General features: G+C 55.5%; 40 protein-coding genes and 1 riboswitch (1 of these 41 running past the window's edge). Of the genes, 17 read left to right on the top strand and 23 right to left on the bottom strand.

The features are described 5' to 3' along the window. Positions 1 to 1,034: the 5' portion of an ABC transporter substrate-binding protein gene (locus TU84_RS18895; RefSeq protein ID WP_048371712.1), read on the bottom strand. It extends 277 nt beyond the left edge of the window; 1,034 of the gene's 1,311 nt are visible here — the first part of the coding sequence; the start codon lies at positions 1,032 to 1,034; its stop codon lies beyond the left edge, outside the window. Positions 1,035 to 1,175: 141 nt separating this feature from the next. Further along, positions 1,176 to 2,111: an AraC family transcriptional regulator gene (locus TU84_RS18890; RefSeq protein ID WP_048371710.1), complete on the bottom strand. Its 936-nt coding sequence runs from the start codon at positions 2,109 to 2,111 to the stop codon at positions 1,176 to 1,178. Positions 2,112 to 2,232: 121 nt separating this feature from the next. On the opposite strand from TU84_RS18890, the gene cobF reads away from it, so the two are divergent. Continuing rightward, positions 2,233 to 2,994 (top strand): precorrin-6A synthase (deacetylating), encoded by a 762-nt coding sequence (cobF, locus tag TU84_RS18885; protein ID WP_048371709.1) that lies wholly within the window; start codon positions 2,233 to 2,235, stop codon positions 2,992 to 2,994. On the opposite strand, the gene TU84_RS18880 is transcribed toward cobF, so the two are convergent. Further along, positions 2,989 to 4,293: a glycosyltransferase gene (locus TU84_RS18880; protein ID WP_048371708.1), complete on the bottom strand. Its 1,305-nt coding sequence runs from the start codon at positions 4,291 to 4,293 to the stop codon at positions 2,989 to 2,991. The genes cobF and TU84_RS18880 overlap by 6 nt on opposite strands. Positions 4,294 to 4,418: 125 nt before the next feature. After that, a riboswitch (cobalamin riboswitch) is annotated at positions 4,419 to 4,617 on the top strand. A 94-nt stretch (positions 4,618 to 4,711) separates the two neighbouring features. Between TU84_RS18880 and cobW the strand changes: the two genes are divergently transcribed. From cobW to TU84_RS18860, 4 genes are all read left to right on the top strand, one after another. Next, the gene (gene cobW, locus TU84_RS18875) at positions 4,712 to 5,782 is read left to right on the top strand and encodes a cobalamin biosynthesis protein CobW (protein ID WP_048371707.1); all 1,071 of its coding nucleotides are present in this window, start codon (positions 4,712 to 4,714) and stop codon (positions 5,780 to 5,782) included. A gap of 3 nt (positions 5,783 to 5,785) precedes the next feature. Next, positions 5,786 to 9,556, top strand: a complete 3,771-nt coding sequence (gene cobN / locus TU84_RS18870; protein ID WP_048371705.1) for a cobaltochelatase subunit CobN — start codon at positions 5,786 to 5,788, stop codon at positions 9,554 to 9,556. Positions 9,557 to 9,576: 20 nt separating this feature from the next. Continuing rightward, a complete protein-coding gene (locus TU84_RS18865; RefSeq protein WP_048371703.1) occupies positions 9,577 to 10,584 on the top strand; it encodes an ATP-binding protein in 1,008 nt (335 codons plus the stop codon). A 110-nt stretch (positions 10,585 to 10,694) separates the two neighbouring features. After that, complete coding sequence (locus tag TU84_RS18860) at positions 10,695 to 11,240, top strand: vWA domain-containing protein (protein WP_048371919.1); 546 nt, start codon at positions 10,695 to 10,697, stop codon at positions 11,238 to 11,240. 74 nt (positions 11,241 to 11,314) lie between these two features. Here the strand turns inward: TU84_RS18860 and TU84_RS18855 are convergent, their stop codons facing one another. Then, positions 11,315 to 11,581: a hypothetical protein gene (locus TU84_RS18855; protein ID WP_048371701.1), complete on the bottom strand. Its 267-nt coding sequence runs from the start codon at positions 11,579 to 11,581 to the stop codon at positions 11,315 to 11,317. Positions 11,582 to 11,933: 352 nt separating this feature from the next. On the opposite strand from TU84_RS18855, the gene TU84_RS18850 reads away from it, so the two are divergent. Further along, complete coding sequence (locus tag TU84_RS18850) at positions 11,934 to 13,259, top strand: sigma-54 dependent transcriptional regulator (RefSeq protein WP_048371698.1); 1,326 nt, start codon at positions 11,934 to 11,936, stop codon at positions 13,257 to 13,259. Between the two features lie 370 nt (positions 13,260 to 13,629). Here the strand turns inward: TU84_RS18850 and TU84_RS18845 are convergent, their stop codons facing one another. Then, positions 13,630 to 14,151 (bottom strand): AAA family ATPase, encoded by a 522-nt coding sequence (locus TU84_RS18845; protein WP_048371696.1) that lies wholly within the window; start codon positions 14,149 to 14,151, stop codon positions 13,630 to 13,632. A 267-nt stretch (positions 14,152 to 14,418) separates the two neighbouring features. Here TU84_RS18845 and TU84_RS18840 point away from each other — a divergent pair, with 267 nt between their 5' ends. Then, the gene (locus tag TU84_RS18840; protein ID WP_048371694.1) at positions 14,419 to 17,352 is read left to right on the top strand and encodes an RHS repeat-associated core domain-containing protein; all 2,934 of its coding nucleotides are present in this window, start codon (positions 14,419 to 14,421) and stop codon (positions 17,350 to 17,352) included. A 76-nt stretch (positions 17,353 to 17,428) separates the two neighbouring features. Here TU84_RS18840 and TU84_RS18835 read toward each other — a convergent pair whose 3' ends face one another. From TU84_RS18835 to TU84_RS18820, 4 genes are all read right to left on the bottom strand, one after another. Continuing rightward, positions 17,429 to 18,196 (bottom strand): SDR family oxidoreductase, encoded by a 768-nt coding sequence (locus tag TU84_RS18835; protein WP_048371691.1) that lies wholly within the window; start codon positions 18,194 to 18,196, stop codon positions 17,429 to 17,431. A gap of 24 nt (positions 18,197 to 18,220) precedes the next feature. Further along, positions 18,221 to 19,288 (bottom strand): phosphotransferase family protein, encoded by a 1,068-nt coding sequence (locus TU84_RS18830; protein WP_048371690.1) that lies wholly within the window; start codon positions 19,286 to 19,288, stop codon positions 18,221 to 18,223. A gap of 186 nt (positions 19,289 to 19,474) precedes the next feature. Next, a complete protein-coding gene (locus tag TU84_RS18825; RefSeq protein ID WP_048371688.1) occupies positions 19,475 to 19,789 on the bottom strand; it encodes an SCP2 sterol-binding domain-containing protein in 315 nt (104 codons plus the stop codon). Between the two features lie 55 nt (positions 19,790 to 19,844). Beyond that, on the bottom strand, positions 19,845 to 20,555 hold the full coding sequence (locus TU84_RS18820; protein WP_048371686.1) for a histidine phosphatase family protein: 711 nt from the start codon (positions 20,553 to 20,555) through the stop codon (positions 19,845 to 19,847). Between the two features lie 204 nt (positions 20,556 to 20,759). On the opposite strand from TU84_RS18820, the gene sohB reads away from it, so the two are divergent. Next, positions 20,760 to 21,779: a protease SohB gene (gene sohB, locus TU84_RS18815; RefSeq protein ID WP_048371684.1), complete on the top strand. Its 1,020-nt coding sequence runs from the start codon at positions 20,760 to 20,762 to the stop codon at positions 21,777 to 21,779. A 180-nt stretch (positions 21,780 to 21,959) separates the two neighbouring features. Continuing rightward, positions 21,960 to 27,077 carry an NEL-type E3 ubiquitin ligase domain-containing protein gene (locus TU84_RS18810; RefSeq protein ID WP_048371682.1) on the top strand — a complete coding sequence of 1,706 codons (5,118 nt, stop codon included), beginning with the start codon at positions 21,960 to 21,962 and terminating at the stop codon, positions 27,075 to 27,077. Between the two features lie 48 nt (positions 27,078 to 27,125). Here TU84_RS18810 and TU84_RS18805 read toward each other — a convergent pair whose 3' ends face one another. Both TU84_RS18805 and TU84_RS18800 read right to left on the bottom strand, forming a co-directional pair. Then, positions 27,126 to 27,620, bottom strand: coding sequence for a DUF934 domain-containing protein (locus TU84_RS18805; protein WP_048371680.1), 495 nt, complete (start codon positions 27,618 to 27,620; stop codon positions 27,126 to 27,128). Beyond that, positions 27,604 to 29,262: a nitrite/sulfite reductase gene (locus tag TU84_RS18800; protein ID WP_048371678.1), complete on the bottom strand. Its 1,659-nt coding sequence runs from the start codon at positions 29,260 to 29,262 to the stop codon at positions 27,604 to 27,606. Before TU84_RS18800 ends, TU84_RS18805 begins: the two co-directional genes overlap by 17 nt. Before the next feature lie 606 nt (positions 29,263 to 29,868). On the opposite strand from TU84_RS18800, the gene TU84_RS18795 reads away from it, so the two are divergent. After that, positions 29,869 to 30,117 carry a DUF465 domain-containing protein gene (locus tag TU84_RS18795; RefSeq protein WP_048371676.1) on the top strand — a complete coding sequence of 83 codons (249 nt, stop codon included), beginning with the start codon at positions 29,869 to 29,871 and terminating at the stop codon, positions 30,115 to 30,117. Between the two features lie 109 nt (positions 30,118 to 30,226). Next, positions 30,227 to 30,523, top strand: a complete 297-nt coding sequence (locus TU84_RS18790) for a putative quinol monooxygenase (protein ID WP_048371674.1) — start codon at positions 30,227 to 30,229, stop codon at positions 30,521 to 30,523. 46 nt (positions 30,524 to 30,569) lie between these two features. On the opposite strand, the gene TU84_RS18785 is transcribed toward TU84_RS18790, so the two are convergent. After that, complete coding sequence (locus TU84_RS18785; RefSeq protein ID WP_048371673.1) at positions 30,570 to 32,342, bottom strand: acyl-CoA dehydrogenase C-terminal domain-containing protein; 1,773 nt, start codon at positions 32,340 to 32,342, stop codon at positions 30,570 to 30,572. Positions 32,343 to 32,378: 36 nt separating this feature from the next. After that, positions 32,379 to 34,001 carry an acyl-CoA synthetase gene (locus TU84_RS18780; protein WP_048371917.1) on the bottom strand — a complete coding sequence of 541 codons (1,623 nt, stop codon included), beginning with the start codon at positions 33,999 to 34,001 and terminating at the stop codon, positions 32,379 to 32,381. Between the two features lie 178 nt (positions 34,002 to 34,179). Between TU84_RS18780 and TU84_RS18775 the strand changes: the two genes are divergently transcribed. Beyond that, positions 34,180 to 35,991 carry a PAS domain-containing sensor histidine kinase gene (locus tag TU84_RS18775; protein ID WP_048371671.1) on the top strand — a complete coding sequence of 604 codons (1,812 nt, stop codon included), beginning with the start codon at positions 34,180 to 34,182 and terminating at the stop codon, positions 35,989 to 35,991. 3 nt (positions 35,992 to 35,994) lie between these two features. Further along, positions 35,995 to 36,639 carry a response regulator transcription factor gene (locus tag TU84_RS18770; RefSeq protein ID WP_048371669.1) on the top strand — a complete coding sequence of 215 codons (645 nt, stop codon included), beginning with the start codon at positions 35,995 to 35,997 and terminating at the stop codon, positions 36,637 to 36,639. 253 nt (positions 36,640 to 36,892) lie between these two features. Here the strand turns inward: TU84_RS18770 and TU84_RS18765 are convergent, their stop codons facing one another. From TU84_RS18765 to TU84_RS25695, 3 genes are all read right to left on the bottom strand, one after another. Next, positions 36,893 to 38,524: a Na/Pi cotransporter family protein gene (locus TU84_RS18765; protein WP_048371667.1), complete on the bottom strand. Its 1,632-nt coding sequence runs from the start codon at positions 38,522 to 38,524 to the stop codon at positions 36,893 to 36,895. A 90-nt stretch (positions 38,525 to 38,614) separates the two neighbouring features. Next, positions 38,615 to 41,329 carry a magnesium-translocating P-type ATPase gene (gene mgtA, locus TU84_RS18760; protein WP_048371665.1) on the bottom strand — a complete coding sequence of 905 codons (2,715 nt, stop codon included), beginning with the start codon at positions 41,327 to 41,329 and terminating at the stop codon, positions 38,615 to 38,617. A 234-nt stretch (positions 41,330 to 41,563) separates the two neighbouring features. After that, positions 41,564 to 41,797, bottom strand: a complete 234-nt coding sequence (locus TU84_RS25695; protein ID WP_082148762.1) for a hypothetical protein — start codon at positions 41,795 to 41,797, stop codon at positions 41,564 to 41,566. A gap of 610 nt (positions 41,798 to 42,407) precedes the next feature. On the opposite strand from TU84_RS25695, the gene TU84_RS18755 reads away from it, so the two are divergent. The 3 genes from TU84_RS18755 (at position 42,408) to TU84_RS18745 (ending at position 45,476) form a co-directional block, all read left to right on the top strand. Further along, positions 42,408 to 43,253, top strand: a complete 846-nt coding sequence (locus tag TU84_RS18755; protein WP_048371915.1) for a site-specific integrase — start codon at positions 42,408 to 42,410, stop codon at positions 43,251 to 43,253. Between the two features lie 88 nt (positions 43,254 to 43,341). Next, complete coding sequence (locus TU84_RS18750; RefSeq protein WP_048371663.1) at positions 43,342 to 43,548, top strand: PLD nuclease N-terminal domain-containing protein; 207 nt, start codon at positions 43,342 to 43,344, stop codon at positions 43,546 to 43,548. 374 nt (positions 43,549 to 43,922) lie between these two features. Then, positions 43,923 to 45,476, top strand: coding sequence for a TerC family protein (locus TU84_RS18745; protein ID WP_048371661.1), 1,554 nt, complete (start codon positions 43,923 to 43,925; stop codon positions 45,474 to 45,476). A gap of 196 nt (positions 45,477 to 45,672) precedes the next feature. Here the strand turns inward: TU84_RS18745 and TU84_RS18740 are convergent, their stop codons facing one another. The 3 genes from TU84_RS18740 to TU84_RS18730 all read right to left on the bottom strand — a co-directional run bounded on the left by TU84_RS18740 (position 45,673) and on the right by TU84_RS18730 (position 50,665). Continuing rightward, the gene (locus tag TU84_RS18740) at positions 45,673 to 48,093 is read right to left on the bottom strand and encodes a glucose/quinate/shikimate family membrane-bound PQQ-dependent dehydrogenase (protein ID WP_048371659.1); all 2,421 of its coding nucleotides are present in this window, start codon (positions 48,091 to 48,093) and stop codon (positions 45,673 to 45,675) included. Between the two features lie 341 nt (positions 48,094 to 48,434). Beyond that, positions 48,435 to 50,012, bottom strand: a complete 1,578-nt coding sequence (locus tag TU84_RS18735) for an aldehyde dehydrogenase (NADP(+)) (protein ID WP_048371658.1) — start codon at positions 50,010 to 50,012, stop codon at positions 48,435 to 48,437. 17 nt (positions 50,013 to 50,029) lie between these two features. After that, positions 50,030 to 50,665 carry a cysteine hydrolase family protein gene (locus TU84_RS18730; protein WP_048371656.1) on the bottom strand — a complete coding sequence of 212 codons (636 nt, stop codon included), beginning with the start codon at positions 50,663 to 50,665 and terminating at the stop codon, positions 50,030 to 50,032. A 271-nt stretch (positions 50,666 to 50,936) separates the two neighbouring features. Between TU84_RS18730 and TU84_RS18725 the strand changes: the two genes are divergently transcribed. Next, positions 50,937 to 51,434 carry a winged helix-turn-helix transcriptional regulator gene (locus TU84_RS18725; protein WP_048371654.1) on the top strand — a complete coding sequence of 166 codons (498 nt, stop codon included), beginning with the start codon at positions 50,937 to 50,939 and terminating at the stop codon, positions 51,432 to 51,434. Positions 51,435 to 51,730: 296 nt separating this feature from the next. Here TU84_RS18725 and TU84_RS18720 read toward each other — a convergent pair whose 3' ends face one another. From TU84_RS18720 to TU84_RS26115, 4 genes are all read right to left on the bottom strand, one after another. Continuing rightward, on the bottom strand, positions 51,731 to 52,156 hold the full coding sequence (locus TU84_RS18720) for an N-acetyltransferase (protein ID WP_048371652.1): 426 nt from the start codon (positions 52,154 to 52,156) through the stop codon (positions 51,731 to 51,733). 294 nt (positions 52,157 to 52,450) lie between these two features. Next, entirely contained in the window at positions 52,451 to 53,434 is a 984-nt protein-coding gene (locus tag TU84_RS18715; RefSeq protein ID WP_048371650.1) for a 5'-nucleotidase, read from the bottom strand. A 643-nt stretch (positions 53,435 to 54,077) separates the two neighbouring features. Beyond that, a complete protein-coding gene (locus tag TU84_RS18710; RefSeq protein WP_048371648.1) occupies positions 54,078 to 56,918 on the bottom strand; it encodes an AAA family ATPase in 2,841 nt (946 codons plus the stop codon). After that, complete coding sequence (locus tag TU84_RS26115) at positions 56,908 to 57,462, bottom strand: hypothetical protein (protein WP_157403811.1); 555 nt, start codon at positions 57,460 to 57,462, stop codon at positions 56,908 to 56,910. Before TU84_RS26115 ends, TU84_RS18710 begins: the two co-directional genes overlap by 11 nt. Between the last annotated feature and the right edge of the window lie 209 nt (positions 57,463 to 57,671).

Raw genomic sequence — 57,671 nt, 5'->3', positions numbered from 1 at the left:
CGCGTGCCCGGCGGCACATTGGCGATGCCGTCTTTTTCAGCCACTAAAGCGCCGTACTCCTTGGAAGTTGCCCAGGTGCTGAAGGTTTTTGCGGCGTCTTTGGCTTTGGAGCTGGTGGGAATGGCCAGTGCCCAGGAGTAAAGCCAGGCGCTGCCTTTGTCGGTGACTTGATGCGGGGCAAAGGTGAAGCCGACATGGTCAGCAACTTTGCTCTGGGTTTTGTCAGTGACAAATGACCCGGCGACGCTGGCGTCAACCCAGATCGCGCATTTACCGCTGTTGAACAGTGCCAGGTTTTCGTTAAAACCATTACTGGTCGCACCCGGAGGGCCGGACTCCTTCATGGTGTTGACGTAGAAGTTCAGGGCGTTCTTCCATTCAGGGCCGGTAAATTCTGGCTGCCACTTCTCATCGAACCAGCGCGCGCCATAGGCGTTGGCCACGGTGCCGATCAGGGCCATGTTCTCGCCCCAGCCAGCTTTGCCGCGCAGACAAATGCCGTATTGCTCCTTATCGGGTTTGTTCAGTTGTTTGGCAAAGCCTGCGATCTGCTCCCAAGTCGGGTGCTCAGGCATGGTCAGCCCTGCCTCTTTGAACAGGTCGGTGCGGTAATAGGTCATGGAGCTTTCGGCGTAAAACGGCAGGGCGTAGAGCGTGCCGTTGACTGACAAACCATCACGTACTGACGGGAACACATCTTCAATGGCGTACGTGGCGGGCAAGTCGGTCATGGGTTCGAGCCAGCCTTTGGCACCCCACAGTGCGGCTTCGTACATGCCAATGGTCAGTACGTCGAACTGGCCGCCCTGGGTCGCAATATCGGTGGTCAGGCGCTGACGCAGGACGTTCTCTTCGAGGACGACCCAGTTGAGCTTGATATCGGGGTGTTCGCTCTCGAAGGTTTTCGCGAGCTTTTGCATACGGATCATGTCACTGTTGTTGACCGTGGCGATGGTCAGGGTTTGCGCGCCCAAGGCGATGCCGCTGAGGGTCATGCAAGTCGCCACACATAACGCTTTGACAGGAATATTCATTGAGCACTCCTCTTCATCGGCCAGGCGGCTTTTGAAGGACGGTTATTGTTTTTATAGCTGCCGGCCCAGAGACCTGCACGTGGGCTGATTACAGCCCTCAATCACCGTCGTGACAAAGCTTTGGAAACACTTGAACCGATACTATTTTGCACTGCGCTGGCGTTCACCCGGCAGCGGCTGGTTTTGCTCGGTTAAACGCTGGACCGCAAGGCGCCGATAGTGTGATGGAGTCATGCCTTTAAGCTGCTGAAAACGCCGATTGAAGTTGGAAATATTGTTGAATCCCGACTCAAAACAGACGTCGGTGACGGCTTTTTCGCCATCGGCCAGCAGCTCGCAGGATTTACTGATGCGCAAACGGTTCACAAATTCGATAAAACAACGCCCGGTGGCCTGTTTGAACACCCGCGAGAAATAGGTCGGTTTCATGCCCATGTACGCGGCCACTTCTTCCAGGGTCAGCTCGCGGGCGTAGTGAGTAAAAATATAATCCACGGCGCGGTTGGTACGGTCGATGGTCTGCTCGTCAGCCAAGTGCCCGGCCGTCACGCCAGACAACAGCTGATAATCGTCGCAGTCGGCCAGCAACTGCAGCAGGATCAAAAAATGCCCCAGGCGGGTGGTGCCGGTGGCGTCAGCAATGGCCTGCATCAGGTCGACCGCCCGGCGAATGGTTTTTGCGCAACGAAACTCGATGCCGTACTGCGCCCGTTCAAGCATTGGCGTCAGGGCTTTCAGCTCGGTGAACACGGTGCTCGCGTTTTCGAGCATTTCATCGGTGAAGTTGACCAGCATGTCGCGCAGGGGCACCACTTCATCCTCGCTCACCTGGCTGATCCAGTTGTGAGGCAGGTTGGGCCCGGTCAGAAACAGTGTTTCAGGGTAAAAATTGCCGATATAGTCGCCGACAAACACTTTGCCGCTGCTGGCCATAATCAGGTGCAGCTCGTATTCCTTGTGGAAGTGCCAGCGGACCAAGGGACAGGGGAAGCCATGCTGGCGATAAATGATCGACAAGCCGTTATGGTCGTCCATCAGTTCGTAGGAAGGGTCGGTAGCTCTGGCGAGTCGCGTCATGATTTCGCGCTTATTCGGATTGTTATGGGGCGATCATGCCGCCTTATCTAAATTCCTACCAGCTACGGTTATTACTCCGTCGCAATTGAGGCGACGATCTGTACGCAAAGGGCCTGGTTCAATGAAAACACTGTTACTGATCGGCATCGGCGCGGGTGACCCGGAGCACATCACCGTTCAGGCGATTAACGCCCTCAACCGCGCATCGGTTTTTTTTGTGCTGGACAAGGGCCAGACCACTGAAGATCTGGTGCGCCTGCGCCTGGAAATCTGCGAGCGTTATATCCGCGAACCCGCGTACCGGGTGGTACAGGTCAGTGATCCGCAGCGTGATAGCTCGACGCCTTCCTACACCCAGGGCGTGGAAGACTGGCATGAGCAGCGCGCCGAAGTGTTCCAGCGCCTGATTGAAGATGAACTGGCCGAGGGCGAGTCGGGGGCGTTTCTGTTATGGGGCGAGCCGGGGTTGTATGACAGTACGTTGCGTATTCTTGAGCGGGTGCGGGCGAATGGCTGCACCGGCTTCGATTACGAAGTGATCCCCGGCATCAGCAGTGTGCAGGCATTGGCGGCGCGCCATCGCGTGCCTTTGAACGGTATTGGCCAGCCGATTCGTATCACCACCGGGCGACGACTGACCGCCGCAGACCTGGACAACGTGGTGGTGATGCTCGATGCCCACTGCGCGTTTCAAAGGTTTACCCAGGAAAACCTCGACATCTATTGGGGCGCTTACCTGGGCACCGCCGATGAAATCCTGATTGCCGGCAAGCTTGCTGACGTTTGCGAGCTGATCAAACACATCCGTGAAGACGCGAGGCAGCGCAAAGGCTGGATCATGGACACTTACTTGCTGCGCCGGCGCCTTGCACCCGACTTATGAGGTGAGTGGCCTGGCGCTGTTTTTCGCCTCGATCCACTGCGACATGTATTGCGTACTTTTATGCTGGTGATGACGCAGCATGGCGCCGGTGAAGTTGTTGCGCCGATGCTGCTCAAGCCCGGCGCGGCACGCGTTGATCCGTTGCACCAGCGCCGGGCCATGGTCGCTTTGCAGATAGCGCGCCTGGAGCAATGCCTGGCCGTTTTGCTGGGCGTTTTGCCAGGCCTGCGGGTTTTGATACAGCTCAACCGCGGCGGCAGCAATGGCACTGGCGCTCTGTTCAATGGCCCCGGCCCACGGCATGTCACCGTGCATGCCTTCGGCGCCGATCGGGGTCGTCACGTTGGGCGTACCGCATAGCATGGCGTCGGCAATTTTGCCTTTGATCCCGGCGCCAAAGCGCAGCGGTGCGAGGCAGATGCGGGCGCTGCTCATGACGGCCAGCGCGTCTTCGGCCCAGTTCAACACGTGGAAACCTTGCTTGGGGTTATGCAAGGCCGTGGCTTTGGGCGGCGTGTAAGCACCGTAGATATGCAACTGGGCATCTGGCAACTGTTGGCGAATCAGCGGCCAGACCTGAGTTTTCATCCATAGCACTGCGTCCCAGTTGGGCGCATGGCGAAAGTTGCCAATGCTCAAGAAGTGCTGGCGCTGCTCAAACGGCACGAACTCGGTCGGCACCTTGTCGACCATCAGCGGGCACCAGTGCAACAAGGCGGCGGGCACGTGGAATTGCTCGACCAGCAGATCAATCTCGTATTCAGAAATCATCAGGTTCAGGTCGCTGCGATAGATGGCGGCAATTTCTCGCTGCGCCAGATCGGCATCTGCCATGTGTTCAAAGGTCTGCACGGGCGAGGGCGCAAAAAGGCGGCTGAAGTCATCCTGCTCGGGATGATCCTTTAAGTGAGCCTTGAGTTGCAGATGGCGAGCATCACGCAGGCTTTGCAGGTCTGAGGTTTCAAGCACCCGCAGAGCATTCGGACAGTGTTTTTCGACACGCCAGCCGAACTGTTCCTCCATCATGAAGCGGTCAAACAGCACGATATCTGGCGCCAGTTCACTGATAAAGGCATCAAAGCTGCTGTTATTCAGCTCTATGTTGACCTCAGCAATGCCCAGTGCCGCCAGATCAGCCTTGTGTTCGCCAATCCCGGCGGGACTGCTGAAGGTGATGTGCCAGCCTTCCTGCAAGAAGCTCTCGATGATTTGCATCATATGCCCGCCCGCCGCCGAAGACCGTGGTTCGGGCCACACGTAGCCAATGATCAGAACGTGGGTAGGGCGGGGCAACGACATGAGCAGATCCTTGGAACCGGAGGCGGCTGAAAAAGGCGGCAATTGTCGCGCAGTCAGGTGTTTGTAGCCAACTCGATTGTGGGAGCGGATAAGTACCTCAACATTGACCTGTTACAAAGCACTGCGTAGCCTTGCACCTTCGAGGTTCTTCGCCACGCGAAGCTAAGACGGGAACGCGGTATGCCGCGGCTGCCCCCGCAACTGTAAACGGTCAATAACCCTGCCAGGCCACTGCTGATTCAGCGGGAAGGCGCAGGGCAGAGGTCAGCCGCTGGCGGACTTCCAGCCGTAAGCCAGGAGACCTGCCTCGTACCAGATTCTTACTTCAACCGGGCGGGGTGATCCGGTGGCGAAGAGTAACCGCACACACCGGGCGGTTCTCGTCCCGTATGCCCGCCGCTTTGCCAAAGGGCATCCGATGAAAACACTGGCCAAAACCCCCGTCACTATCGTTACCGGCTTTCTCGGCTCGGGCAAAACCACCTTGCTGCGCCATATGCTGGACAACGCTCAAGGTCGTCGCATTGCCGTGATCGTCAACGAATTCGGCGAGTTGGGCATCGACGGTGAAATCCTCAAGCAATGCTCCATCGGTTGCACCGAAGAAGAAGCCAACGGCCGCGTGTACGAGCTGGCCAACGGCTGCCTGTGCTGCACCGTGCAGGAAGAGTTCTTCCCGGTCATGCGCGAACTGGTTGCCCGTCGCGGCGACATCGACCACATCCTCATCGAAACTTCGGGCCTGGCCTTGCCAAAACCGTTGGTTCAAGCCTTCCAGTGGCCAGAAATCCGCAGCGCCTGCACCGTTGACGCGGTCATCACCGTGGTTGACAGCCCGGCCGTTGCCCGTGGCACCTTCGCCGCCTTCCCGGACCAGGTCGACGCACAGCGCAAACTCGACCCCAACCTGGACCACGAATCGCCATTGCACGAACTGTTTGCTGACCAACTGGCCAGCGCAGACCTGGTGATCCTCAACAAAACCGACTTGATCAAGCCCGAAGACCTGGCCAAAGTTCGTGCCGAAGTCGCTGAAGAACTGCCACCGGCGGTAAAAATCATCGAAGCCAGTAGCGGTCGCCTGCCGCTGGACGTGCTTCTGGGCCTGGGCGCCGGTTCTGAAGACCATATCGACAGCCGCCACAGCCATCACGACCATCACCACGATGGCGATGATGACCACGACGATCACGACCACGACGCCTTTGACTCGATCTCCATCGAGCTGCCACAAGCAGAAGAGCGCCTGCTGCTGGATGCGCTCACCGATCTGGTCGTCAAGCACGACATTCTGCGGGTTAAGGGCTTTGCAGCCATTCCTGGCAAACCGATGCGTTTGCTGATCCAGGGCGTGGGCACGCGTTTTGACAAGCACTTCGACCGCGCCTGGGGCAGCGACGAAGCACGTACCACCAAACTGGTGTTGATCGGTCAGGACCTGGACGCAGCCTTGCTTGAGTCCACACTGCGTACAGCGTTGGGCGCTTAAACCATGCATTTGCTCAGGACCCAGCCCGGTGGCTTTGTATCGGACGACAACATTGCCGACCTAGGCCAGACACCTGCCGAGCTGGTGATCCTGTGCAGCGGTGATTCAAGCCTGGCACTGCTCGCGGACGCCGCGCAGCAGTTGCCGGAAGATTATCCAAGCCTGCGTCTGGCCAACCCGATGCAGGTGCAAAACCACGGCTCGGTCGATTTGTATTTCGATCAGGTGCTGCAACACGCCAAAGTGATTCTGCTGTCATTGCACGGCGGTATTGGTTATTGGCGCTATGGCATCGAGCGGCTAATGCAGTTGGCCGAGCGCGGCGTGACGTTGATTCTGGTGCCGGGCGATGACCGTCCCGACCCGGAGCTCAGCGCGTTGAGCACCGTACCCGCCGAACACGCCGAACGCCTGTGGCACTTTTTACGCCAGGGCGGGCGGGCAAACGCGCTGCAACTCTATCGTTGCCTGGCCAGCCTCTGGCTGGGGCGCGATTATCCATGGGGCGAGCCACAGACCTTGCCGCGCACGGCCATCTACCACCCGCAGCACGGCAGCGCCGAACTTGCCCACTGGCAAACGGATTGGCAGGCCGGGCAGCCGGTAGCGGCATTGCTGTTCTATCGCTCGCACTTGCAGGCGGCCAATACCGCATTTGTCGATGTGTTTTGCCAGCGCTTACAGGCGGCCGGGCTTAACCCTTTGCCAATGGCGGTGGCCAGCCTTAAAGAGCCGGGCTGTCTGGCGGTGGTACAAGATCTGCTTGATGAGGTCGACGCCGGGGTCATTTTGAATACCACCGGTTTTGCCCAATCCAGCCCGGAAGCGCCGCATCTGCGCCCGTTCCGGCGCAATATCCCGGTGATTCAGGCGATTTGCGCTCAAGACAATGAACCCGGCTGGCGCGACAGCGAACAAGGCCTGGGCCCGCGGGATTTGGCGATGCACATTGCCTTGCCCGAGCTGGATGGCCGAATCATCAGCCGCCCCATCAGCTTCAAAGACCTGGCCTGGCGCAGTGAGCGCAGCCAGTCAGACGTGGTGTGCTACCGCGCACAGCCCGAGCGTATGGACTTTGTTGCCGAGCTGGCACGGCGCTGGGTTGAACTGGCCCGTGTTCCCAACGCGCAAAAACGCATTGCCCTGATTCTCGCCAACTACCCGACCCGTGATGGTCGGATCGGTAATGGCGTGGGGCTTGATACCCCGGCGGCGGCGCTGAATATATTGCGCGCGTTACAGGCTCAGGGTTATCCGCTGCAAGACGACTTGCCAGCGTCGGGCACAGCGTTGATTCAAGAACTGTTGGGCGGGGTCAGCAACGACCTGGACAGCCTGGACCTGCGGCCCTGCCATCAGAGTCTGGGCCTGGATGAATACTGGGCAATGTTCAATCAGTTGCCCGAAGCCAATCGCCTGGCCGTGAACGAGCGCTGGGGCACACCGCACAACGATCCGATGTTTCGCAGTGGCCGCATGATGATTGCCGGGCTGCGTTTTGGTTTGACCTTTGTCGGCATTCAGCCTGCCCGGGGTTATCAAGTGGACGCCAGCGCGGTGTATCACGACCCGGATCTGGTGCCGCCGCACGGGTATCTGGCCTTTTACTTCTGGTTGCGCCACACCTATGGCGCCCATGCCGTGGTGCACGTGGGCAAACACGGCAACCTGGAATGGTTGCCGGGCAAAGGCGTCGGCCTGTCTGAACACTGCTGGCCGGATGCGATACTCGGCCCGCTGCCCAATGTTTACCCGTTTATTGTCAACGACCCGGGCGAGGGCGCACAGGCCAAGCGGCGCACCCAGGCGGTGATCATCGACCACCTGATGCCGCCGCTGACCCGCGCCGAAACCTACGGCCCGCTACGTGATCTGGAACTGCTGGCCGATGAGTATTACGAGGCACAGTTGCTCGACCCGCGCCGCGCCCGTGAATTGCAGGGCGATATTCTCAAGCTGGTGCGCGACACCCACATTGATCGCGAGCTGCAACTGGACGACAACCTCGACAGCGACGCCGATGCGGCTATTTGGTTGCCGCGTCTGGACACCTATTTGTGCGACCTCAAAGAGTCGCAAATCCGCGACGGGCTGCATATTTTCGGCGAATCCCCGGCCGGGCGACTGCGTATCGACACCTTGCTGGCGTTGCTGCGCATCCCCCGTGGCGATGGCCGTGGCGCCCAATCAAGCCTGTTGCGGGCATTGGCCAAAGCCTTTGAACTGGGTTTCGACCCGCTGGACTGTGCGCTGGCCGAACCCTGGACCCAGCGTCAGCCGCCTGAGCTGCAAGCCGTCAGCGAGGCGCTGTGGCGCACCGCAGGCGACACCCGTGAGCGTCTTGAGTTGTACGCTGCACAGTTAATCGAGCAAGCGCTGGACGGTGGTTTGCAGCTGCCGGGCAGTGAGCAATGGGCTGAAGTGCGCTCGATTTTTGATGCTTTGCTGGACGTTGTCGCGCCGCGCCTGGACGCGTGTGGCCCGGCGGAGATGCAAGGTTTGCTGGATGCCCTGAACGGGCGCTTTGTGCCTGCCGGGCCCAGTGGTGCGCCTAGCCGCGGGCGTCTAGATGTACTGCCCACCGGGCGTAACTTCTTTTCAGTCGATGTGCGCAACCTGCCCACCACCACCGCGTGGCGGATTGGCTTTCAGTCCGCCAACCTGATTCTTGAACGCCACCTGCAAGACCATGGCGATCACTTGCGCCAACTGGGGTTGTCGGTGTGGGGCACGGCTACCATGCGTACAGGCGGCGATGACATCGCCCAGGCCATGGCGCTGATGGGCGTGCGTCCGGTCTGGGCCACGGGCAGCCAGCGCGTTGATGACTTCGAGATTTTGCCGGTCAGCTTGCTCGACCGGCCTCGGGTAGACGTGACCCTGCGGGTCTCGGGGTTCTTCAGGGACGCCTTTGCCAACCTGATCCGCCTGTTTGACGCGGCGGTGCAGGCGGTGGCTGCGCTGGATGAACCGGATGACCTTAACCCGCTGGCCGCCAAAGTGCGCAGCGAACGCGAACAGCTTGAGCGGGACGGCCTGGCCCCGGAACTTGCTGCGCGGCAGGCGGGCTGGCGTATTTTCGGCGCCAAACCGGGTGCCTATGGCGCTGGTGTGCAAAACGCGATTGACGGGCGCCTGTGGCAAAGCCGCGAAGACCTGGCCGAGGTTTACCTCAATTGGGGCGGCTACGCCTACGGTGGCGCCGATGAAGGCACGGCCGCCCGCGGGCAGTTCGCCCAGCGCTTGAGCCAGGTGCAGGCGGTGGTGCAGAACCAGGACAACCGTGAGCATGACTTGCTCGACTCCAACGACTATTACCAGTTCCAGGGCGGTATGCTGGCGGCCGTCGAGAGCCTGAGCGGTACGACTGCGGCCAGTTACCATGGCGATCACAGCCAGCCGGACTTGCCGAAAGTACGCACCCTCAAAGAAGAGTTGAATCGGGTGATCCGTTCCCGTGCCGCCAATCCAAAGTGGATCGAAGGGGTAAAGCGTCACGGCTACAAAGGTGCGTTTGAGATGGCAGCGACGCTTGACAACCTGTTTGCGTTTGACGCGACCACCCAATTGATCGACGACCACCAATACGCATTGCTCGCCGATGCCTATTTGCTCGACCCGAACACCCGTGATTTCGTCCAGCAACACAACCCGCACGCCTTGCGCGACATGACCGAGCGCCTGCTGGAAGCCCAGCAGCGCGGGCTCTGGAGCGAACCGGGCGACTACCGCGAGGCGCTGGAAAACCTGTTGCTGGACATTGAAGAAGACTGACTTTTGAAAGGGCTCAACCCATGACGGACACCCCGCATTTCCCGCTGTCGGCGGTGGTTGGCGCGGATTCATTGAAACTGGCGCTGTGCCTGACGGCGATTGACCCCAAAATCGGCGGTGTGTTGATCGAAGGCCCGCGTGGCATGGCCAAATCGACTTTAGCCCGTGGCCTGGCGGATGTGCTGGCCAGCGGGCCATTTGTCACCTTGCCGCTGGGCGCCACAGAAGAGCGGCTGGTGGGCACCCTTGATCTGGACGCTGCGCTGGGCCAGGGCAAGGCGCAGTTTTCACCCGGCGTGTTGGCCAAGGCTGATGGCGGCGTGCTGTATGTCGATGAAGTCAACCTGCTGGCCGATCACTTAGTAGACGTGCTGCTGGACGTCGCGGCCAGCGGCATCAATGTGGTGGAGCGTGATGGCATTTCCCATCGTCACCCGGCGCGCTTTGTGCTGATCGGCACCATGAACCCCGAAGAAGGTGAACTACGCCCGCAATTGCTCGACCGTTTTGGCCTGAACGTGGCCATGAACGGCCAGCCGCAGCCGGCTGAACGCAGTGAAATCATCCGTCGCCGGCTGGCCTTTGACAGCGACCCGCAGGGTTTTTGCGCGCACTGGGAACAGGCACAAGACACGTTGCGCCAGCGCTGCCAGCAGGCCCGCAACAGTTTGCAGGGCATTGCGCTGGACGATGACTCGCTGGCCATCATTACTGAACGTTGTTTCGCTGCCGGCGTGGATGGCATGCGCGCTGACCTGGTCTGGCTGCGTGCCGCGAGGGCTCATGCCGCATGGCGGGGGGCGAATGTAATCAGCCTCGAAGACATTGATGCCGTGGCCGAGTTCGCCTTGCGTCACCGTCGCCGCGAACAGATGCCGCAAGCGCCAACCCCCGAGCAGCCTCAACCCCAGGATCAGTCGGCGGGAAGCTCCAGCCGTTCAGGCCAGGGCCAATGGGGTGAGTTGCCTGCGCAGCCGCAAGCCATGGGCGTTCGACGTGAAGTGCCGAGCTGGCCAAAAAAGCCTTAGGCATTCGCCCTCGTATAACGGCGGGGGTGGATGCCAAACCTCAGTCGGGCACCCTTGAGCAGGGGCGCCAGGGCGCCAGTCGCCGTGCTGACAGCGGCGCTATTGATTGGCTGCAAACACTGCTTCGAGGTCGTCCGCAGAGTCGCGACGACCTGGCTTTTAAAAACCGTCAAAGTGCTGCCCAGCAACTGTGGCTGGTGGTGATTGATGCATCGGCCTCAACCCGTCGGCATCAGGCACTTAGCGATGCCAAAGGTTTGTTGGCGCAACTGTTTGAAGACGCCTACCGCCAACGTGCCCGAGTTGCCGTGATGACGGCCAGTGGTAATGCTGCGCACTGGCACGTCAGCGGCGCCAAGGCATCAAAAGCGCTGGATAACTGGTTGCAGAGTCTGGGTGCGGGTGGCGGCACGCCGTTGCGGGAAGCGTTGCAGGAGGTTTCGCGCTGGTTAGGCGTGCGTCGCAAGCAGTTGCCCCAAGAGCAGCAGCGTTTTTTGTTGGTCACCGACGGGCGTTTAAAAGAAGGGCAGGCGTTACCGAAACTGGATTGTCCGGGCCTGTTGATTGATATCGAGCGAGGTCCGATTCGTCTGGGGCGGGCTGAGCAAATGGCCGCGGATTTACAGATCGACTACTGCCATATCGACACCGAATAACGGTAACTGCCTCGCGATCTTTTAAAAGATCAAAAGATCGCGAGGCAAGCTCGCTCCTACAGGTAGGGCGGCTGTTAAGCCGGCATTACCCAAGGTTGTAGCGCGTAGCCTTCATCGCTCAGTTCGTTACGGGCCTGGGCCAGCAGGTTTTTCAACTGGGTGGCGTCAGACAACGCGCTCAACGAGATTTGTTTGCGCCCGATACGGGTGTTGGTGCGGTCAATCACTGTGAGGCTCAATTCGCCTTGGCCATCGGGCGCTGCCCAGGCAACGCACTGGAAAGGTTCAAAGGCGTGGCCGGCAATCAAAAGTGCTTCGTTGAAACGGAGCGGGGCGTTCATAGGGTCTTCTCTCATGTGTGCCCATCAAATGATTAACCGTCGGCTGGGCGTACCGTTCGGTTGGTTACTTGTACTGATGTCCTGAGACCTGCTTCGGGTCACACACGCGTGTCACTTTTTTTAATTTTTTTTTACCTCATTGATTTAGATCAACTCTGAAAGGCTGTCTGCATCCGCTTAAAGGGTTGTTGCAATGGCGTGATGTCACCTTGGATTGGCAAAGTTTAATTGGCTATTACCGTTATAAAGAAACGGTACAAGTCACCGCCAATCCAGTTGCTAACGTTACGCTCACCCATATCAACACTTTGTTTCTACAACTCTTTTTACCCAATGGCGCGAGGGATTAGCCATGCTTGAAATGTCATCACCTCGGCGTCTGTTAGTAGTAGACCCTTTCGAAGATTGTCACCAGTTATTACCTGGGCTTCAAAGTATCGGCTGGTCGGTAGACAGTTGCAGCCTGGAGTCCGTGATCGACCGACCGTGTGACGTAGGCTTGTTTCGTTTGCTGCCTGAGCACCTGGAGCGGCCCGACCCACTGAAAAAAATGATCAACCGCAGTGGCACTCAATGGATCGCTGTCGTCAGCCCCGAGGTGTTGAAACTCAAAAATGTCGGGGACTTTGTCTGCGAGTGGTTCTTTGATTTCCATACCTTGCCTTTTGATGTGCCACGGGTTGAGGTGACGCTCGGTCGTGCTTTCGGCATGGCTCGGTTGCGTGATCATGTGGTCAACCTTGTCGAGACCGAGGGGCATGAACTGCTGGGTGATAGCCGCAGCTTGCGTGAATTGCGCAAACTGCTCTGCAAATTCGCCCCCACCGAATCGCCGATCTTGATCCGGGGTGAAAGCGGTACTGGCAAAGAGCTGGTTGCGCGAACGTTGCATCATCAGTCCCTGCGTCACGACAAGCCGTTTGTGGCGATCAATTGCGGGTCAATTCCCGAGAATCTGATTCAATCCGAGCTGTTTGGTCACGAAAAGGGCGCATTTACCGGCGCTCACCAACGCAAGATCGGGCGTATCGAGGCGGCCAACGGTGGCACGCTGTTCCTCGATGAAATCGGCGACCTGCCGCTGGAGTTGCAAGCCAGCCTCTTGCGGTTTCTGCAGGAAAAACACATTGAACGGGTCGGTGGCGGTGAACCGATCGCCGTGAATGTGCGGGTTTTGGCGGCCACCCATATCGATCTTGAAGCCGCGATTCAATCAGGCCGTTTTCGCGAAGACCTGTACTACCGCCTCAACGTGTTACAGGTATCAACCATCCCGTTGCGTGAATTGCATGGCGACCTGAGCCTGCTGGCCAATCACTTTGCGCGCTTTTACAGCCAGGAAACTGGCCGCCGCCCACGCTCGTTCAGTGAGGGCGCCCTGATCGCGATGGGCAATCATGCCTGGCCGGGCAATGTTCGCGAACTGGCCAACCGGGTTCGTCGTGGCCTGGTACTGGCTGAAGGCCGACAAATCGAAGCGGCTGACCTGGGCCTGGAGTCTCACACTACGACTCAGCAAGCCATGGAGACCCTTGAAGACTACAAACACCGCGCTGAACGGCAGGCATTGTGCGATGTGTTGCATCGTCACTCTAATAACCTGAGCGTTGCGGCCAAAGTGCTCGGTGTGTCCCGGCCTACTTTTTATCGGTTGTTGCGCAAGCATCACATTCGGTAGGGCGCGGCGGTTGTGCGGCGGCGGCCATCAATGCGGCGAGGGCATAAACCAAAGGCTTGAGAGCATCGGCGGATTTCATTGCAGACTCCGAACTTTATTCAACAGATCAACGTGTTGTGTGTTTTTGTTGATTTAAACGTTAAGCAGTACGGAGCAATACTTGTGCCGTTAGTCAGCAATGCTTTTAAAACAGCAAGTTACAAAACCCCTTTCAGAGGCAACGTAGCGCAGTGTTTCAGATATGAGTCGGATTAAGGATTAACGCCCGGGTTCGCAGGGCGTTGATGTATCAGTCTCGTTACAGTTTTGTTTAAAAGCTTTAAACCCAAGTTTTATAAGGCGTTTAGGGCCGGCGAGTGTTTCAGCGGGTTTACGCAAGTAAACGCTGGACGGCAGCGAAGGCCTGTTGCTGCCGAGTTTTCCAATCACCGGTCAGAATTTGTAGTGGTTGTTGGTGCTGCTCGAGCCATTGCCGGCTGGCGTTGAAAAAAACTTGGCGTTCAGCCAGTAGTGGTTGGCAGCGTTGACCGTCTTGGGTCCATTCGACGTCGTCGGGAGACAGCAGCAAATGCAGGTCGTAGTGACGGCTGAGCAACTGCGGCTCCAGCCAGTCCGGGCAGTCGCCAAACAACGTCTGACTCCAGAGTATGTTGCTCAACAAGTGAGTATCCAGAATCAACAATTCAGGCTGCCTGGCACGGGCCTGATCCTCCCAGTCGAGTTGCCCGCGGGCGATGGTCGGAATGTCGGCCAGGCAGGTTTCACGCGGGTTTTGCTCAATGAAGTAGCGCACATATTCGCCCACCAACACGCCACCAAAATGAGCCTGCAACTGCGCTGCGAGCCAGCTTTTGCCGCTGGATTCCGGGCCTGCCAAAACCACGACCTTCATGTGCGCAGCACCATCACCAGCCCTGACATTGACAACCCTTGGTTCAGAGATAAAGCCGGGGATTGTACCCGCAGTCATTGCATCTTTGGGAATCCCTGCACATCACAGTTCTGCGCACAGTCAGACACAGCCAGCAGTGAAGCACTGAAGGCGCTTTAAAGGGTGTAAGCGTTCTTATATGGATACAAAACGCACCCAGTTTAGTCAGGAGGCACGGAACCTGATCTCTACACTTTTTAATTATTGTGCCGTTCAGGACCACACCTTATGCCTGCGTCTTTACATCAACACACCCCATCGCTGATAGCGCTCGACCCACGCGGGTTGAGTATTCGCCAAGTGGCTTATTACCGTCAAAACGCTCATGACGCCGTGCAGGCGCGCATCAACCGAAACGTGTTCAACCCTCTCGGGGTGCTCAAGGAACAATGGGACCCGCGCTTATCAGCCCTGCATGAAAACGACACGAGTGTCAGGCCCAACCAACGCATGAGCTACTCACTGTCGGGCCACCTGCTGTTGAGTGACAGCGTCGACCAAGGGCAGGGGATCAGTTGGCTGGGCAGTTCTCGCCAGGTCATCCGGCGCTGGGACTCACGCGGTGCTTGTCAAACGTTCGAGTACGATCATTTGTTACGCCTGACCGGGGTAGCTGAGCAAGCCAGTGACGAAAGCGCCCCCGTGGTGGTCGAGCAGTTGATCTATGGGTCGTCAACTCGCGGCGAGGCCATACGCAACCGTTGTGGCCGACTGATCACCCATGTCGACCCGGCAGGTGATGTGCGCTTTGGGTCTTACGATGTACTTGGCCAACTGTCGAAGCAAATACGCCGCTTCAGTGACGAGCAGCAAGACAGTGCAGGGTATGCCAGTACCTGGCGTTATCAGGCCTCAGGTGAACTTGCCGAGCAGATTGATGCCAAGGGCAATCTTCAGCGTATGGGCTATGCAGTGGATGGCTTGTTGGCCAACGTGAGCGTTACGCTTGCCCGCGGCAGCGCCCAAACCCTGGTTGAGCAGAGGGTATACAGCGCATCCGGGCAAGTGCTGAGTGAGCGCGCGGGTAATGGCGTCGTCAGCAAGCTTGACTACAACCCACTTGATCAGTGCCTGCAGCGCTTGCGCAGCTATCGGTCCGGCAAGGCCGATGAGCCGTTGCAAGACCTGACCTACACCTACGACCGTGTTGGCAATGTGTTGAGCGTGAGTGACGCGGCGCAACCGGTGCAGTGGTTTGACAACACACGGACCGAGGCGCAGAACACCTACCGCTATGACAGCCTCTACCGATTGATTGAGGCCACGGGCCGTGAGAGTACCCGCGCTGCCAGCGGGTCGGGCCTGTTGGAGGCGGTGCCTTTTGGCTCGACCCAGGCAAATCTGAGCCGTCACTACCGGCAAAACTATCGCTACGATGCCAGCGGCAATCTGAGCGCCCTGCGACACCTGCCTGCCCAGGCCACGGGTTATACCCGCCAGATGAACATCGCGACTCACAGCAACCACGGCGTGGAACAAGGTCCGGCCGGTTTGGCACCGGGGTTGGGCAGCGGGTTTGATAAAAATGGTAACCAGTTGGCACTGCGGCCAGGGCAGACGCTCAGCTGGAATGTACGCAATCAGTTACAGCGTGTTATCCAGGTCGTGCGCCCTGATGGTGAGGACGATGACGAAACCTATCGCTATGACAGCAGCGGACAGCGGGTGTTGAAAATCCGCCGTAGCGTGGCCAAAAATCAGAGCCACCGCAGCGAAGTACGCTACCTGCCCGGTCTTGAAATCCATCACAACAGCGCTACCGGCGAGTGGTTGAATACCGTGATCGTCTCAGGCGCACTGCACAGCATCCGGATCTTGCAGTGGGAACAAGGCCGCCCTGAGGGCATTGAAAATCAACAAATACGCTTTGCTCTTTCGGACAACCTTGGCAGCAGCACGCTGGAGCTGGATGGCAGTGCGCGAGTACTGAGCCAAGAGACCTATTATCCCTATGGCGGTACCGCCTGGTGGGCGGCAAAAAGCGCCGTTGACGCGTCGTATAAAACCATTCGTTACTCAGGCAAAGAGCGCGATGCCAGCGGGCTGTATTACTACGGGTATCGCTACTATGCACCGTGGCTGGGGCGCTGGATCAACGCCGACCCAGGCGGGGATATTGATGGTTTAAACCTGTACGCAATGGCACGCGGCAACCCCGTCAGTTATGTCGACAGTCAAGGGACGGCGTCGAAGAAAGCGGCCTTAGGGGCCCCTGCCAGTCGCTTCTCGCGGCTTCGCGGTGCAGTCGCACGCTTCTCCGAGCGCATTCGCCCGGCTTTGCAGGCGGCAAGTTCGGCTGCCATTCGTGACTCATTGGCGACCTACGCAAGCAACGCGCTTGGGGTGGGGGTCGACCTGCTGTTGTTTGCAGGCCGGCAACCGACGCGCTTCTGGAACATCGTACTGAGGCAAGTCGTGGCGGTACTGGATGGGCTGGCTATAGGGCACATGGTTACGGGGTTATTAGGCAATTGGACGCGCTTTAGCCCGATAGCAGGTGTCGCAGAATTCATTGCTACTAACAGAGGGTTTGCCAGCATGAACGATGGCGGCGCCGTGGACCTTGATCAGGAGTGGGATCCCGTGGCCCGGGAACGTTTTATTGGGCACGTACGGGCGTTTTCCAGGGAGGTGGGGCAGCAAATTGTACGGGGGCTGGGTACGACTGTGTCATGGGGGCAAACGCCGCTGGCTGCACGGGCCCCCAGAACACTGCTGGCTGCTGCGGCTTATGGATTGGCCACCATACCCAACGCGATTTATAACAGTTCAATTCCTGGGGCTTTAATGCCCAATGTCGGGCCGCTTATGGAGGGTTACGATGCCGGCGCCGCCAGCTTAATTCGGGCTGGTCACGCAACCGCCGTTTACGATGCCCATGTAGACGCTCTTCAATTTCCTGATCTTGAAGCCACAGTCCACGGCGGGTTAAGTCGAATGTTCAATCAAGTGTGGGGGTATTGGTCGGGGGTCGGGGTTGAATCCATCGCCGCTCTTGTCACTGGTCAGCCCGCTTCTCGGCAAAGCTCGCGAACCCGATTCTGGGTCGGTGCGGCACGCGGAGTGGCGACGGCGCTCACAGAGTTCAGAGGGCTTTTGGTGCTAGCCGCAAGACAAGGTTACACCCGCATATTAAGCGTGTTGCGCACGACACTACGCTGAATCACGCTCATTCGACTATCGAAGGTCACACAAAGGTCGATCGCCATCCTGCCGATCGACCTCTGGGCAAGCGTGATCAGGACAAGAACCCGCCATCTACATTCAACGACACACCCGTGGTGTAGCTGGACGCATCGCTGGCCAAATACAGCACTGCACCGGCCATTTCGCTCGGGTTGGCCACGCGCTTGAGCGGGATTTGTTGCAAGGCGCCTTTTAGAATGGCGTCGTTCTTGACCAGCGCTGAAGCGAACTTGGTGTCGGTCAGGCCCGGCAGCAGCGCATTGCAGCGGATGCCGAAACCCGCACACTCCTTGGCAAACACCTTGGTCATGTTGATGACCGCAGCTTTTGTCATTGAGTAAATGCCCTGAAATGGCCCCGGCGAGACACCGTTGATCGAGGCCACGTTGATGATGCTGCCGCCGCCGTGTTCGCGCATCAGCTTGCCTGCTTCAACCGACATAAAGAAGTAGCCACGAATATTCACGTCGACTGTTTTCTGGAACGCGCCCAGGTCTGTATCCAGGACGTTGCCAAACTGCGGGTTGGTCGCCGCGTTGTTGACCAGAATATCGAGGCGACCAAACTCTTCGCGAATACGCGCAAAGGTCAGGGTGATTTGCTCCATTTCACCAATGTGGCAGGCCATGGCTGTCGCGGTGCCGCCATTGGCAATGATCGCCTCAGCCACCGGCTGGCAACCTTCGAGCTTGCGGCTCGAGACAATCACATGGGCGCCTTGCTGGGCCAGAAGCTTGGCGATGGCCTCACCAATGCCGCGACTGGCGCCGGAAACAAAGGCGATTTTGCCGTCAAGGTCGAACAATTGAGTCTTGGACATGCTGATTCCCTGTTTATCGCGGGCTTAAAGGCTGGACTGGCGGATGACCTTGAGGCTCATCTGCTCAAGCAGTGCGTTCATATGTACGAACGGTGCAAAGCGTTTGTCCCGGGTCTGGCCGTGGTAGTAGCGGTAGTAAATTTGCTGAACGATACCGGCCAGACGAAACAGCCCGTAGGTGTAGTAAAAGTCGTAATTATCGACCTGAATCCCTGACCGTTCGGCGTAGTAGTCGACGAACTCGCGGCGGGTCAACATACCGGGGGCATTGCTGGGCTGGCGGCGCATCAGTTGGACCGGTGCCGGGTCGTCAGCTTCGATCCAGTAGGCGAGGGTATTGCCCAAATCCATCAGCGGGTCACCAATGGTCGTCAGTTCCCAGTCCAGCACGCCGATGATCTGCATCGGGTTGTTTGGATCAAGGATCACGTTGTCGAAGCGATAGTCATTATGAACAATCGCAGGGGTTGAATGGTCGGCGGGCATCTTGGCGTTAAGCCACGTCTTGACCTCTTTCCAGAGCGGAGCATCGGGGGTCAGGGCTTTTTCATAGCGATCACTCCAGCCCGAGATCTGGCGCTGTACATACCCTTCTGGCTTACCCAGTTCGCCCAGACCGCAGGCGGCGTAATCAACCCGATGCAACTCCACCAGTTTGTCGATAAAGCTCTTGCACAGGGTCCGGGTATCGTCGGCGCTTAACGCCAGTTCGCGCGGCAGGTCTGAGCGCAAAATGATGCCCTTGACCCGTTCCATCACATAGAACTCGGAACCGATCAGGCTGGTATCGGTGCAATGGGCATAGGCTTTGGGGCAGTACGGGAACGCGTCCTTGAGTTGGTTGAGAATGCGGAATTCTCGGCCCATATCGTGAGCCGACTTGGCTTTATGGCCGAACGGCGGGCGGCGAAGGACCAACTCGACGCCCGGGTACTCAATCAAGTAGGTCAGGTTTGAGGCCCCACCCGGGAACTGGCTAATTGCCGGTTGCCCCGAAAGCCCCTGAATATGAGCTTTAAGGTAAGGATCAATCTGGCTGGCGTCGAGCTCTTCGCCAGAACGGATACGGGTAGATGAGTCGGTAAGCGTCATGTTTATCTCTTCTGCTTATTTTTGTGACCTGACAACATTCGTTAATCTAATGTGCCGCAACGCCAAGCACAGCCTTAATAGGTACGCGTGTTAGTGAATAATCAGTGCCCTTGATTGGCATTGAGTGAAGCACAGCTAAAAAAAAACCGAAGCACGGGGCTTCGGTTTCAGGATGTTGCGTGTGGCTTACGACGGGAACAGTTCGCTCAGCTTCATGGCCAGCATCATGTCGCCTTCAGCGCGCAGCTTGCCGCCCATGAATGCTTGCATGCCGTCGGTTTCGCCGCTGACGATGCCTTCCAGAGTTTCGCCGTCCATCACCAGAGTCACTTGTGCGTCCGGGTTTTCGCCTTCCAGCAATTCGCACGTGCTGTCTTTGACAACCAGCGAGAAGTTCTTGGTTTCATCAATGCGAAAACCGAATACCAGGTCCAGGCCGGCAGCAGCGGCTGGGTTGAATTTGGCTTTCATTGCTTGAACGGCATCAGCTACAGAAGTCATGGTTCGATCCTTTCAGGGTGGGTTACGGCGACCCGCAGGTCGCGGTTGCCAACGCTCATCGGTAGGTGATCAGCGATGGCGTCTTCAACAACTGCAAATGTACATGGTTGTTGAAGGAAGCCAGGGTTACCTCACGGCCACGGTACTTGAGTTGGCTGAGCGAGGTATTGACGATTTGCCAGGTCAGCTTGAAGGCTTCGCTGGCAGGAATTTGGGTCAACAGGTGGAGCAGGGCAGTGATGCTGCCGCCGGAAGTGAACACGGCAATGTTTTGTTTATGGCCGGCGTGGTCAAGCACGCGATTGAGGCCACCTTGTACGCGCTCGACAAAGGCCAGCCAGCTTTCGATCTGCGGGGTGTCATAGGTGCCGCTGAGCCAGCGCGCAATAATCAGATCAAAGATGCGCTGGAACTCTTCGGGCTGTTCAGCCGCATTTTTCAGCGTGTGCAGGGCGTTCGGCTCTTGCGGCAGAATGCCTGGCAATAGCGCATCGAGAATCCCGAAAGCATCAAACTCATTAAACGCCGGGTCTATTTCCAGTGCGGGCGTGGTTAACCCGGCAGCAGTGAACTGGGCGAGGGCATGTTCGGCGGTGTGTTGCTGGCGTAGTAAATCACCCGACAGGCAGCGATCAAAGCGTATCCCCAAGTCAACCAGATGCTGACCTGTGATTTGCGCCTGACGTACACCCAGAGGCGACAGCACGTCGTAGTCGTCTGCACCGAATGAGGCCTGCCCATGTCGAATCAAATAGATGATGCCCACGTCCGCTTCCCGGCACGTTGAAAGTCTGGCGAGGTTAGGAGGATGCCGGGAGCCTGTCAATAAAAAAACATACGCTTGTTTGAATTGTCTGCAAGCACCGTCGACAAGGTGTTTCACGGCTGGCAGGCCCGGTATCACGTCGGTATGCTGGGCAGCATTACGTGGCCCTGTCCCGAGGGCTGCAAGCGTTTGTAAGGAGAGGCTGTGGAATTTCTTGCCGAATACGCCAGTTTTTTGGCTAAAACCGTCACCCTGGTGGTTGCCATTCTGGTAGTCCTGGTGACCCTGGCAGCATTGCGTGGCAGAGGTCGCAAGACTGCCGGGCAATTGCAAGTCAGCAAGATGAACGAGTTCTATAAAGGCCTGCGCGACAAGCTTGAGCAATCATTGTTGTCCAAGGATCAACTCAATTCGTTGCGCAAGCAGCAGGCCAAAGTCGATAAAAAGCAGAAGAAACAACCGGAAGAAAAGCCACGGGTCTTCGTACTGGACTTTGAAGGCGATATCAAAGCCTCGGCAACCGAGAGCCTGCGTCATGAAATTACGGCATTGCTGACGCTGGCCACACCGGCTGACGAAGTGGTTTTGCGCCTGGAAAGCGGCGGTGGCATGGTCCATAGCTACGGTTTGGCCTCATCGCAGCTGGCTCGTATTCGTCAGGCCGGCATCCCGCTGACGATCTGCATCGACAAAGTGGCCGCCAGCGGCGGTTACATGATGGCGTGTATTGGACAGAAGATTATTAGCTCGCCGTTCGCGATTTTAGGTTCTATCGGAGTGGTGGCACAGTTGCCAAACGTTAACCGCCTGCTTAAAAAGCACGACATTGATTACGAAGTACTCACCGCTGGGGAGTACAAGCGCACGTTAACGGTATTCGGTGAGAACACCGAAAAAGGCCGTGAAAAGTTCCAGCAGGACCTGGATATCACTCATCAATTGTTCAAGAGCTTCGTGGCCCAGTACCGCCCGCAGTTGGAGATTGATCAGATTGCCACCGGGGAAGTCTGGCTGGGTGTGGCCGCGGTGGACAAGTTGCTGGTTGATGAGTTGAAAACCAGCGATGAATACTTGTCTGAGCGTGCCAAACAAGCGCAGCTGTTTCACTTGCATTATGTTCAGCGCAAAAGCTTGCAAGAGCGAGTAGGGCTCGCTGCCAGCCACTCAGCTGAGCGCGTCGCTGATTCGTTGTGGAGCCGTTTGACCCAACAGCGTTTCTGGTAACTAGCGTCCCGGTTGCGGTTTTATTACCGCAATCGGGGGTTTGTTAAATGTGCGTTATTTATGTAGTGGTTTCCCTCGAATTGCAGTTGCATTTAAGTAGTTAGTCATCAGTTATTCCATTAAATTTATACGTGCGCTGTCTATAAGCTGAAGTCCCTACTTCTGATGAAGGCTAATGCCATGACAGATGCACGTGACTTGCCCGAAACGTCTACCGCTCAAGAGAAACCGCTGACAGCCAGCCAATGGGGCAACCTCGAAGTACAGCACCTCCATGAGGATTTAATCGCGAAACAAATACCTGCGTGGTTTAAAGACACGTCGGTGTTGATGCGTGACACGTTACGCAAGACCATGCTGGAATGGCATACGACCCAAGCCGAGATTGCCAAAGTATTTGCTGACATCAAGCCGATAGAGCAGTTTGCTGAGCCTTTGTTAAAGGCCGCCCTGGTTGCCAATGGCTGGACAACGGTCAACCCCAAAACCCATGGCTTTAAACAGGTTCGGTTGTTAAGCAATGCGGTATTGTTTATTTCGAATCAGCAAACCAAGCTGGTTGATAGTTTGGCCAAGTTCTTGCTGCCGGAGTCATTGATACCCAGTTCGCTGGAGGTCAATCTGGTATCCAGTACCAGCCATCATGATTTGCTACAGGCTGCTTTGCAGAATTTTGAGGCGGCTGAAACAGTCAAAGGCGGATTTGACCCGGGCACTGCTATTTATGGGGTACAAAAAAATGTGTTGATTGATCTGCCTAAATACGAGCCTGAAAAATTTGCACGTATTTGCCGTGATCTCAATTTGGGCGAAAAGTATCAGGACCATTTGGGCAGTGTGTTCACGCCCGTTGATAACGAGTTTGAAATAACGGATCAACGCTCTAAAGGGTTTAAGCTAAAGTCAACGTTTGTTTTAAATAAGCGACTTGAGTTTTTGGCGGCATTGCAAGTGGCTTATATGAAAAACCATGTGACGGTCGAGCACTATGATTTCATACAGGCGACACTGCTGAACCACAATGTCGCTGCGCAAACCATCCCCAACCTTCACAGCACATTAAAGCTCATGGGGTTTGAAGTTGCCGGCGTGATTATCTTATGGCCAGATAAACGTCCTGCGGGTCAAAGGCAACGCTGTATCGTGTACATGCCACAAGCGCCGCAACGGGCCTTTTATGCGTTTGATGACATCGATAAATTCAAGGTTGAACTGCGCGAATGGCTCACCCAACGTGAGTTTGCCGACTACTTTATGAAGTTGGTGCCTTTGCGCTATCGCGCCGAATTCATCAGGAGAACAGATCTTAAAAAGGTTGCCTGGGACTCTCTGTTATTACTCCGTCCCCCTATTATTTACGAGCCTGCAATCTTCAATGAATGTGAGGTGATTGCGCAGTTGAGCAACCCCTTTGAAAAGTCCTGGGAGTTACAACTGGCGCAGATTAAAGATGACGCTCGCCTTTTAGTCATACCCACTGAAGATGAAGACAGCAAGTCACGTCTTGAACGGCAGGCAGCCTTGTGGAACGCAGGGTTAAGCGCCCTGACGCTGGCATTGGGGTTTGTGCCTGTGGTAGGCGAATTCATGTTGCTGTTTGGTGTCGTTCAGTTAGGCGCCGATATCTTCGAAGGCATTGAGGCCTGGGAGCGTAACGACAAAGTGGCTGCGCTTAAGCACCTGTTTGATGTTGCGCAGAACCTTTCAATGGTCGCCGTACCAGGTGTTGCCAAGTCGTTAAGTTCATCAACTATGGTCAACCGTCTGACGCAAATTACCCGCAGTAATGGTCAAAAACGTTTGTGGAAAGCGGACCTGAAGCCCTATGAGCGTCGGCCAGAAATCTTGACCGGGCTCAAGCCTGATGCTCAAGGGCTCTACCATTTAGAGGGCGTGAAGTACCTCCAACTTGAGCAAAAGGTCTATCAAGTTCAAGGGGACGTCAGTAGGGGGTATATGTCGATTGATCCGGTACGAAACCCGGATGGCTATAGCCCCCTGCTGAGACATAACGGTAGCGGGGCCTGGACTCATGAGTTTGATGCGCCGATGCAATGGTCGCGCTTGAAGCTATTCAAGCGTCTGGGCCCTGATACAGAGCTATTTTCCGATGCGACCGCCGAGTTGATCCTGTTACTGACCGGCACAACTGAGGGGGAGTTGCGCGCGGTGTACATCGACACGCTGCCAAGTCCGCCTTTGTTGGCAGATTGCATCAAACGTATGCGATTGAGTCAGCAAATTGAGTATTTTTCGTCGCAGATGCTTAAAGGTGTGTATGCCACTTCAGATTTCGCGCCGATGCAACTTGAGCTGTTGCCACAGTTGTCCGGCTGGCCAATAGGCCAGGGGCTGAGGGTGGTTGACTTACCGCGAGGAACCTTCAAGGACTTCGGTGTGAGCTCTGAAAGAGCCTATTCAAGGACGGAAATCAGTCAGGCGCGCATTAATAAGGGCGAGTTGCTTGACGCAACGCTTGAGGCGCTCTCTGAGACGCAGATCGAAACATTACTGGGGGAGTCCGTAACAGGGACGCAGGCTCAAGCGTTGGTGCTGGCGCGTAAGTTAGGCAGCTTGGCGCACGCAAGCCAACGCACTCTGGTATCAAGCCTTTATACGGTGGAAAAAACTCTTGAGCCCGCGCTTAAAAATATCAGCAAGCAATTTCCAGGCTTGCCGCTAAATGTGCTTGAAGAGCTGGTCAGTCATCTGACGCAGGATGAGTTAACCGCGCTCACCTATCGTGCTCACATGCCCCTGCGTGCTGCCGAAGAGGCGCGCATCTATGCACAAAGGCTGCGTTTAAATAGAGCTATTGAGGGGATTGCTTGCGAAGCCTTGAGCAGCGCTGACAGCCAAACGTTGGCCTGGAAAACCATCGCGCAACTGCCTGGCTGGCCAAAGAAAGTGACTATTTCAGTGCGCAGCAGCCTGAACAATGAGCAAATAAGTGCCATTGAAGGCGAGACCGGTTCGTCAAGGCGAGAGATTTTTAAAAAAGGCGAACTTTATGAGTTTTCCGGGACAAGCGCGGGGCAACCGTTTACCAGCCCGGATTTGACGGCGTGCGTGTTTAAATCGCTGACTGACAACGAACGTAATGGGCTTAACTCAGGCACAACACTGTCTTATTCAGACTTCATGTCACGCGTTGCCATTCTGGCAGCCAAGCAACGTGATAGCTCAGCAAGCGCATTGGGCATGCAACCTATAAAACCCTGGTTTAAATCCCCCATGCGCCTGGCCGATGGGCGAGTGGGTTACACGTTAGGCGGCCGGTCCGGACATCAGCTCGACGCTAGCAAACCGTTGGCATTAAAAGAATTGGTTCTAGATCTGTACCCAAACATGTCGGAAACCCAGATAGGACATTATTTATACCGCTTGCAGCAAACGCCGATTCAGGCTGCCAGTGAATTGGTGAGACTTAAAGCCGAGCTGGATCTGCTGCGCAAGACGTTACAGGACTGGGAAGAGGTCAATGCCTGGAGCTATCCGTCCAGAGGGCAGCGCACGTTGGTGCCTGTTCAAACTAAACGAGCCATGAGCCGGGCGCTGATTCGGGCCTGGCGCAGATTGAGCACGCCGGTCAGCCTGGAAGGGGCCACAGGCTACGAACTGGATCTCAACGGTTGGCCGGTGGATGCCTTGCCGCCTCTTCAGGCGGATTTTCGGCATATACTTTCGTTGCATCTGTCCAACACTACGAGCACCGTACCCGCGAGTTTTTTAGAAAAATTTACTGAACTGCGCCATCTTTCCCTCAACACCACACAGTTGACTGAGCTTCCGGCCTCTATAGCTACCATGCCAGAGTTGACACATTTGAATCTGCGCAACAATCAAATTGTATTGACCCCTGAAAGTGCCAACATCCTGTCGGCGAAAACAAAACTAAAAACACTGGTGCTGACCGGTAATCCATTGGGTCGCAATTTTTCAGTGCAGCATATGCCACAACTGCAGCATTTGATGCTGCGTTACACCGGGTTGAGTGAATGGCCAACAGGCATAGGCATACTGAATGACCTGCAGACGCTGGACCTGCGTAATAACTCGATCAGTTTTATTCCGAGTGCCATTTTGACCGAGTCAATGGCCTCGATTAATCGCGTGACGTCTTTGCATGACAACCCATTGACCCCTGACTCAACCAGACGTTTAGGTCTTTACCGCGACAGCCAGCAAATTACGCTGGGCATGGTGGATGTACGTCAACATGTGTCTCGAATACAAGGGATCAAGCATTGGGTTGTTGAGCCCACTGCTGAGCAAAGCCGTGTATGGAACGCTTTGCTGCGTGAGCCTGGCGCCGGTGATTTTTTCGCGGTCATTGAAGATCTGAGTACGTCATCGCAATTTGCCAACGCACGGGTGGATTTGACTCTGCGTGTCTGGACGCTGTTAAAAGCCGCCAACGACAGCACCCAATTGCGCAGTCGTCTATATTCTCTTGCCGGGCACTTAAGTACCTGTGGTGACGGCATTGCAATGGTATTTGCAGAGCTGGAGCTGGAACATCTGGTTTTTCTGGCGGAGCACTCGGAGCAAGGTGAGAGCGCAATGCTCAAGCTGGCGCGCGGGTTATTCCGTATCGAAATGCTCAACAAGCATGTGTTAAGCATTATTAAAGCGCGGATCGATGCCATCCATGCCACGCAGAGCGAGTACGTGCAGCAACTGCAAGAGTTGGTTGATGCGATAAATCCGGATCTGGCTTCCGTGCCATTGGCCGACATGTCGGCGATAGAGCAGCAGGGGGTTGCTTATCGTCTGGAGAGTGCGGAAGGCATGAGGTTGGCAGAGCTACTTAGCCCGGGCAGTGTAGAGCAGCAGATACGACGTCTTGACCCGTTGGAGATCCAGATGTTTTATCACGTCAATCTGGCCAGCCCGCTGGAGTTGCCCGCACGCCCAACCAGCATGCGCTTTGGCAATATTGCCAACGTATCGGCAACTGATCTCGACACCGCAAAGCGTTATGTACTTGATCAAGAGCAAGTACCGGCGCTGGTGCATTCAATTTCCGGGCAAGAATTCTGGAGCGATTACTTGCAGAAAAAAAAGCCAGAGTCGTTCACAGCCGTAATGAGCAAGTATCAAGAGATGCTGGATGAGGTGTACTCAAAGAGAGCAACGCTCAGCAGTGATGAATACCGTCAAGAGGCTGAAAGGGTGGGCAAAGAGCGCAAACAGGCCATTGCGGACGTTATAGAGCAACTGACCCAAATGGAATTGAAAACTAACGTTGTGCAAGCGCCGGTTGTTCCGGGCGAAACACAATCACCAGACATTTAAGCGCTACGTAAACAGCCCTGAGGTTCGCTCAGGGCTGTCACGCTGTGCTTAACGACGACGGAACAGAGGCATCGGCTCGTCGGATGAAGACTGGTAGGTCACCGAAAAATCTTTCAGGCCTTCCAGTGCTTCATACGGGTCTTTGTCTGCGCGAATGGCAAACGCGTCAAAGCCGCAACGGTGCAGATAGAACAACTGGTCACGCAGTACATCGCCAATGGCGCGCAATTCACCTTTGAAACCATAGCGGTCGCGCAGCAGACGGGCGTTGGAGTAGCTGCGGCCATCGGTGAACGCCGGGAAATTCAGGGCAATTACCTGGAAGTGCTCAACGTCCTGGCCAATCTCTTCGGCTTCTTCATCGCTGTCCAGCCACACACCCAGACCGCCGTCACGGGCTTTTAGGGCGTGAGCATGTTCGCGCCACAATGCCAGCGGCACGATCAGGTCGTCACAGTTGGAAATACCGTCGAAGGTTGCGTCCTTTGGCAGCAAGTGCCAGGTTTCGTCGATAACCTCGTTGTTCTTAATTATTCGCTGCATAGACGCGCTCCTTGAAAGGGTCGATGCCGATACGTTGGTAAGTGTCGATAAAACGCTCATCTTCATTGCGTTTTTCAACATAGACGTCGATCAGCTTTTCAATCACATCCGGCATGTCATCTTGCGCGAACGATGGGCCAAGGATCTTGCCCAGGCTGGCATCACGGCTGGCGTTGCCACCCAGTGACACCTGGTAGAACTCAGCGCCTTTCTTGTCCACGCCCAAAATACCGATATGACCGACGTGGTGGTGACCACAGGCGTTCATGCAACCGGAAATATTGAGGTCCAGCTCACCGATGTCGAACAGGTAGTCCAGGTCTTCAAAACGGCGCTGGATCGATTCGGCAATCGGGATCGACTTGGCGTTGGCCAGCGAGCAGAAGTCACCGCCCGGGCAGCAGATCATGTCGGTCAGCAAACCAATGTTCGGCGTGGCGAAACCTTGTTCGCGCAATTCGCCCCACATGGTGAACAACTGGCCTTCTTCAACATCGGCCAGGATGATGTTCTGCTCGTGGGAGGTGCGCAACTGGCCGAAGCTGTAGCGGTCGGCCATATCGGCAATCGCGTCCCACTGCTTGTCGGTCACGTCACCCGGCGCAACACCGGTGGGTTTCAACGACAGGGTAACGGCAACATAACCCGGCTTTTTGTGGGCCAGGGTGTTGCGGCTGCGCCAGCGGGCAAAGCCTGGATGCTGCTTGTCCAGCTCGGCCAGTTCAGCACCGAAGTCAGGCAGGGCTTTGTAAGCCGGGTCAACGAAGTGCTTGGCGATCCGTTGAACTTCCGCTTCGGTCAGCGTGGTCGAGCCGCCACGCAGGTGAACCATCTCGGCCTCAACGCGTTCAGCGAAGACTTCAGGGGTCAGGGCTTTTACCAGGATCTTGATCCGGGCCTTGTACTTGTTGTCACGACGGCCATAGCGGTTGTAAACACGCAGGATGGCTTCGAGGTAGCTCAGCAAGTCTTGCCACGGCAGGAATTCATTAATGAATGCGCCGACCACCGGCGTACGGCCCAGGCCGCCACCCACGAGTACACGGAAGCCCAGATCGCCAGCTTCGTTGAACACAGGCTCCAGGCCGATGTCGTGAACTTCGATGGCGGCACGGTCAGACGCCGAGCCATTGATCGCAATTTTGAACTTGCGTGGCAGGTAGGCGAATTCCGGGTGGAAGGTGGTCCACTGACGAACGATTTCGCACCATGGGCGCGAGTCAATCAGCTCATCTGCCGCCACACCGGCGAACTGGTCGGTGGTGACGTTACGCAGGCAGTTACCGCTGGTCTGAATGGCATGCATTTGCACGGTCGCCAGTTCTTCCAGAATATCGGGCACGTCTTCGAGAGCCGGCCAGTTGAACTGTACGTTCTGGCGGGTACTGATGTGGGCGTAGCCTTTGTCGTAGTCGCGGGCAATCTTTGCCATCATTCGCGCTTGACGCGAAGTCAACTGGCCATACGGCACGGCAACCCGCAGCATTGGGGCAAAACGCTGGACATAAAGGCCATTTTGCAGGCGCAGAGGGCGGAACTCTTCTTCGCTCAGCTCCCCTGCCAGGTAGCGTCGGGTTTGATCTCGGAACTGCTTTACGCGGTCCTCGATGATCCGCTGATCGTACTCGTCATATACGTACATATAGGTCCTGTTCTCAGGCTGCTTACAGCTTATCTGCGCGCACGGCCGCGCACTCCCCACGGAGCGGTCGCAAGATACCAGTTTGTAGTTATGCGCAAAAGTGATGTTTAAGCATATGCAAAGAACCAAAGCGACTATAAGAGGCTGATTCTCAATCACTTACTTGTACAAAGGGTATTACGGGTCTTTACTTAGAGACATTCTTCTAAGCATTCACCCATAAAACCGAAAAAAGGCGATGCGATGAGAACTCAAATGAAAGTGCGTAAAACCAGCAGCAAGGTCGATGCGTGGGCCATTCTTTTCCTGGTCATTCTGGTAGCGGCCGCCGCGCTGTTCTGGAGCAGCCATTCATAAACGGTGCCTCCTGGGCCATCAAGGATCTTCAGTATCCCCCAATCGGTTTCCTCTCCTTCGGGAGAGGACAGTGTGGGGGCTATTGCTTTATGTACACATTCATTGCTCGCTGACAGAAAGACAAGCGCGGCTTTCTCACTGCCCGGATGCGTGGTATTGCTGTAGTGGGTTCATCACGGATGGAACCTTTTGCGCAGGCTCATCCTCAGAGTCTGAAACCGTCACCGAAACGTTCAATGAGGTGCATCTATGCCAGTCAAACATGATTTGCCATTGGATTTGGGCTTCTCCAAAGAGGCTCTCGACACGCTTAAAGGTCAAGACCCGCACTTGGCTGCGTTAATTGAGAAGTACACAGTGGCTGACAAGCAGGTGGTAGAGGCCGAAGCGCCCAGTGCGCTGGGTGTGACTGATGAAGTGTTACTGGCGCTCAAGGAGAAGCGGCTTAAAATCAAGGATGACATCGTAAGCCGTCTGGCCAGCCAGGCGGCCCGCTAATCCTTTGAAGGTGTTCTTGGCAGCCAATTTTTTGCACGCTGCAGATGTTTCTGTCTCTGTGCCGTAGTAGGGTTGGCGTGTTCAAGAACACCACTCCCAGGAAGCCGAAATGTCCAACATCATCAAAATCGTTGCTGTATTACGCGCCAAGGCCGGTCAAGAAGAGACCGTCAAACAAGCGCTGCTGGCGTGTGTGGAAGGCTCACGCAAAGAAGAAGGCTGCACGTTCTACGATCTGCATATTGACCGTACCGATCCGCAGCGCTTTGTGTTTATCGAAGGCTGGAAAGATCTGGCGGCCATCGAGCACCACAAAACAACGCCACACTATTTAGCGATGGCCAAGGCCGTTGCGGACTTGCTGGAGCACCGTGAGGTGCTGGTGCTGGATGAATTGAGTCTTTAAACCGTAAACGGCGGCCTCGAAAGGGCCGCCGTTTTCAGTGGGCCTCTTAAAAGCTCGCAGCGTCCAGTTCAAACAATGATTCGCTGCCCGCGCGTATCGACTGTTCCAGACTGTCGATGCGTGGCAAAAGCCGCTTGAAATAGAACCTCGCCGTGGCCAGTTTCGCCGTATAGAACGCCGGATCCGCCTCAAGGGAACCCTGGGCAACATCTGCCATGCGCGCCCACAACCAGGCGTATGCCACATAGCCAAAGACCTGCAGGTACTCCACCGAAGCTGCGCCGATTTCATTGGGGTTGAGCTTGGCCTGCGCTTGCAGCCAGTCGCTTAAATCTTCAAGCCGTTGCACCGCTTGTAAGAGTTCGTGCTGGTAAGGCTTGCCCGGTTGAGCGGCAAACTCGCGGATCTGCGCGGTAAACAAACGCAGCGCTACGCCGCCATTGGCAATGACCTTGCGGCCCAGCAAGTCCAGCGCCTGAATACCATTAGTGCCTTCGTAAATTTGCGCGATGCGAACATCGCGCACCAATTGCTCTTGCCCCCATTCACGAATGTAACCGTGGCCCCCGAACACTTGCTGGCCCAGCACGCAGCTGTCGAGCCCGGTGTCAGTGAAAAAGGCCTTGGCCACCGGCGTCAGTAAAGCCACCAGCGCTGCGGCGTCCTGCTGCTCTTGTGCATCGGTTGAGTACTTGCTCAGGTCCAGTTGCTGGCCGACATAGCTGGCAAACGCGCGACCGCCTTCGGTCATGGCCTTCATGCTCAGCAGCATGCGCCGCACATCAGGGTGAACGATGATCGGGTCGGCCATTTTCTCGGGCGCTACTGCACCGGTCGGCGCCCGGCTTTGCAGGCGTTCGCGGGCGTAGGTACGGGCGTTTTGGTATGAGGTCTCGGCACAGCCGATGCCCTGAATCCCGATGGACAGGCGCTCGTAGTTCATCATCGTGAACATGGCCGCCAGGCCCTTGTTGGCTTCGCCGATCAACCAGCCTTGGGCGCCGTCAAAGTTGATCACGCAGGTCGCAGACGCCTTGATGCCCATTTTGTGTTCGATAGAACCGCAGCTCACGGCATTGGCGTGAGCCAGCGTGCCGTCGGCATTGACCAGCACCTTGGGCACCAGGAACAGCGAAATGCCGCGCGGCCCGGCCGGTGCGTCCGGCAGTTTGGCGAGGACCAGATGGACAATGTTCTCGGTCAGGTCCTGATCGCCACCGGTGATGAAAATTTTGCTGCCACTGAGGCTGAAACTGCCGTCTGCTCGCGGTTCAGCACGGGTGCGGATAAGCCCCAGATCGGTGCCGGAATGGGCTTCGGTGAGGCACATCGAGCCTGCCCAGCGACCTTCATACATCGGTGGCAGATAGGTTTCTTTAAGCGTCGTGCTGGCGTGAGCGTCAATGGCCAGGCAGGCGCCGGATGTCAGCGCCGAATACAGGGCAAAACTGGAGTTGGCGGCGTAGAGCATTTCTTCAAATTGCACGGCGAGCATCTTGGGCATGCCCAGCCCGCCAAAGTCCGGGTTGCCTGACAGGCCGACCCAGCCACCTTCAATATAGGTGTCATAGGCCGCCTTGAACCCTTGCGGCGTGCTGATCTTGCCCGCGTGCCATTGGGCGCCTTCTTCGTCGCCACTGCGGTTAAGAGGGGCGATCAATTGGCTGGTGACTTTGGCTGCTTCTTGCAAGATCGCATCAGCAGTGTCGGCATCAACGTGCTCGGCCAGAGCGGGCAGGCGCGCCCAAAGTGCTGGCGCTTGAAATACTTCGTGCAGCACAAAGCGCATGTCACGCAGCGGGGCATTGAATTCAGGCATCACAAAACCTCGTCAAACATTTACACAAATGGAGGGTTACAAGGCTTTGGCCATGTCACGCAGTACGTATTTCTGGACTTTGCCGGTGGAGGTCTTGGGCAGAAGGGTGAAGACCACGGTACGCGGGACTTTGAACCCGGCCAGATGCTCGCGGCAAAAGGTGATGATGTCGGCTTCACGTACTTGCTGGTGGTCGGCCTTCAGAGTGATGAACGCGCAAGGGGTTTCGCCCCATTTTTCATCGGGGCGCGCCACCACGGCCGCTTCCATGACGCCTGGATGGCGATACAAAACCCCTTCAACTTCAATGGTGGAGATGTTCTCGCCACCGGAGATGATGATGTCTTTAAGGCGGTCGCGGATTTCCACATAACCGTCCGGGTGGCACACGGCCAGGTCGCCGGTGTGGAACCAGCCACCTTCGAAGGCTTCTGCGCTGGCGCTGGGGTTTTTCAGGTAACCCTTCATCACCGTGTTGCCGCGCATGAATATCTCGCCCATGGTTTCGCCGTCACGCGGGGTCGGCTTCAGGGTTTTCGGGTCGGCCACCATCACGCCTTCCAGCGTGGGGTAGCGCACGCCCTGGCGAGATTTGATCTGGGCGCGCTCGGCCAGGGTGTGTTCGTCCCATTTGTCATGCCAGGCACAGATGGTCACCGGGCCATAGACCTCGGTCAGGCCATACACGTGGGTGACTTTGATGCCCATTTCTTCCACGGCCCCAATCACTTTGGCCGGGGGCGCCGCGCCTGCGACCATGGCGTTCACCGGGTGATCAATAGCTGCCTTGGCTGAATCCGGCATGTTCACCAGTGCATTGAGCACAATCGGTGCGCCGCACAGGTGAGTGACCTGGTGTTCACGAATCAAGGTAAGGATTTTTTGCGGGTCGACCCGGCGCAAGAACACATGCACCCCGGCCAGCGCGGTGATGATCCAGGGGTAGCACCAGCCGTTGCAGTGGAACATCGGCAGGGTCCACAGGTACACCGGGTGATTGCCGATGGCCCAGACCATCTGGTTGCCCAGAGAGTTGAGGTAAGCGCCCCGATGGTGATAGACCACACCTTTGGGGTTGCCGGTGGTGCCTGAGGTGTAGTTGAGCGCAATGGCTTGCCATTCATCTGCGGGCCATTGCCAGTCGTAGTCCGGGTCGCCTTCGGCAAGTACCGCTTCGTAATCCAGCGCGCTGACCGGCTGGCCTTCACCGTACTCGGGGTCATCCACGTCGATGATCAATGGTGGATGATCAAGCATGGCCACTGCTGCGTGGATCACTTCATGGAATTCGCGGTCGGCAATCAGTACCTTGGCCTCGCCATGAGCCAGCATGAAGGCGATGGCTTCGGCGTCAAGGCGCACATTCAGGGCATTGAGCACGGCGCCGACCATGGGCACGGCAAAATGCACTTCGAGCATGGCCGGGATATTGGGCAACATCACGGCGACGGTATCGTTCTTGCCAATCCCGCGCCCGGCCAGCGCGCAGGCCAAACGACGGCAACGGCTGTAGGTTTGCGCCCAGGTGCGGCGAATGGAACCGTGGATAACGGCGGGGTAGTCGGGGTAGACGCTGGCGGTGCGTTCGATAAAACTCAGAGGCGACAGGGCAATGTGGTTGACGGCAGTAGGCTCAAGGCCCTGCTCAAAAATCGACATGATGGTCATTCCGGTGGCTGATTGTTAGCTCTAATGGCTGCCCGCTCTTATGCTGTCGAGGGGGTCAGTTTTATGTCCGGTCTGAGTTATAGCTCAGTTTGTGTTTGATATGGAAGTAATACCTAAGCAATATAGTATTTGTTCTATATTGAAGCGTGACTTAACCCACGGATGCCCCATGCCTGTTTCGCTGCTCACCTATGACCCGCAACCTTCAGTAGTCCTTGACGCCGCTGGCGCGCCGCTGACGGTCAACCAGGCACTGTCACGGCTGCTGGCTGGCACACCACTGGCCGAGGTGCGCAAGTGGCTACCGGGCAATATCGATGAGCTGGTACGCGCCTGCCTGCAACAAGGGCGGGCGATTGAGCAGGTCCAGGCGCAGTCTGCGCAACACCTGTGGCTGTGGACGCTGATACCGATACCTGAACGCCAGTGTGTCGTGGCCCGTGGCCGGGAGGCGAGTGATGAACTGCTGGCCGGGCGTGAAGCGGCCAAGGCCCGGCGCCTTTACCGGCTGATTACCGAGAACACCACCGACCTTATCTCACGGCATACCCCGGACGGGCGTTTTCTCGATGCCTCGCCAGCCTCCTGGACGTTGCTCGGCTACTGGCCCGAGCAACTGCGCGGCAGCCGCGCACAGCGTTTGTTTCACCCGCATGACCTGGCCCAGGTGTTGCGCCAGGCCCGTGATGCACTTGAGCTCGATGGTTACCACACCATGACCTACCGGATTCGCCATCAAGCCGGGCATTACCTGTGGTTTGAAACCGCCAGCCGGGCAATTCGCGAAACCTATACCGGCGCGGTGGTTGAGGTGGTCAGTGTGTCGCGAGACATCACCGCGCGCATTCAGGCGGAAGAAAACAAGCGGCGCTTGGCTGAAGTGGTCGAGGTCAATCCTGACCCGGTGCTGTTTATTGATCCGGCGGGCGGGGTGTCTTATCTCAACCCGGCGGCAAAGCGAATTCTCGGCTTTTCATGTGGGAAAAGCGTGATTTCGCTGGCGGATTTTTTAAGTGCTGGCGATTTGGCGCAACTGCAGTCTGTGGGATGGCGCAGTGCTGAAGAACACGGCTTGTGGAGCAGTGAAGCGCGTCTGCAGCCGTTGAATGGCGAACCCTCAGTGCCGGTGTCTTTATTGCTGCTGGCCCATCGCGCCACCTCGGGTGAACGGTTTTTCTCACTGGTGGCCCGTGACATGCGCGAGCGCGAACTGCGTGAAGCCCAGCAGCGTCATCATCAGGATGAGCTGGCCCATACCGCCCGGCTGGTAACCCTAGGGGAGCTGGCGTCCGGCATCGCCCACGAAATCAACCAGCCGCTGGCCGCGGTGATGAATTATGCGAATGCCAGCCAGCGTTATCTGCAAAACCTGGCCACCACCCCCGACGCTGCAACCCGTGTCGCTCAAGGGTTGGAACGAATTACCCTGCATGCCGGCCATGCCTCGCAAGTGATCAAGCGTTTGCGCGGTTTTTTACGCAAGGGGCGGCGCACATTGCAAGCGCTGGACGTCAGTGAAGTGGTGCGCCAAGCGGTGAACCTGTGCGCGTGGGAAGCCCGTGAGCGACAGGTGACGATTGAGCAGGCGTTGCCGGCCATTCTGCCGCTTGTGTATGCCGACCGGGTGTTGCTGGAGCAGGTGTTGCTCAACCTGTTGCGCAATGCCATTGACGCCAATTGCGAGCAGCAGCCGGGGCAGCCTTCGCGCATCCGTATAAGCGTGCAGACCGAGCGTGCTGGCGAGTTAAGCATCAGCGTCGAGGATCAGGGCCCCGGCGTCACGGCCGAACAATTTGAGCAACTGTTCACCCCGTTTTACACCAGCAAGGCCGAAGGGCTTGGGCTGGGTTTGTCGATGAGCCGCAGTATCATTGAGGGCTTGGGCGGCGAGCTTGACGCCGAGCCGCAACCCCACGGGCTGCGCATGTGCTGCCGCCTGCCACTGATGGCCATCACCCCACAACAAGAAGAGAGCAATTAAGCCATGACAACCCCGCAGCACCACGTGGTCTACGTCGTCGATGACGATCAGGGCATGCTCGATTCAACCGTCTGGTTATTGGAGTCGGTCGGCCTGAATGCAGTGCCCTTCACCAGTGGTCAGGCTTTTTTGCACGCCGTGGATCCGGCCCTTAACGCCTGTGTAGTACTGGATATCCGCATGCCCGCCATGGGCGGCCTGAATGTGCAGCAAGCGTTACAGGAACGCGGGTTAACCCTGCCGGTGATTTTTGTCAGTGGCCACGCCGATGTACCCATTGTGGTTCGTGCGTTCAAGGCGGGCGCCCATGATTTTATCGAGAAACCCTACAACCAGCAGTTGCTGCTCGACAGTGTGCAGCAGGCCTTGAGCGGCGGTAATGCGCGGCAAAGCGCCAGTCAGGAGTTAACGGAGCTAGAGGCCCGCTTGCTCAGCCTGACACCCCGTGAGCGCGATGTGTTGCTACCGCTGGTCAAGGGCTACACCACCCGTGAAATTGCTGAGCAATTGGCGGTGAGTGTAAAAACCATCGACCTGTATCGCGCCCGCGTGATGAAGCGCATGCAGGCCGAGCACTTGCCGGACCTGGTGGGCATGGCGATAGCAGCGGGGCTGGTGGATCCGCTTAAGTTGCGGGCAACGCTGTAAAGCTTGCCTTGCGATCTTTTCAGAAGATTAAAAGATCGCGAGGCGAGCTTGTTCTGATCAAACATAAAATAAGTGATTGATTCCTAAGGCCCTGTAGGAGCGAGCTTGCCTCGCGATCTTTTGATCTTGATCTAAGAGCATCCCTCACCCTAGCCCTCTCCCGAAGGAGAGGGAACCAATTGGGGGATGCTGACGATATTCGCTGTCTTGTTTGATGCGCGAAAGCGCGGCGTCGAAGACGGGGCGGCCACTCCTACAGGTTAAGGGTGTCCGGGGTGTTGCGCTCGAGCACTGGATAGCCCAGCGCAGCGATGTGGTGGTGCACGCGGCGGTAGTCGCGCAGTACGCGCTGGAAGATATCGCCTGACTCGGCCCAGGCGGTTTTGTCGTTTTGCAGTTTGCGAAAGTGCTCGCGGCTGGCGCGGGCTTCGAGCTGGCGGACAATTTCTTTGTGGCTCACCAGCCTGTTTGCAGCGGCGATGTCTTCGCGCAAGAAAGCCGTGATCGCCAGGTTCAGGCTGTCCAGCAAGGCCAGGTGCAGGCCCTGGATATGCTGCATCTCAAAGGTCGAGAAATGTTCGCCACGGCGGGCCCGGCGAATCGCCAGTTGCGCCAGATTGCTGAGGATGTCGCCTGCATGCTCCAGGTTGATCACGAACATGAGGATTTCCTGGGCGCGATCAGCGTCATCGTCGCTCAAGCCTTCCTGGCCTATGTCTGCCAGATAGGCGCGAATCGCCGCGCTTAACATATCCACGGAATGGTCCAGCTGGCGCACCTTGTCGAAAGCCGCTTGATCGGGCTTTTCGAACAGTTGCAGCACCTGATTGAGCATCAGCGACGCCATGTCCGCCAGCCGTAACGCTTCACGCACGGCATTGGAAAGGCCTATGTTGGCCACTTCTAGCCCGGCTTCGTCCAGGTATTGCGGCATACCCGGGTCTGCTGGCCGCTCTTGTTGCGGGAACAGGCGGCTCAGGCCGTTGGCCATTGGCTCGATCAGACCAATACACAGCACCGCCAACGCCAGGTTGAACGCCGTATGCAAGTACACCACCAGGTGCGCAGGGCCGAGGTTGGTCTGGGCCAGTTGGTCGGCCAACAATGGCAGCCACGGCAACAACAACAACACGGTCCCCAGCAGACGAATCAGCAAGTTCCCCACGGGCAGACGACGCGCCACGGTTGAGCCGGCACTGAGTACCGAGGGCAACGCGCCGCCGACGTTGGCACCCAGTACCAAGGCCATGGCGGTGACCGGGGCCATCATTCCGGCACCGGCCAGGGAAGCAATCAACAGCACCACGGCCACGCTTGAATGGCACAGCCAGGTCAGCAACACCGCGGCCACGACGGCAATGATCAAGTCGCCATCCAGGCTTTGCATGACCGCACGAAACACCGAGGTGGCCTCCATGTGGCTCAGCGTTGCACTGAGCAGCCCCAAGGCCAGTAGCATCAGCCCCAACCCGATCAGCGCGCAGCCGATGCTTTCGTAGCGTGAGTCGTCGCGCAGGCGATACACGATAAAACCGGCCAGCAGCATGATCGGTGTGGCCAGCGACGTGTCGAAGCTCAGCAGTTGCACCACCAGGGTTGAGCCAATGTTGGCGCCCAGCATTACGGCCAACGCTGGCGCCAGGCTCAAGGTGCCGGCGGCGGTAAAAGAGGTGGCCATCATGCTCACGGCGGTGCTGCTTTGCAGCACGCCGGTGATGCCAATGCCGGACAGCAGTGCCATCCAGCGGTTATTCAGATTGCGCCCCATCCAGTTGCGCAGTTGGGTGCCGAAACCGCGCAGCAGCGCGGTAGAAATCATATGAGTGCCCCACAGCAGCAGTGCAATCGCACCGGCCAGGTTGAGCAAGAGAGTGGTTCCTGACATGAGGAATCTCCACAAAACAAACATTCATGTTTACGCCATCTACACACACGGCCGGGCTGACGCGAAACCGCGTCAGCCCGGCTTTTTACGTCAGTACCACTGTTTGAAACGGCGGATGTAAATAGTCTTCATCAGTTGTGCGACGCAGCAGTAGCTGACCAGCGTCGCGACCAGCCATGGGAAGTACGCCAATGGCAGCGGTTCCAGGCCCACCAGGGTGCCCAGCGGCGAGAACGGCACGTAGATGCCCAGGGCGATGACAATGACGGTCATCATCATGACCGGCCATGCGGCGTTGCTCTGGAAGAACGGGATCTTGCGGGTGCGCAGCATATGCACCACCAGGGTTTGCGAGAGCAGCCCTTCGATGAACCAGCCGGACTGGAACAGGGTCTGCACGTCGACATTGTTGGCCTTGAACACGTACCACATCAGGGCAAAGGTGGTGATGTCGAAGATCGACGAGGTTGGCCCGATCCAGATCATGAAGCGGCCAATGTTCTTGGCATCCCATTTACGCGGCTTTTGCAGGTACTCCTTGTCCATCCGGTCCCATGGCAGTGCCAGTTGGGAGATGTCGTACATCAGGTTTTGCAGCAGCAGGTGAATCGACAGCATGGGCAGGAACGGGATAAAGGCGCTGGCCACCAGCACCGAGAACACGTTGCCGAAGTTGGAGCTGGCGGTCATGTTCAGGTACTTCATGATGTTGCCGAAGGTTTCGCGACCTTTGAGCACGCCTTCTTCGAGCACCATCAGGCTCTTTTCCAGGAGGATGATGTCAGCCGATTCCTTGGCGATGTCGGTGCCGCTGTCGACGGAAATCCCCACATCGGCATCGCGCAACGCCGGGGCGTCGTTGATGCCGTCACCGAGGAAGCCTACGGTGTGACCATTGGCCTGTAGCGCCTTGAGCACCCGGGATTTCTGCAACGGTGTGAGCTTGGCAAAGACCGTGCGCTGCTCGACTTCCTGCTTGAGGGTTGCGTCGCTCATGGCTTCGATTTCCGGCCCCAATAACGGGGTTCCGGGTTCAAGGCCAACCTGACGGCAGATTTTGCTGGTGACCACCGCGTTATCGCCGGTCAGTACCTTTACCGCCACGCCAATGTCTTGCAGGGCGCGGATGGCCGGGCCTGCGGTTTCTTTTGGCGGATCGAGAAAGGTCAGGAAGCCGCGAATCACCAGATCGCGCTCATCTTTGGTGGTGTACTGCTTCTGCGCGTTAGCCTTGGGGATGTCGCGGGTGGCGACCACCAGTACCCGGAAGCCGTCCTCGTTGTACTCAGTGGCCCGTGTCAGCAGTTCAGCTCGGCGCACGGGATCGAGTGCTACGCGCACACCGTCTTCCATCACATGGGTCGAAATGCCGAGCATTTCTTCAACGGCGCCTTTGCACACCAGCAGGTGATCGCCACGGTTGTCCTTGACTACAATCGACAGGCGACGACGCTCGAAGTCAAACGGCAGCTCATCGACCTTGCTGTAGGCGAAAGGCAGCTTGAACTTTGGGTCGCGCTCGGAAAACTGCACCACCGCTTGATCCATCAGGTTGCGGATACCGCTTTGGTGATGACTGTTGAGCCAGGCCAGTGCCAGTACCGATTCATCGCGTTGGCCGTCAGGGCCGACATGGTGCTCCAGAATGATGTGGTCTTGGGTCAGGGTGCCGGTTTTATCAGTGCACAACACGTCCATCGAACCGAGGTTCTGGATGGCATTGAGGCGTTTGACCACGACTTTGCGCTTGGCCATGGCGGTGGCGCCCTTGGCCAGGTTGGCACTGACGATCATCGGCAGCATTTCCGGGGTCAGGCCGACCGCCACCGCCAGGGCAAACAGGAAGGCATCGCCCCAATCGCCCTTGGAGAAGCCATTGAGGAAGAACACCACCGGCACCATCACCAGCATGAAGCGAATCAGCAGCCAACTGACGCTGTTAACCCCGCGATCGAATGCAGTTTGTGAACGCGAGCCGACAATCGCCTTGGCCAAAGAACCAAAGTAAGTCCGCGGGCCGGTGGCAACCACCACAGCACGGGCCGTACCGCTGACCACGTTGGTGCCCATAAAGCAGATGTTGGGCAGGTCCAGCAGGTTGCTTTGATCAGCCGCAGCGTTGGAGGCCGACTTTTGCGTCACATTGCCCAGGGTGTCGTACTTCTCTACGGGCAAGGCTTCACCAGTGAGTACCGCCTGGCTGATAAACAGGTCGCGAGATTCGATCAGGCGTATGTCGGCGGGGATCATGTCCCCGGCGGACAGTTGCACGATGTCGCCGGCCACCAGTTCACGCATAGGGATTTCCAGCACTTTGGCGGGTGCGCCAACGCGTTCACGGCGCAATACCGTCGCCGTGGTGCGTACCATGGCTTTAAGAGCTTCGGCGGATTTGGCCGAGCGGTGCTCCTGCCAGAAGCGCAGAAAACTGCTCAGGCCCACCATCAAGGCAATGATGATGACTTTGGTCAGGTCGGTTTCTTCACCGTCCCGCAAAGGCAGCCAGTAATCGGTGAAGAAGCTGATAACCCCCAAGGTCAGCAGTACATAAATGAAAGGGTTGTGCAGCGCCATCATGAACTGCACGACCGCGTGAGGCGGCTTGTCGTGAGCCACTTCGTTATAGCCTTCATGTTCCAGGCGATCAGTTGCATCCAGCAGGGTCAGGCCATCTGTGGTGGCCCGGACATTGGCCAGGGTGGCGGCCAGGCCGTTTTGCGCTTCCCGTGCAGCGCGCATCGACAATTTGCTGTTTTCGCCCGCGTTGTTCTTGTCTCGAACGTTGCTATTTTTTACCGCGCTCATGGTCATACTCCTGTCGCCAACGCTCGACAAAACATACCTTGGCTTGCCGTATTCAAGACGAGCCAAAGTATGCCGAGTCGCAGATATCGCGATCGGTTTTAATAAGTGTTTAAGTGCGCTTTAAATGCCCGCTACAACAATTAACTTAATAGTTGCGCAGCGGGTGGCTACTGGCTTCTTCCATAGGAAACTCCAGTTATTCAACAGTGGTTTAAAGCCTGTCAGTGGTCAGCGTCAGGCGCGACTCTGAGGCTCCTGAAGGTCGGCCATGCTCCAGCGCTGCTCCAGTTGACCTGTGGCAGGGCTGACGCGCCAATGCACCTGATGGTGCGCAGGTTTTGCGCCGAAAACGGGGGATGAGAAGGGCGTGCGGGCGGAGCGCGCAGTGCCGGGCTCACGGGCCAATTTAACCCGCATGCTTGAGGTAAAGGCGCGAACGCCAGGTAGAACAAAGGCTTTAAAGGTCATAACACACCTCGTAACCGGACGGCTGCCGGGGAGGTCGTTACGTTGGAGCGTCAAGCTCTGGCGCAGTTGACCTCGCCCAGCAGGCGAGTCCCGTCAATGTCTGGATTGGGTGCCCGGTCAGGTGTTTTCACGCAGGCCGGGCAGCGACTAGATACTGTGTCCATTAGCTTCTTTTGTGAGTGAGTAAAGTGCCGACTGAGTCGGCCCATGCAATCTACTGAGACGGGTATATCAAGTCAACGTTAAACACCAGCAAGTGCGGGCGGTACAGGGAGTGTTCAGCAACTTGAAAGAGTGAATTGAAACTTAAGTTTCAATAAGGCAGTTATATGACAGTTACAAATTAATAACACATCACATATCCCGTGTAGGAGCGAGCTCGCCTCGCGATCTTTAGATCTTGATGATTAAAGATCGCAGACCATCGCCTTCAGCGAGTCAATCTGCGGCTATAAGTGCGCGTCGGATCTATAGGTTTGGGTTATATTACGGCGTGTTTCAACCCGTACCGAGAGTGGTTGTGTCGATTAAAGACCCCGCAGCATTACAGCTTCTTCAAGCGCCTGTTGCGCTTTACCTGCAACAGTTGGCAGCGTCCAGCCGCCAGACCATGCGCTATGTGCTGCAGGATGCGGCTGATCGTTTGGGCGTCGATGATGTCGCGATTGAGGAATTCCCCTGGCATCAACTGCAGCCGGGGCATATCACGGCCCTGGTGGCGGCGCTGCGTACAGATGGCTATGCGCCCAATACGTCGTCTTTGTATGTGAATGCGATTCGCGGCGTGATGAATCAGGCCTGGCAGCAGAGCCTGATCACTCAGGATCAACTCCTTAAAATTCGCGCAGTAAAGGCGGGCGGTGGTTCGCGCCTGACTAAAGGCCGCAACCTACGCCGCACGTTGATCCGCGAGTTGATGGATGTCTGCGCTGCGGACCCGCGCCCACAGGGGCTGAGGGATGCAGCCATCATTGCGATTTTGTATGGCTCGGGCATGCGTAAATCCGAGTCAGTGAATATGGATTTGCGTCAGGTCAATATGGCCGAGCGCAGCTTGCAGGTCTTGGGTAAAGGCAACAAAGAACTGATCAAGTTTGCCCCGGCCTGGGCCTTCGAAAAGCTCCAGGTCTGGCTCGATTTTCGCCGCGAGCAACTGCCGGAAGGCGTCAGCGACGACACGTTTTTGTTCAACCGGATTCGCCGTGGCAGCCACATCACCCGTGAACGCATCACCAAACATGCGATTTACTACATCGCCAAACAGCGCGGTAAACAGGTTGGCGTGGACATCATGCCCCATGACTTTCGGCGCTCGTTCATTACACGGGTGATTGAGGAATATGACGTGTCAATCGCTCAGAAACTCGCCCACCACGCCAACATTGCAACCACCGTCAGCTATGACATGCGCGATGACAACGAGCGGCGTAATGCCACTGATCGTTTTTCGCTGTAATGCGCACTGACCCTCGAAGCATTTTGAAAAATTAATGAACCCTCACGCCTACAGCCCGCCTAAAGTCATATAACTAGCGAGGTGATGTATGGAAATTCCTACGTTTTGGGCTGTGTTAGCCGTCATTCTGCTGCTACTGGAGCTATGGACCATTCGCGGAGTGCTGAGAAGCAATGCACCGGTGAACAGCCGGTGCATGTGGGTGGCCGTGGTGATTTTTGTGCCGCTGTTCGGCATGTTGGCGTGGTTGCTGGTGGGCGCAAAAAAACACGCCCACCCCAAGGCTTCAAGCTAGCACCGTGCCTGGCGATGATGAGCGTTGCGATTATCCAGCCCGGATAATCGCTAACGCCCATCGCATGTGTCGCTTGCAGTGGCATAGGAAGGTGGAGCAGCAGGCGATGTAAAATCTTGTAATAACAATATGCGCTGACTGATGCGGGAGTCGCTGTAGGATTGCCTCCCGAATTTCATCAAGGCCTATATGAACACCCTCCTGGAGCCTCCCAGTTTTTTCTTGCACCCCGCATCCGTTTTGCACTTAGTCGCCACCCTTGAATCTCCCACGTGTTTCCCAAATTTATTGGGCACGGGCAATACGCCCGTCGCTTCGCATGCTTGTGCGCGTCATTCGTTGACCCCGATGTTTCGAGAGGCTGAATAACCGATATGGAATGGATTGCAGATCCCACGGCCTGGCTTGGCCTGTTGACATTGATCGTGCTGGAGTTGGTGCTGGGCATCGATAACCTGGTGTTTATTGCCATTCTGGCGGACAAGCTGCCACCTGAGCAGCGCGACCGTGCGCGGGTTATCGGCCTGACGCTGGCCCTGTTGATGCGTTTGGGCTTGCTGGCCAGCATCTCGTGGATGGTCACGCTGACCGAGCCGCTGTTTGAAGTGTTTGAAAAGTCCTTCTCTGGCCGCGATTTGATCATGCTGTTTGGTGGCCTGTTTCTGTTGTTCAAGGCGACTATGGAGTTGCATGAACGACTGGAAGGTCACGTTGCCGAGCGCAAGTCGAATGCGGTGTACGCCTTGTTTTGGCCGATCGTTGCGCAAATCGTGGTGCTGGACGCGGTGTTCTCCCTCGACGCCGTGATTACAGCAGTGGGCATGGTTGAGCACTTGTCGGTCATGATGATTGCCGTGGTGATCTCCATCGGCCTGATGATCATTGCCAGCAAGCCGCTGACCAAATTCGTCAACAGCCATCCGACGGTGATCATGCTCTGCCTGGGCTTTTTGATGATGATCGGTTTCAGCCTGACGGCGGAAGGCTTGGGCTTTCACATCCCTAAAGGCTATCTGTATGCGGCCATCGGTTTCTCGATCTTGATCGAGCTGTTTAACCAGATCGCCCGCTCGCGCCGCAAACGCAGCTTGCAAGGCCTGCGGCCGATGCGTGAGCGCACGGCCCATGCGGTAATGCGCCTGCTGGGCGGTCGCAAGCTGAACGAGGATGAAGTGGGTGAGGAGATTGCCGACATGCTTGAAGGCGGGGAGGCTGAAGAGGTCTTCCATCGACGTGAACGGATCATGATCAGCGGTGTGCTGCAATTGGCAGAACGCCCGATTCGCAAGGTGATGACCCCGCGTGCCGAGATTGATCATATTGATCTGACCGACTCTGAGGAACGGATCCGCACCACGCTGATGCATTCTTCGTACTCGCGATTGCCATTGATCAGAGAAGGGCGCATCGATGAGCCTTTGGGTTTTGTGCACAAAAAAGAGCTGTTAAAGGAACTGCTGGCCGGTCACAAACCCGACCTTGAGGCGATGGCGCGCAAGGCCATCAACCTGCTCGATAGCTTTACTATCCTCAATGCCTTGGAGCAGATGCGCAAAGAGTCGACTCACATTGCGTTTGTGATCAACGAGTTTGGCGACTTTATCGGCATCCTGACCATGACCGATATTCTTGAGTCGATTGCCGGTGAGCTGCCGGACGCCAGCGAAATTGCAGGCCCGAATATCGTGGCGCAAGGGGACGGGTATTTGGTCAGTGGCGCCTTGAACCTGAGCCAGATCAGTCGGCATACCGGCTTTACCGCAAGGCCTACGGATGACTATCAAACACTGGCTGGCATGGTCATGAGTTTGCTGGACCGTTTGCCGGTGGTTGGCGACAAACTGACGTGGGAAGGCTGGAGCCTGACCGTGGTTGAAGTCGAAGAACGCCGCGTGACGCGGGTGTTGTTGACGAAAGAAGGGGTGTAGCAGCTGCCAAGTTTGACGAGGCTGCGTCCGGCGGCGCAGCCGTCGTAAGCCTTCAGTTATATCCGGAGTTATGGATTTACGATTGCTTCGCAATCGAACTTAGCCTCGCGGAGCTCGGCAACTGCTACGAGGGAAACCCTTGGGAGCCGGACAATAAAAACCCGCCTGTTCAGGCGGGTTTTTTATTTACAGCAGCTTACTGGTTGTCGGGCAACGCGTAAGCAATCACGTAATCACCACGATCAGGCGACTGGCGTGCACCACCGGCGGTGATCACCACGTATTGCTTGCCAGTTTTCGGCGAAACAAAGGTCATCGGGCCACCTTGGCTGCCGACGGGCAAGCGGGCCTTCCAGGCTTCTTCACCGTTGGCCGAGTTGAAGGCGCGCAGGTAGTAGTCTTGGGTGCCTGCAATAAACACCAGGCCGCCTTGAGTGGAGAGGGTGCCACCCAGAGTTGGCATGCCAATTGGCAATGGCAGCTTCATTTTGATGCCCATTGGGCCCGTGTCTTCAACAGTGCCCACGGGTACTTGCCAGGCAATTTTCCGGGTTTTCATATCGATGGCGGTCAGCGTGCCGAAAGGCGGCGCCTGGCATGGAATGCCGGCCACGGACAGGAAGCGGTTTTTGTTCACGGCATACGGCGTACCTTTAAGCGGTACAGCGCCCATGCCTGTGTTCAGTGCTTCGCCACCGGAAGACGCCTTGGCATCTTTTTTCTGCGGCACCATCTGGCTCCACAAGCCCAGACGCATGTCGTTGACGAAGATGAAACCGTGCACCGGGTCAGTCGACAGGCTGCCCCAGTTCATGCCACCCAACGATCCCGGAAAGCTCAACGAAACGTCAGTACCCGGCGCGGTGTACAGGCCGTCGTAGCGCATTTTCTTGAAGGCGATACGGCACAGCATCTGGTCAAATGGCGTGGCGCCCCACATGTCCGACTCAGTCAGCGTTTGCGCGCCGATCTGCGGCATGCCCACCGATTTTGGCTGGGTTGGCGAGTACGGCTCGTTTGGAATGTTCGAGGCCTTGACCGGAACTTCTTTGACTTCAGTCAGCGGCTGACCGGTGTGGCGATCCAGCACATAGATCTGACCGGCCTTGGTGCCGATTACCACCGCAGGCACTTGAGAACCGTCGGCCTTGGTGAAGTCGATGAGGCTTGGCTGCATCGGCAGGTCAAAGTCCCACAAGTCATTGTGGACGGTTTGATACACCCACTTTTCATCACCGGTGGTTGCGTTCAGTGCCAGTATCGAGGCGCCATAGGTGTGATCCAGCGAGGTACGTTCGACACCATAAATGTCGGTGGACGAACTGCCCATCGGCAAGAAAACAGTGTTCATCAACGGGTCATAAGACATCGGCGCCCAGCTGTTCGGCGTGCTGCGAACGTAGGTTTTGCCGTCAGCTGGAGCTTGTTTGTCTTGCGGATTGCCCGGGTCAAAAGCCCAGCGCATGGCGCCGGTGACCACGTCGAAGCCACGAATCACGCCGCCTGGCATGTCGGTCTGCACGTTGTCGGCAACACGACCGCCCACCACCACGGTCGTACCGGCCATCAACGGCGCGGACGAGAGCTGGTAATAAGAGTCGGGCACATCGCCCAGGCCGGCTTTCAGGTCAACCTGGCCGTGGGTTCCGAAGTCTTCGCAGAACTTGCCGGTATCGGCATCAACAGCAATCAGGCGGGCGTCGATGGTGTTGGTCAACAGACGACGCTGGCAAGCTGCACCCGGCGCCACACTGACGGTAGCTGCAGGGGTGCTGCCATCGGTTGGGGCAGCGATGGCAGCGGTGGCATCAAAGTAAGCCAGGCCACGGCAACGCTGCCAGACCGCCGACTTGGCGTTGATTTCGTTCTTCCACAGCTCTTTGCCGGTGTCGGCATCCAGCGCGATGATGTTGTTGTGCGGGGTGCAGATGAACACCTTGTCGCCCACTTGCAGCGGGGTCATTTGGTCTTCTGCGCCATTGCCATCGCTGAACGCGATGTCGCCGGTGTGGTAAGTCCAGGCTGGCACCAGCTTGGATACGTTGCTGCGGTTGATCTGATCCAGTGCGGCAAAGCGGCTGCCACCTTCATCATTACCGTAGTGTTCCCAGTTTTTCTGTGCTTTGGCTGGATCAACCTTGGTCAGACCGGGGCCGTCACCTGTGGGTGCAACCGACGCGTGGGGCTGAAACATTCCCCAGAAACCCACAACAATGGCTACTGCGAGGGCAGCGCTCAGCGCATAGCCACCGTTACCCTGCAGGCCATTGGCCTTGCGTAGCGTCGGGTAAGCCAACGCCACTACCAGGCTCAATACGGCCAGGGCAAACAGCCGTGAAACCAGTGGCCAGAACATTAGCCCGGCATCTGCGACCGACCAGATAACCGATGCCACCATCACCGCTGCAAACAGCCAGGCACCGACCACACGGCGTTTAAACATCAGCACCGAAGCAACAAGCATCCCGATACCGGCAAGGACGAAGTACAGGCTGCCGCCGAGCGTGGCGAGGTAACCGCCGCCCGCTATAAACAGGAAGCCGAAGAGGAGCACGCCCAAGGCGGCGATCCAGATTGGCCAACGGCTGACAGTGGCCGCAGGTTGAGACTTATTCATGGCGCATGACCCTATTAGATGCATGAAAGTGATAAGGAATTCAGGGTAACCAGCCATAACGTTAGCGCTGATTTCCACGAAGGAAGCTCAGGCGGATGCCGCATCGTCTGGAACAGACAGATGCACATGGGTTATGAACTAAATGGTTAATTACCGACACAATATCAAAAAAAATGCGCCTGCGACAAATTGTCAGTCGCCATGAACGAGAAACACTGTTGTGGAGCGCGTAACAATCGAGGGGAGAAGGTGGGCGATACAGAAGGAGAGTGGCGGGTTTGTTTGCAGCTTGCGGGCCCCCACGAACGAGCACGATGCCGCGTTCGTGGGGCTGGTTTAGATCAGGCTTTAGCCAGTTCACCTTCAGTCAGGCGCCAGATACCCGCCGGATTGTTGTGCTTCAAGGCTTCAGGCAGCAAATCGTCCGGAAAGCCCTGGTAGCAGACCGGCCGCAGGAAGCGCTCGATTGCCGTCATGCCCACCGAGGTAAAACGGCTGTCTGAAGTTGCAGGAAAAGGCCCGCCGTGAATCGACGCGTAGGACACTTCTTGGGGATGCGCGAACGCGTTGATAACAATGCGGCCCGTGCGACGTTCCAGAATAGATAACAAGCGGGCGGCGAAGGCGTGATCGGCTTGGTCAATCTGCATCGTCGCACTCAATTGGCCCTGGAACTGTTTGGCCAATGTGATCAGCTGCTCTTTATCGCTGACGCGCACCAGTAGCGCAGCAGGCCCGAATACTTCCTGCCCCAGTGTTGAATCAGCCAGCATCTGCGCACCGTCAACTTCGAAAACCACCGACTGGCCATCCCATGGAAGTTGCGCTTCACCGCCAGCCGCGATGAGTTGCGCACCCGCATTGCTCTGCCGCTCGACATTCTTGCGATACGCGCTGTTGATGCCTGGTGTGAGCATGGTGCGCGCTTGCATGGCCTGGACGCGGGCAATCATTTCGTTCTTCAGTTCGACATAACCGGGTCCATCGACTGCCAACAAAATGGCAGGTTTCAGGCAGGCTTGGCCAACAGTGACCAGCATCCGCTCTGCAAACCCGTCACCGATCTCACCACCGCGGGCTGCGAGGGCTGCGGGCAGTATGAAGGTCGGGTTGACGCTAGTCATTTCAGTGAAGACCGGAATCGGATCGGGGCGCAGTTGTGCCCGGCGGTAGAGTGCCATGCCGCCCACTTCCGAACCGGTAAAGGTAACGCCCTTGATCAACGGATGCTCAACCAGCGCCTCGCCGATCTCATTACCACCGCCGCGAACCAGTGAAAATACCCCCTCGTGCAGGCCCGCGTCTTTAACTGCTTGCTGGATGACCCGGCCCATCAGTTCCGATCCGCCGGGGTGAGCGTTGTGCGCTTTCAGGATCACAGGGCAGCCTGCCGCCAGCGCCGAAGCGGTATCGCCGCCGGCCACTGAATAGGAGATCGGAAAGTTACTCGCACCGAAGATCGCCACCGGCCCCAGGGCAATTTTTTGCAAACGATGATCCATTCGCGCACGCGGTTGACGCTCGGGCTGCGCCGGATCAATGGCCGCCTGACGGAATCGCCCTTGACGGACAACCGTGGCAAATTGACGAAACTGGGTCGCCGCTTTGGCGGTTTCACCTTCAAGTTGTGCGACTGGTAAACCACTTTCCAGCGAAATGCGATGCGCAAGTTCGGCGGTGATCGCCTCAAGTCCGTCGGCGATACGCTCTAAAAACACCGCTCGGTCGGCCAAACTGGAGTTGTTAAAACTGTCGAACGCGTCGTCGGCCAACTGCGCGGCACGATCGACTTCGGCTGGGCCACCCAATGCGAACGAAGGCTCTATCTCTAAGTTCGTCGCAGGGTTCAGCGCTTTCATGGTGCCGGCGGTTGCGGATACTTCCTGAGCGCCGATAAGCAAATGGCCTGTGAGTTTCATGGTGAGTTCCTACGGCGTCAGGCGCGGGTGGCAGCGTTCAGGGAAGTGATCACATCGGCTGTCTTGAGGATTTCGTGAGCGAAAGTCGGGCCGTTCAGTTCATGGGCGGCATGCATCATTTCTTTTTTGAAGGCCGCCGTGGCGTCGCGTACGAGGGTGACGTGATAACCCAGCTCCATCGCAAAGCGGCTTGTGGATTCGATGCAGGTATTGGCAAGCAGGCCGATGACGATCACATGGGTGATGCCTTGCTGCTTCAACTGAAAGTCCAGATCGGTATTGGCGAACCCGCTTTGGCCCCAGTGTTCCTGAATGATGATGTCGCCGTCTTGCGGCACAAAGTCCGGGTGCCACTCACCGCCCCATGTGCCCTTGGCAAATGTGTGGCGTTGTTGCACCAGGCGTTGGGTCGGATTGGGGTGGTCCCAGTTATCGTAATCACCCGGCTGCCAGCGACGGTGCGGCACGTAAAACACCTGGACATCAGCAGCGCGGGCGGCAGCGACCGTGGCGCGAAGATTTTCCAGCAGATGAACCTCATCAGCGACTTCTTTAAGCAACGGGAACAGCTTGCCACCGTGCGAGAGAAAGTCGTTATACGGATCAACAAGCAGCAAACCAGTGCGCTCCGCGCGGTAGACGGGATGAGTCATGTCGTTCTCCACACATAAGATAATTACGGTTTCACAGTCGACCCAAGACCCCGTGGTCTGATGCCTTGTGATCTCTCACAGATCGAATGCAGTTAGCAAAATCTATCACTATGAAAATCATAGCGTCAACAACCCTTGGGCTGCCAGAGACATTCACACCTGCGTCATGCCATCCCAAACACTGACGCTAGATGAGAGGAGGGCAGTGCACGTGCGCGGCCAAAACTGCCCGTGCTACTATGAATTTAATAGTCAGATCGGGAGATACAGCGTGAAACGTGATGCAGAAATAGCCGACACGGTATGCCCGGTAGCGCGGTCGTTAGACATTGTCGGTGACCGATGGACCCTGCTGATCCTGCGTGAACTGTTTATGGGCGCCACTCGCTTCGAAGAAATACAAATCCAGACCAAAGCGACACCGCAAATGCTCGCGACGCGCCTTAAAGCCATGGAGGCGGGCGGGCTGATCGAACGTCACCCATACAGCCAAAAACCGTTGCGCCATGAGTATCGACTCACCGAAAAAGGCCGGGCGTTTTATCCCGTCATCTACGCGCTGCGTGCATGGGGAGAAACTTGGTCCAAGGGCGAAGAAGAAGAGATTGCCGTACGCTTTACCCATCGCGAGTGCGGGCACGACATTGGTTTGGGGACTGTGTGCCCAAACTGTGGCGTACACGTTGAGCGTAAAGACCTGGAAGCAAAAATAAGCGAACAATTTGCCGCAGAACGCGAACAAAGGCGGGTGGCGTATAAAGGAAAGTGAAAAGCTAAAAGTTGCGGTTATTTAACTCTACTAAATGACTGTTTAGTTGAGTTATATCCAATTAGTGCTTAGAAGATGCACTGGCTAAACATATGTGTGCGACTGAACAGGCCAGTGTTATTCATTCTCTGCTGGATTTTTGAGACAACCCTACAGCCATCAAGACACAGCCCGGTATCCAAAAACCAGCGTTTCCAGTGCCTAAACCCACGGCTAACATCGATATTCCTACTGCAAACACAATGATCTCTCCATGTACGAGGGCCTGTACCAAGAGGCCAAATCTAGCACAAAGATCAGCCTGGGTAGCACATCAGATATTCGGCGTGGCCTGTTTGCTCATCAATTTGCTCTTTGACCCGTTTGAAACCTTGCGACGTGTAGAAGCCGACACTGGACGTGTTTTCCTTGTAAACCGCAAGGCTCAACGCCTTGCGAAGACACTTGGCATGATCGAGTAACTGCTTACCAAAGCCTTTCCCTTGATGCGCGGGATCAACAAACAAAGCAGCCAATTGGTTATCCAGCAAAGAATAAAACCCCAAGACACCTGACGAGTCCTCAATAACAAAAGTCTCCGAGGCCGGAATATAAACGTCTCGCATCGACTCAATATTGGCTTGCCAAAAAGACGCGTCGATAAAATCATGTGCCTTGATGGATGCACTAAGCCAAATCTCCAGCAGTCGATCCATGTCACGTCGTTCAAATGTTCTGATCATTTTTAGTTCCAAAGGATTGGGATATGCACCGGTGATGATTATGTATGCAAGGCGAGTGTTGAGAGGTTCGCATGTGGTGGGTGTGGATTGGTAGAGATGGATTGAGGGGGAAATTCCAGAATCGCGATTTCCTGGCTTGAAATCTGACCTACGCCGTGGCTGTAGGCGTAATGTCAATATTCGCATAATGTATATTATGTTAAATAGTGTTTCATGGAGCGCATCTCCCGATGCGAAATCATTCGCACAGCGAAAAGACTTGAACTAGCCAGCTAACCTCAGCAGGTAACCGCCTCACACTGCCTCTTCGCTCTGTCCAACCTCAGGCGCAACCTCAACCTGCGCTACTACATTGTTGGTGATACCGAATGGTATGTGCACAGACGGAGCAACTGCGCTGATCGATTTGAGATGCCCGGATTGGTCGTCGAAGAAGATGTGCGGTTTCAGTACGCCCAAAATTTTGCCTTTCTCGATGCCACCTAGGAAGAAAGCGTCGTTGGCCATGACGCCCCAACTCTTGAGCGTATTCATCGCACGCTCATGTGACGGAGCATTACGGGCTGTGACGATCGAGACCCGTATGCGGTTTTCGTATTCAGGATTCAGCTTCTTGTACTTTTCCTCCACGGTTTGGATCTTAGATATCCGCACCATAAACTCCTTCAGCGGTCCTGGGTTGTGGGGCTGCATGACGTTCTTAACCTCATGGGCATGAAACACCGTCAGCCCAGAGGTTTGCATGATCGATTCAGACTCGTCGCCAGCAAGTACACCGTCAAAGTCGAATGCGATGCGTAAGGTTCTGTCAGTTTCGTCGTCCTCGAATTTTGAGTCGAGCACTTGTCCTGCCGGGTATCCCGCCTTAATCGCGCCCTCCACGTCTTTCTTTTCACCAGACAAAAACAGCGCGATATTCAGTGCAGGGATGTACTCATACGGGGATTTTCCTTGCATGAAAATCGCCCTAGTCATCCCAAGCCCATAATGCTCGATTGTCTTCAGCACGCGTAGCCCAGTGTCAGGATCATTACGCGACAGAAGAATCACCTCCACCAGCGGATCCGTAGGATCGGCGCTTAGGTCGTTCACCGATAAGAGACGCTTGATGAAGGGGTACGCTATCCCTTTTGGTAAGGGGACATTGAGGTTTTCCTGCTGATACTTGCGGTACTCTTCCTCACCCTGACTCTGAAATACTGCATCCGATGCCACAAGGTCAAACACAGCGCTGGAAGCCACACCAATCACCAAGCGATTTTCTAACTCGTAAGGCATTGCACAACCTCTCTTGATCCTTTTGAACTAAGTTTTGACGGGCACTGAGGATGCTCATCGATTTTGTGGGTGCAGTGGGAAGTACAGTGTGCGTGGAGAAGTCATCAATGCAGCATGGAGGAATGCCGCCTTAATCACCCCGTCGTCGAACCTTAAAACAACTCTGGCAGCAACAGCACATGCTGATAGGCAGCCTGATTTGCAGATCCGTACCTATTAAGTCGTACAGGCTTTCGATGTCATAGAAATTTACCTCGCGGCTGATCTGCATTCAGACCCTCACGTTTCCTCGTTGCTTGCGCACCGCTCGGCTACGATGGCGTATGAGTAGCCGGAAAATTTTGGAGAATTTACTCGAAATGAAATGGCTTTTTCCTGAGAAATAACGTGCGATTCGGCCTTGTCGAAGACCCTGTCCGGAGGGAAATGGTTGACCATGCCAAGGAGATGATCAAATCCGGGCACCGACCAGCGCTCTATATCTACAAAAATATAAACTAAGACACTAAATTCATCAATTATTAGATCCCTTAGGAATTATAAAAAAATGAGAATTAGGATAAAGGGCATTAAATGCCCTTTAGAAAACTAAACAAAGCATACATATAGGCGCTAATACAAATAACCTATCCTCCCCCCCCCCTTAACCTCCATAGATTTTTTTGGCAGTCACGCCAGTTTTTGGATTGCCTTCTAATGAATATACAGTTAACGGGCTAACCCTCGCCCCATACAATTCAATATTTTTCACTGAAGAAAATTTTTGGATCATATGCCTAGCTAAACCTTTACTAGATGTAGTTACCACTAGATTAAGTTTCTTGCCGTTCTCAAGTGTAAATGCTCTTAGAATATCGAGCAATGCCACTCTATTTAAATCATCCAAGTGCATTACAGGTTCATCTAAGAAAAAAGTCCCGCCCACCGCACGCGCTCGAGCAAGAAATATCGCCAACGCTAAATCTTGACGTTGCCCTTGGCTAAAGTCTGTATGCGGACTAAATGCTTCTTTCTGCGAGGTTGCCTTTAAAACCGCACCCTGCTTACCTTGTTGAAAGACAATGGCGTCATACACTCGATTTGAGTGCATTCTTTGAAATAATGGGGTAACGCTCTCAGTCAGATTTTCTAACCGATCATTGGCAACTCTATTATATTCCTCCGCGAATCCGCTTAGCGCTGAGAGGGTAAGCTGCTTCCGGCCCTCAATGTTAGAAATATCACCTTTTAACTTCAAGATTTTCTTATCTATTTCATCTCTACGATGCAAGGCTTCACTGCTCGAAAAATATCGACTAAGCACATCTAAACTTTGACGAATTAAAGCATAGTCTCGCTCTTTATCAACTAGTTCTTTGCGGAGATCAATAAAACTATCAAGGCTCCATTTTTTTGTGCCTGATAAACTCTCCCAAAGATACTCAATATCATTAAAACTACGCTCCATGCGCGCAACGTTAATCTGAGCATCTCGGAGTTTACTTTTATCAATCAGCAGTTGTGATCGCAACGAGTTCAAATGGTGCTTTTCTCGCACTAATTCGTCTTGACACCCCCGCACTGTTGCTCCTAGATGATCCTGATAAGTTGATAAATTGTGAAGTACTGCTGCATCATTAATGACTGAGAGTGACATTCTCTCCAATTCTGGAAAGTCTCTCTCAATCGCAGTCAATGCAGAATACACTCCCGACACTTTCCCAGCAAGAATCTCCCTCGCAGTTTCTCTATCTAAATACCCTTTAGGGTCTCGGGGAGATACTCCGTAGAGATTCAAACGCGCCATTAATCTCTTTTCATGGTTAGTGGCTTTAGAAATTTCAAGATCAATAGATTGTATTTGTACTCTGAGGCCATCAATTACATCAAGCTTACCTTTCCAGAAGTCTCTTTCATTTGAAATACGCTTACAGCTTTCACGCTTATCAAGAACTAGTTTAGGTAAAGACTCTCGAACTAAATTCATTGCAGTCAGTAAATGTTCTGGAGACTCATGGGAAACGCCACAAGCTGGGCAGTCAGAGGTGGATTTATAATACTGGCTTGACAAGTAGCTTCTTATGTCTTCTTGCAATTTTAACAGCGGCTGCTCTAATGACTGCAACTCTCCCAGCTCAATATCAAGTTTTTTAAAGCAATTTTCTAAGTTTTCTCTGTACAAATTCTCTTTTTCGAGATCAGGTAGACGTAAAATAAATTTACGTCTCTCTGCAACAAACTTTTTAAGATTTTCTTTTATCTGAGGTATCTCCCGAGAAACAATATTCAAGACTTCCAGGTGAGAATAGTTATCACTCGGCTCGCCAGATATGCTTTTTCGCGACAATAAATTTCGAAGTTTTTTCAGACCGCTATGTTTTGGAAGTCGTAAAATATTTGAATATTTAGAATAACTATCACTGAAATCCTTAAGTGTAGCTTCTACTACGCTCTTCATACCTGGATATAATTCAATACGTTTTTCGAAAACAGAAATTTTACTTTGAAGTCGCGTAATTTTTTCTTCACGTTCAGCGATAATATCGGAAGATGCACTCACAATATCTGTGAGTTTTCTTAAGTTGGAGTTAAGCTCTTGCGCATTACAAATCTCTATTTTTTTTTCAAGAAAAATACTATCTAGATTTGCCGCGACAGTGAGTTTTTTTCTAATATCTTGATCTTGATTAGCTAGCGCAGCCCCCAAACCTTCAATTCTGTCAATGGTGTTCTGCTTTTCCTTAGAGCCACCCAGCAACTTAGTCTCAAGCGTTGAAAGCTGATCATCAAATCCAGCCCAATAGGTAACTGGATTTTCAATAAAATTTTTTTCAATTTCTATTAGGTTGTTTCTATCGAATTCAAGCCCCCTTAACTCATCAAAAAGTTTTTGTAAGCTATCCTCAAGCTCTGCTTGATGAGCTTCCAAGGCTTTGCTCGCATCAAACAAATGACGTACACCGAGCAGGTCTGACAGGATTTGAGTTTGTTTTTCCGTATTTGTATCGTCTCCATCCATGAGCGCAGCAAGATCCTCGACCGTTAAGAATCTTCCTCCGCGAACCCAGCGTCGAATCGTTTGCTCAGATGCAAAAAAAACCCTATCAAGATTTACTGCATCTGACGCAAGCTCATTCAACCACTTAATATCTGTGATTGAAGTGCACACAGCTTTGCTGGGACCTAGCTTCAGACTTTCAGCAGTTCCAAGCACAGATCGTGATAGATATTTTGAATTATCAGAGCGAGCAAATATTGCCTCTACGCTAGGTCCGCCGAATTGCGAATTAAACTTTGAAGATAACAATGAAACATTAAACTCAGATGCAACCATTAACCTTTGAACCTGTCCAGTTAACAGCCACTCTGCAGCTTCGCAGACAGTGGTTTTACCGGTACCATTCGGAGCATAAATAAGCGTTAGAGGGGACTGCAGATCGAAAGTAACCAACTTCCCTAAACTGCGAAACCCTTGGATTTGCAACATCTTGATTCTAGCATGCATGAGAGTCTCCAACAGATTTGGCTACAATCTCGCAAACTTCAAGCCAGAGTAATCTCACATCTTTATCCATTACAGGCCAAGTCAATTTTTCGGATGATTTAGGCGCTAAACCAGGTAGTCCCAGTACTGATACATCCGATATTCGAGACCAACAGTACGACCCTCCATTTAACTCCGGCCATATTGCATTTTTTCGACATATGTTAGTAGACAATTCTAGAGAGCGCACGACCAAATCCATTTCTTGGCTAGGCTTTTCATTTAAGGCCAGCACTAAATATCCATCGATATGCTTAGATAATTTATCCATTTCACCTAACACGCCATTTAAATAATCTTGTGCGACTGCAGCACCTTCTATTAGGTCGTTGACATCATTCCCAAGAATAGGCCAAAGCAAGACACACGCATAGTCACTACTCCAAAAAGCCGAATGTTTTGGAAAGTCACTAACGTCTTCAACATTAGGCAAGGATTGGCGCCTTAAGTTAACCTTCCCGCAAAGATCATCTAGTACTGCGTGTGTTAATGATACTTCGTACATTATCGGCCTCCAACGAAAGCGTTACGAATCACATCCTGCAACTCATTTGCCCGATTGACAGCTTCGTCAGCTACGAAATCCATGAATCGCCCCTAGTTTCGTAGACACCTCCAAGCCTTAAAATGAGGCCCATTAGGAGGTGCCATGAGCAACCAGCGATATCCCGAAGAATTCAAAATCCAGGCGGTCAAACAAGTGACCGAAAAGAA

This window comes from Pseudomonas helleri (assembly GCF_001043025.1).
Lineage (GTDB): Bacteria > Pseudomonadota > Gammaproteobacteria > Pseudomonadales > Pseudomonadaceae > Aquipseudomonas > Aquipseudomonas helleri.
The sequence above is the reverse complement of the archived record's forward strand: the minus strand, read 5'-3'. Positions and strand labels throughout refer to the sequence as shown.

Excerpts from the sequence above, each read along its gene's own strand:
- TU84_RS18890 (WP_048371710.1), bottom strand. The coding sequence starts at position 2,111 with ATGACGCGACTCGCCAGAGCTACCGACCCTTCCTACGAACTGATGGAC.
- cobF (WP_048371709.1), top strand. The coding sequence starts at position 2,233 with ATGAAAACACTGTTACTGATCGGCATCGGCGCGGGTGACCCGGAGCAC.
- TU84_RS18880 (WP_048371708.1), bottom strand. The coding sequence starts at position 4,293 with ATGTCGTTGCCCCGCCCTACCCACGTTCTGATCATTGGCTACGTGTGG.
- cobW (WP_048371707.1), top strand. The coding sequence starts at position 4,712 with ATGAAAACACTGGCCAAAACCCCCGTCACTATCGTTACCGGCTTTCTC.
- cobN (WP_048371705.1), top strand. The coding sequence starts at position 5,786 with ATGCATTTGCTCAGGACCCAGCCCGGTGGCTTTGTATCGGACGACAAC.
- TU84_RS18865 (WP_048371703.1), top strand. The coding sequence starts at position 9,577 with ATGACGGACACCCCGCATTTCCCGCTGTCGGCGGTGGTTGGCGCGGAT.
- TU84_RS18855 (WP_048371701.1), bottom strand. The coding sequence starts at position 11,581 with ATGAACGCCCCGCTCCGTTTCAACGAAGCACTTTTGATTGCCGGCCAC.
- TU84_RS18850 (WP_048371698.1), top strand. The coding sequence starts at position 11,934 with ATGCTTGAAATGTCATCACCTCGGCGTCTGTTAGTAGTAGACCCTTTC.
- TU84_RS18845 (WP_048371696.1), bottom strand. The coding sequence starts at position 14,151 with ATGAAGGTCGTGGTTTTGGCAGGCCCGGAATCCAGCGGCAAAAGCTGG.
- TU84_RS18840 (WP_048371694.1), top strand. The coding sequence starts at position 14,419 with ATGCCTGCGTCTTTACATCAACACACCCCATCGCTGATAGCGCTCGAC.
- TU84_RS18835 (WP_048371691.1), bottom strand. The coding sequence starts at position 18,196 with ATGTCCAAGACTCAATTGTTCGACCTTGACGGCAAAATCGCCTTTGTT.
- TU84_RS18830 (WP_048371690.1), bottom strand. The coding sequence starts at position 19,288 with ATGACGCTTACCGACTCATCTACCCGTATCCGTTCTGGCGAAGAGCTC.
- TU84_RS18825 (WP_048371688.1), bottom strand. The coding sequence starts at position 19,789 with ATGACTTCTGTAGCTGATGCCGTTCAAGCAATGAAAGCCAAATTCAAC.
- TU84_RS18810 (WP_048371682.1), top strand. The coding sequence starts at position 21,960 with ATGACAGATGCACGTGACTTGCCCGAAACGTCTACCGCTCAAGAGAAA.
- TU84_RS18805 (WP_048371680.1), bottom strand. The coding sequence starts at position 27,620 with ATGCAGCGAATAATTAAGAACAACGAGGTTATCGACGAAACCTGGCAC.
- TU84_RS18800 (WP_048371678.1), bottom strand. The coding sequence starts at position 29,262 with ATGTACGTATATGACGAGTACGATCAGCGGATCATCGAGGACCGCGTA.
- TU84_RS18795 (WP_048371676.1), top strand. The coding sequence starts at position 29,869 with ATGCCAGTCAAACATGATTTGCCATTGGATTTGGGCTTCTCCAAAGAG.
- TU84_RS18790 (WP_048371674.1), top strand. The coding sequence starts at position 30,227 with ATGTCCAACATCATCAAAATCGTTGCTGTATTACGCGCCAAGGCCGGT.
- TU84_RS18785 (WP_048371673.1), bottom strand. The coding sequence starts at position 32,342 with ATGCCTGAATTCAATGCCCCGCTGCGTGACATGCGCTTTGTGCTGCAC.
- TU84_RS18780 (WP_048371917.1), bottom strand. The coding sequence starts at position 34,001 with ATGTCGATTTTTGAGCAGGGCCTTGAGCCTACTGCCGTCAACCACATT.
- TU84_RS18775 (WP_048371671.1), top strand. The coding sequence starts at position 34,180 with ATGCCTGTTTCGCTGCTCACCTATGACCCGCAACCTTCAGTAGTCCTT.
- TU84_RS18770 (WP_048371669.1), top strand. The coding sequence starts at position 35,995 with ATGACAACCCCGCAGCACCACGTGGTCTACGTCGTCGATGACGATCAG.
- TU84_RS18765 (WP_048371667.1), bottom strand. The coding sequence starts at position 38,524 with ATGTCAGGAACCACTCTCTTGCTCAACCTGGCCGGTGCGATTGCACTG.
- mgtA (WP_048371665.1), bottom strand. The coding sequence starts at position 41,329 with ATGAGCGCGGTAAAAAATAGCAACGTTCGAGACAAGAACAACGCGGGC.
- TU84_RS25695 (WP_082148762.1), bottom strand. The coding sequence starts at position 41,797 with ATGACCTTTAAAGCCTTTGTTCTACCTGGCGTTCGCGCCTTTACCTCA.
- TU84_RS18755 (WP_048371915.1), top strand. The coding sequence starts at position 42,408 with ATGCGCTATGTGCTGCAGGATGCGGCTGATCGTTTGGGCGTCGATGAT.
- TU84_RS18750 (WP_048371663.1), top strand. The coding sequence starts at position 43,342 with ATGGAAATTCCTACGTTTTGGGCTGTGTTAGCCGTCATTCTGCTGCTA.
- TU84_RS18745 (WP_048371661.1), top strand. The coding sequence starts at position 43,923 with ATGGAATGGATTGCAGATCCCACGGCCTGGCTTGGCCTGTTGACATTG.
- TU84_RS18740 (WP_048371659.1), bottom strand. The coding sequence starts at position 48,093 with ATGAATAAGTCTCAACCTGCGGCCACTGTCAGCCGTTGGCCAATCTGG.
- TU84_RS18735 (WP_048371658.1), bottom strand. The coding sequence starts at position 50,012 with ATGAAACTCACAGGCCATTTGCTTATCGGCGCTCAGGAAGTATCCGCA.
- TU84_RS18730 (WP_048371656.1), bottom strand. The coding sequence starts at position 50,665 with ATGACTCATCCCGTCTACCGCGCGGAGCGCACTGGTTTGCTGCTTGTT.
- TU84_RS18720 (WP_048371652.1), bottom strand. The coding sequence starts at position 52,156 with ATGATCAGAACATTTGAACGACGTGACATGGATCGACTGCTGGAGATT.
- TU84_RS18715 (WP_048371650.1), bottom strand. The coding sequence starts at position 53,434 with ATGCCTTACGAGTTAGAAAATCGCTTGGTGATTGGTGTGGCTTCCAGC.
- TU84_RS18710 (WP_048371648.1), bottom strand. The coding sequence starts at position 56,918 with ATGCATGCTAGAATCAAGATGTTGCAAATCCAAGGGTTTCGCAGTTTA.
- TU84_RS26115 (WP_157403811.1), bottom strand. The coding sequence starts at position 57,462 with ATGTACGAAGTATCATTAACACACGCAGTACTAGATGATCTTTGCGGG.